The sequence below is a fragment of the Streptomyces sp. NPDC127117 genome (genome assembly GCF_042677325.1).
Classification (GTDB): Bacteria; Actinomycetota; Actinomycetes; order Streptomycetales; family Streptomycetaceae; genus Streptomyces.
Map to the genome: position 1 here is coordinate 1 of NZ_JBHXTM010000004.1, position 56,149 is coordinate 56,149.

Here is a 56,149-nt window from a genome sequence, read left to right on the forward strand (position 1 = left end):
CTCAAGGAACGGACGCTTCCTTTGTACTCACCCGCAGAACACTCTCTGGGGCTTTCCTCCGGGCTTTTCCCTTCGGTCTTGCGTTTCCGACTCTACCAGACTCTTTCGTGTCTGATTCCCGGTCGAAGCGGGTCTCGCTTTCGCTTTCCAGTTCTTCGCTTTCGCGTTTCCCTTTCCAGCGGTTCCAACCTTACCAGACTCTTTTTCGTTCCGTTTCCGGTTCGAATTTGAATTCCGGTGACCGTTGGAGTGGTCTTTGCCTTTCGGCTGATTCGACTTTATCAGAAAGATTCGGCCGAAAAATCGGCTTCGCGATCCGAAGTAAGGGAATCGATGGCTCCGCGGAAATTCAATTCCCGGCGAGAGCGAAGTAGAGACTAACTGCTGGGCTCGGACTTGTCCAGTCCGAGGCAACCGTTAAAATCTACCTCCCCGTGACGGCCATGTCAATGGCTTTTTTGGGGCGAGCAGGAGACTAGCAGGTCAGCGGGGTCGTCTGCACATCAGGCGGCCACTGGGAGTTCGGCGCTTCGTTCCGTGGGGTCGACGTCACCGCCGTCCCCGGCTCGCGCTGCCCGGCCGCCCAGGATGTAGACGTAGGCGAGGAAGACCGCCTCGGCCACGATGCCGATGGTGATGCGCCCCCAGGTCGGTAGGCCGGAGGGGGTGACGAAGCCTTCGATCAGGCCTGAGACGAACAGGACCAGGGCGAGGCCGATGGCCATGCCGATCGCGGCCCGACCCTGCTGGGCGAGGGCCGAGCGTCTGCTCATCGGGCCCGGGTCGATGACCGTCCAGCCGAGACGCAGGCCCGTACCCGCGGCGACGAAGACGGCGGTGAGTTCGAGCAGGCCGTGCGGGAGGATCAGTCCCAGAAAGGTGTCGAGCCGGCCGGCCGAGGACATCAGGCCGATGCCGACCCCGAGGTTGAGCACGTTGATGAACAGGATCCAGATCACCGGGACGCAGAGGAACGCTCCCAGGACCAGGCACATGGCTGCGGCCTGGGCGTTGTTCGTCCATACCTGGGCGGCGAACGATGCGGCCGGGTGGCTGGAGTAGTACGTCTCGTACTCCCCGCCCGGGCTGGTCATGCGGCGGAGGTCCTCCGGGGCCGCGATGGCCGACTGGACCTCCGGATGCGTGCCGATCCACCAGCCTATGACTGCGGCAAGCAATGTGGAGAGCACCGCGGTGGGTATCCACCAGTGCCTGGAGCGGTAGACGGCGGCAGGGAATCCCGCGGTGAGAAAGCGGGTGGCGTCGCGCCAGGAGGCTCGGCGGGTGCCGGTGACCGTGGCTCGGGCGCGGGCCACGAGCTGCGTGAGCCGTGCCGTGAGCATCGGGTCCGGGGTACTGGACTGGAGGAGCGAGAGATGGGTGGCCGTGCGCTGGTAGAGCTCGACAAGTTCGTCGGCTTCTGTGCCGGTGAGCCGGCGCCCTCGGTGCAGGAGATGGTCCAGGCGGTCCCACTCTGCGCGGTGGGCGGTCACGAAGACATCGAGATCCATGGTCGGCTGCTGCTCCAGGCATGGGTGCGTACGGGTTCGTACTACGGCGGCGCGCTGCCGGTCAGCTTGGCAGACTGAGGCCCCGGGGGGCAGGGATGGTCGGCGAAGGGTGGGGCGGCGATGAGTGAGCTCGTGACCGGGGACGCGGTCGTGTTGGGGCTGCGGCCGGCGAAATTGCCGAGCCGGGCGCTGGCACTGGCGATCGATCTTGCCGTGGTGGGGGCGGCGTTCGTCCTGGTGTCGATCGGGCTGGCCGTCGCGACGGCGTCGCTGGACGACGCGGCGCTCGCGGCGGTGTCCGTGGCGGCGTTCCTGCTGGTGCTGGTGGGCGGGCCCATCGCGGTGGAGACGCTCAGCCATGGGCGTTCGCTGGGGAAGCTGGCGTGCGGGCTGCGGGTGGTGCGGGACGACGGGGGGCCGATCCGGTTCCGGCACGCGCTGGTGCGTGGAGCCATGGGGGTCGTCGAGATTCTGATGACGTTCGGGGTTGTCGCGTGTATCGCCTCGCTGGTGTCGGCGCGGGGGCGACGGCTCGGTGATGTGTTCGCGGGGACGCTCGTCGTACGGGAGCGGGTGCCCGCGGGGCGGGCGGCTGCCGTGCCGCCTCCGCCGCCGTGGCTCGTCGGGCGGTTCGCCGGGCTGGATCTGTCGGCGGTGCCGGAGTCTCTGTGGCTGGCGGTACGGCAGTACCTGACCCGTATGCATCAGCTCGATGCGCAGGTGGGGTGGTCGATGGCGGAGCGGCTGGCCGGGGAGTTGGCGGAGCGGACCGGAGTTCCGGTACCGGAGGGGGTGCCGGCCGGGGCGTATCTGGCGGCGGTGGTGAACGAGCGGCAGGCGCGGGATGCGCGGCGGGTGTTCGTCGCCGCCCAGGACGCGGCTGCGCGTGATGGGCGTGGTGGGCGTGGTGGGCGTGGTGGTTTCGAGGGGCAGGCGAGCCGGCCCGGGAGTGGGGTTGTGGTGAGTGGGACGGGGCCTTCGACTTCGGAAGGGGCTGGTGGGGTTGGTGCGTCTGTGCCGGCTGCGGGGGCCGAGGGGGGGCGGGTGCCGCCCTCGGCCACGGGGTTCGCGCCGCCCGCCTAGAGCGACGAGGGCGGGGATTCCAGGTCTTCGAGCTCGATGCCGGGGGCAGAGACGACCACGTCGCCCGCGATGTGAACGGTGTGCTGCTCACCGGTGTCCAGCGCGCTGACCTGGTATTCGTCCACGATCAGAGGGCCGTTGTCAGTGGTGTGCGCTTCACTGTTCACCAGGGCCCAGGACTGGTCGACGGTGCGGGGGGCGAGGACCGGGTCCGTGAAGGCGACCAGGCGGACGCGGGTCGCGGGGGAATCGGGGGTGAGGCGCAGCAGTCGTGCGGTCGCGATGAGGAACGCGGGGGAAGTGCCGGTGAAGGCGTGGGCGCGCACATTGCCTTCGGTGGCATGAGCTCCGGTCGGGTCGGTACGGACCCAGGTGACGCCTTCGAGGGCGGCGCCGCGGACCTGCCAGCTCGCGGCGTGGAGTTCGAGGCGGATGGGGCGGCCGAGCTCGTCGAGGGTGAGGTCGACGGAGCCGAGGTGGTCACCGGAAGGGGCGGTGGTCCTGGAAAGGTAGCGCCAGCCTGAAGGGCCTGGTGCGCATTGGAAGTGTTCTTCGCCGAGGGGGGTGTGATCGTGAAGATCGTGGAGCGAATATCGGCCGCGGGGCATGGGGTCCTTCGGGGTTCCTCGGGCTGAGCGGGCGGCGCTGTACGGGGCAGGCCCCCGACACGGGGGTGCGGGGGCCTGCGCTCGTAGCTGCTGCTGAGGCTGTTCCGTCTGTCAGCGGCCGGTCGTCACTGACCGGTGGTGATGTGCGCGGTCGCCGACGGGCGGGATCAGTAGCGGTAGTGGTCGGGCTTGTACGGGCCGTCGACCTCGACACCGATGTACGCGGCCTGCTCGGGGCGGAGCGTCGTGAGCTTCACGCCGAGCGCGTCGAGGTGGAGACGGGCGACCTTCTCGTCCAGGTGCTTGGGCAGCACGTAGACATCGGTCGGGTACTCCTCGGGCTTGGTGAACAGCTCGATCTGGGCCAGGGTCTGGTCCGCGAACGAGTTGGACATGACGAACGAGGGGTGGCCGGTGGCGTTGCCCAGGTTCAGCAGGCGGCCCTCGGACAGCACGATGAGGACCTTGCCGTCGGGGAACGTCCAGGTGTGGACCTGCGGCTTGACCTCGTCCTTGACGATGCCGTCGATCTGCGCCAGGCCGGCCATGTCGATCTCGTTGTCGAAGTGGCCGATGTTCCCGACGATGGCCTGGTGCTTCATCTTGGCCATGTCGGCGGCCATGATGATGTCCTTGTTGCCCGTCGTGGTGACGAAGATGTCGGCCTGGCCGACGACGTCGTCGAGCGTGGCGACCTGGTAGCCGTCCATCGCCGCCTGCAGGGCGCAGATCGGGTCGATCTCCGTGACGATGACCCGGGCGCCCTGGCCGCGCAGGGACTCCGCGCAGCCCTTGCCCACGTCGCCGTAGCCGCAGACGACGGCGGTCTTGCCGCCGATCAGGACGTCCGTGGCGCGGTTGATGCCGTCGATCAACGAGTGGCGGCAGCCGTACTTGTTGTCGAACTTGGACTTGGTGACGGCGTCGTTGACGTTGATCGCCGGGAAGAGGAGGGTGCCGTCGCGGTGCATCTCGTACAGCCGGTGCACACCGGTCGTGGTCTCCTCGGTGACGCCGCGGATCTCGGACGCCAGCTGGGTCCACTTCTGCGGGGACTCGCCGAGGGTGCGGTTCAGCAGGGTGAGGATGTGGGCGTACTCCTCGCTGTCCGCGGTCGACGGGTCCGGGGCGGCGCCGGCCTTCTCGAACTCGACGCCCTTGTGGACGAGGAGGGTGGCGTCACCACCGTCGTCGAGAATCATGTTCGGGCCGCCGGTGGGGGTGTTCGGCCAGGTCAGGGCCTGCTCCGTGCACCACCAGTACTCCTCCAGCGTCTCGCCCTTCCAGGCGAAGACCGGGACGCCCGCGGGGGCTTCCGGGGTGCCGTTCGGTCCGACGGCGATGGCCGCGGCGGCGTGGTCCTGGGTGGAGAAGATGTTGCAGGAGGCCCAGCGGACCTCGGCGCCGAGGGCGACGAGAGTCTCGATCAGCACGGCCGTCTGCACGGTCATGTGCAGCGAGCCGGTGATGCGGGCGCCGGCCAGCGGCTGCGTCGCGGCGTACTCCTTGCGGATCGACATCAGGCCGGGCATCTCGTGCTCGGCGAGGGTGATCTCCTTGCGGCCGAACGCCGCGAGGGAGAGGTCGGCGACCTTGAAGTCCTGTCGGTTGGCGACCGTCGTCATAACGGGCTGCTCCTCGTAGATGGGTCGAGGTGGGGCACGGATGGCTCTGCGGCGGCGGGCACACGAATGCCCGGGCGCTCGCAGCGCAGTCCGTCGGAGGCCCTCTCTCCCTCGGCCGGTCCGCGCATGCGGACCGATCGACCGCCATCAGCAGCGACGTCTGACACTGCCGTCGAATCTACACCGATCGGCCCAGTCGCTCCCAGTCCGCCCCGGGACGGAAAGTGTCCGGGAGGGCGTACCGGGGGCGGGCTGGAGGCCGGATCGAGAGGGTTCGGAAGGGGGCAGCGAGGTGCCGGAAGGGCCCGGAGGCGGGGTTCGGGAAGGGGCTGGAGGGCGTATGGGCAGGTGGAGGGTGGGGCGGGGTGGGGCGGGCGGTGAGGCGGCCGGGTGGAGAGGGCCGCCGGGGTCAGTGGCCGGATTTCTTCATGGCGTCCGGGGTTTCGTCTCCGGGGCCCTCGGGGGCGCCGCCCGGGGCCTTGCCCGGGTTGATGCCGGCCGCGGCGGCTGCCTCGCTGTAGATGTCCGGTTCCAGGTAGATGACCCTGGCGATCGGGACCGCCTCGCGGATCCGGCTCTCGGCGGCGTTGATGGCGTTGGCGACCTCGGTGGCCGTGTCGTCGTGCTGCACCGCGATCTTGGCGGCGACGAGCAGTTCCTCCGGGCCGAGGTGGAGCGTACGCATGTGGATGACGCGAGTGACCGTGTCGCCGTCGACGAGTGCGGCCTTGATCTTCTCGACCTGGTCGGTGCCGGCGGCCTCGCCGAGCAGGAGGGACTTCGTCTCGGCGGCGAGCACGATCGCGATGACGATCAGCAGGACGCCGATGCAGAGGGTTCCGATGCCGTCCCAGACGCCGTTGCCGGTCGCGAGGGCCAGGCCGACGCCCCCGAGGGCGAGCACCAGGCCGATCAGTGCGCCGAGGTCCTCCAGCAGGACGACGGGAAGCTCGGGGGCCTTCGCCCGGCGGACGAACTCCTTCCAGGAGAGCGAACCGCGGGTCTGGTTGGACTCCTTGATCGCCGTACGGAAGGAGAAGCCCTCGGCGATGATCGCGAAGACCAACACACCGACCGGCCAGTACCAGGCCTCGATCTCGTGCGGGTGCTTGATCTTCTCGTAGCCCTCGTACACCGCGAACATGCCACCGACCGAGAAGAGGACGATGGAGACGAGGAACGCGTAGATGTAGCGCTCGCGGCCGTAGCCGAAGGGGTGCTGGGGGGTGGCCTCGCGCTGGGCCTTCTTGCCGCCGAGCAGCAGCAGGCCCTGGTTGCCCGAGTCGGCGACCGAGTGGACGCTCTCCGCGAGCATCGACGACGAGCCACTGAACAGGAACGCCACGAATTTGGCCACTGCGATCGCGAGGTTGGCGCCGAGTGCCGCCACGATCGCCTTGGTTCCGCCTGACGCACTCATGGGTGCCTGGTGTCCCTTCTTCGGTGCTGCGGCCCTGGCGCCGCGGTACGGCCGGACATTGTTGCAGTCGCTGGTGCGGACGGTACGTCAGACCACCACTGTGGCGCGGAACAGAGTGCCCGTACCGGACACTTCGACCTTTTCGCCGGAGGGTACGAACACGGAGGCACCGGGGATGAGGCCGAATTCGCCCGCCTTCGGGGTTCCTCCGGTGCAGAGCAGGATCTGCGGGGCCTCCCTGGTCAGGTCGACCGGGGCGGCGCCGGGCGAGAGGTCGAAGCGGGAGAGCCGGAATTCGTCCACGGGTGTTTCGTACAGCTCCTCGCCGGTCGGCGAGGCCTCGGGGCGCAGGACGCCGGGGTCGGTCGCCTCGAAGCGGACGATGCGGAGCAGTTCGGGTACGTCGATGTGCTTGGGCGTGAGTCCGCAGCGCAGCACGTTGTCCGAGTTGGCCATGATCTCCACGCCGAGGCCGTCGAGGTAGGCGTGCGGGACGCCCGCGCCGAGGAACAGGGCCTCGCCGGGCTGGAGTTCGACGTAGTTCAGCAGCATCGCCGCGATGACGCCGGGGTCGCCGGGGAAGTGGTGGGCGATCCGGGCGTACGGGGCGTGGGCTCCGCCGAGGCGTTCGGCGGCGGCCGCGGCCAGCTTCACCGTTTCGGCCATCTCCTCGGGGTCGGCGCCGAGGATCGCGGTGAGGACCTCGCGCAGGGCGGCCTCTTCGGGATGGGCGCCGAGGAGGTCGACGTACGGCTTGAGGGAGTCGACGCCGAGCGCCGCCATCGCCTCGGCCGCCTCGGTGGGCCGGCGGAAGCCGCACAGGCCGGCGAAGGGGGTGAGCGCGCAGATCAGCTCGGGCTTGTGGTTGGCGTCCTTGTACGTGCGGTGGGGCGCGTCGATCGGGACGGACCGGCGCTCCTCGTCCTCGTAACCCCGCTCGGCCTGCGCGAGGTCGGGGTGGACCTGGAGGGAGAGCGGGGCTCCGGCGGCGAGCAGTTTGAGGAGGAAGGGGAGGCGGGGGCCGAACTTCTCGACGGTGGCCCGGCCGAGTTCGCGCTCGGGGTCGGCGGCGATGACGTCGGTGAGGGGTTGTTCGGGGGTGGGCTCGCCGGGGCCGGTGCTGCTGGTGGAGCTGATGTCGGGGCTGGTGTTGGTGTTGGGGCTGGTTATGCGGGTGAGGAGGGAGGGGGCGCCGGGGTGGGCGCCCATCCACATCTCGGCCTGGGGTTCGCCGGTGGGGGCGATGCCGAGCAGTTCGGGGATGGCGGTGGTGGAGCCCCAGGCGTAAGGGCGCACGGTGTTGGAGAGCCGGTCCATGGTGTTCGTCCTTGTGAGATGCGTGGATCGGGGGTGCGGTGCTCTGGTGCGGTGGTCTGGCTTGCGGCTCTGGGGGGCCGGGCCTTGGGTGACGGGGCCCTTGGTGGCAAAGCCCTGGTGGCGGGGCCTTGGTCAGGCGTCGGTTGCCGACGCCAGGGCCAGGTAGACGGCGGCGAAGTCGGTGACCGCGAGCAGTTCGGCGAGGGCTTCGAGCTCGGTGCCCTCGTCCGGTTCGAGTTCGCTGATCGCCGTGTCGTGGCCGAGGGCCAGTTCGCGGGCGGCGGGGGCCGCGCTCAGGCCGCCGGTGGGACGGTCGCGGAGCAGTACGACGCGGGCGTGCAGCGGGTCGGGCTCGTCGACCCGGTCGCGGAAGAAGTCGTCCGGGTCGGCCCCGGCCGCGAATGTGCCCGCCAGCATCGCGCCGTGCGCGGGCAGCGCCTCGGGCAGTTCGGCGGCGAGGGCCGGGCGGCCGGACAGCTCGGCCAGGACGGCGGCGAACCTGCGGCCGACGGGGGCGGCGGCTTCGCCCTCGGTCCAGATCAGGGGCAGGCTGTCGGCGAGTTCGGCCGCGAGGGTCTTGGCCGGGTTGCTGTACGTGGCGATGGCCGGACCGCAGCGTTCCGCGGTGCGGTCCAGGCGGTCGGCGACGCTCTGGAGCGCCTCGGCGGGGGCGGTGAGCAGGCCGACCCGGTCGAGCAGTGCGAGCAGCGGGGTGAACAGGGCCCAGAGCGTGCCGGGTCCTGCGGCCGATGTCTCGGCGTCGTACTCGCCGTGCGGGGCGGAGGCCATCGGTACGACGAGTCCGTGCGCCCCGTCGATCGCCTCCCGCAGCGGTGACTGGCGGGGGGTGACGGCTACGACGCTGCAGCCTCGGCGGTACGCCTGTTCGGCGAGGAGGGCGAGGCCCGGCTCGGAGCCGTCGGCCGTGACGATCAGCAGCAGGTCGACGGAGCCGGCCCAGCCGGGCAGGGTCCAGCGCATCGCGCCCGCGGCGGGGGCGACCCCGGTGGGGTGGATGCGGGTGACGGGTGCGGAGGCGCCGGCCAGGGCGGTGATCAGGTCGGCGACGCCGGATGCGGCGGTGCCGGAGCCTGCGACCAGTACGGCGCGGGGGCGGCCCTCCGGGTTCAGTTCGGCGATGCCCGCCTCGGCGGCGTGCCGGGCGGCGGTACGGACCCGGGCCCCGGCCTCGGCGGCGCCGCGGAGCAGGCCGCGGCGGTCGGCTCGGGCCAGGGCTTCCGGGGCGTCGAGCAGCGACTCGTCGAGCATGGGGACGGTCCTCCGATCACCGTGCGGGATGCGGGGCGGTGGGGCGGTGGGCGTTTCGCACCGTGCGCCGTTACGCGGGGTAGCGGACGTTTGCGCGTGCGTCGTTACGCGGGGCGGCGGGCCTCGTCGACGAGGAGGACGGGGATGCCGTCCCGTACCGGGTAGGCCAGGGCGCAGTCCTTGCCGGTGCAGACCAGTTCGGGGGTGTCGGCCGCCGACTGGTCTTCGAGCGGGGAGTGGCAGGCCGGGCAGGCGAGGATCTCCAGGAGGCCGGCTTCGAGCGGCATGGGGTGGGTCCCTTCGAGCTATGGATCAGGCGACGTCAGCCTACCGCCGGGGGGCGGGGTGGGCCCGGGGGGTCTGAGGGAGGTGGTGTTGTTGGTGTTGGGGCGGGGGTGAGGGTGCGGGTGGGTGCGGTGCGGGTGGGTGTGGGGTGCGGGTGGGTGCGGTGCGGGTGGGTGTGGGGTGCGCCTGCGGCGGGCTGTCCCCTACCCGCCCCTTCCCGTAACCGGGGCGCTGCCCCGGACCCCGCTCCTCAAGCGCCGGAGGGGCTGGAACACGGGGCGGAGCAAGCGGAGAAGTTGGACGCGGCAGGGCTGGAAGTCGAACGCGAGGCTGGGAACGCCGGAGAAGCGGAGAGGCTGGGAAGTCGCGGAAGCTTGGAGCAGAGGCGGGGAGGGGAGAGCGGGGGCTGGAGGTGGGAGCCGGGCGGAGGCGGGCTGGGCAGGGTCGGGCCAGGCGGAGGCAGCCCCGGGGCTCCGCCCCGAACCCCGGTCCTCAAACGCCGGACAGGCTGGAAGCGGAACCAGGAGCAGAGCCGCTGGGACCGTAGGCTCAGCCGCCGAAGCCAGCACCGGACGCGCAGCCACCGGAAGCCGGCACCGGACACACAACCGCCAAGAACCAGCACCGGACGCGCAGCCACCGGAAGCCGGCACCGGACACGCAACCGCCAAGAACCAGCACCGGACGCGCAGCCACCGGAAGCCGGCACCGGACGCGCAACTGTCGGGAGCCAGGTGCGGGGTGCGCGGGGTGGGCGCTGGGGTCGGAGGTGGAGTCGGCAGGGTAGGGGGCGGGGTTGGGTGAGACGAATCCGGCTGTGGTGTTCGGTCAGTTCGGTGCGTTCGGTGTGCGGATCATCGTCAGGACCTCGTCGCGTACGGATGCCATCGTCTGTTCGTCGCGGGCTTCCACGTTCAGGCGTAGCAAGGGCTCCGTGTTGGAGGCCCGGAGGTTGAACCACCAGTGGGGGGTTGTGACCGTCAGGCCGTCCAGGTCGTCGGTCGTGACTCCGGGGCGGGTCTCGAAGGATGCTCGTACCGCCGCCGTGCGGGCCTTCTGGTCGGCGACGGTGGAGTTGATCTCGCCGGAGCCGGCGTAGCGGTCGTACTGGGCGACCAGTTCGGAGAGGGGGGCCCGGCCGCCTCCCAGCGCGGCCAGCACGTGGAGTGCGGCCAGCATGCCCGTGTCGGCGTTCCAGAAGTCGCGGAAGTAGTAGTGCGCGGAGTGTTCGCCGCCGAAGATCGCGCCGTGCTCGGCCATCTCCGCCTTGATGAAGGAGTGGCCCACACGGGTACGGACCGGGGTGCCGCCGTTCTCGCGGACGACCTCGGGGACCGAGAGGGACGTGATCAGGTTGTGGATGACGGTGCCCTTGCCGCCGTTGCGGGCGAGTTCCCGGGCGGCGACCAGGGCCGTGATCGCGGACGGCGAGACGCCCTCGCCCCGCTCGTCGACGACGAAGCAGCGGTCCGCGTCGCCGTCGAAGGCGAGGCCGAGGTCGGCACCCTCGGCCACGACCCGGGCCTGGAGGTCGACGAGGTTCTTCGGGTCGAGGGGGTTGGCCTCGTGGTTGGGGAACGTGCCGTCGAGTTCGAAGTACATCGGTACGAGGTCGACGGGCAGGTCCGCGAAGACGGTGGGGACGGTGTGACCGCCCATGCCGTTGCCCGCGTCGACGACGACCTTCAGGGGCCGGATGGCCGTGAGGTCGACCAGGGACAGCAGGTGGGCCGCGTAGTCGGCGAGCGTGTCGCGCCCGGTGACGGTGCCGGGGGCGGCGACCGGCCGCGGGGCACCGGTCTCGGACCACTTCTCGACCAGAGCTCGGATCTCCAGGAGTCCGGTGTCCTGGCCCACGGGTGCGGCGCCCGCCCGGCAGAGCTTGATGCCGTTGTACTGCGCCGGGTTGTGCGACGCCGTGAACATCGCGCCGGGCAGGCCCAGGCTGCCCGAGGCGAAGTACAGCTGGTCGGTCGAGCACAGGCCGATGAGTGTGACGTCCGCGCCGCGTGCCGCTGCCCCGCGCGCGAAGGCTTCCGAGAGGGCGGGCGAGGAGGGCCGCATGTCGTGGCCGATCACGATCGCGTCCGCGGCCGTCACCTCGACGAACGCCGCCCCGAACTGCTCGGCCAGGGATTCGTCCCACTGGTCGGGCACCACTCCGCGCACGTCGTACGCCTTCACGATCTGCGACAGATCAGCAGCCACGGGCCGGTCCTCCTGAAATTTCTTCGGACCGCCCAAACTACCCGGCGGCGACTCGGGCGAGCCGTCGGGCGGGGGCGTACTCGGTGCTCAGGAGTCCGGTGAGCGCAGCACCCGCAGATGGCCGCGGCGTGCGACCTCCATCGGATCGGCCGCGTGCGGACCGCTGCCCCGGCCGTCCGTGCCTCGGTCCTGCGGCCGCGCCGCTTCCCGTACGGCATTGGCGAGCGCTTCGAGATCGTCGCCGCTGGGGCGGGTGGGGGCGGAGGGGTCGGAGAGCCGGACGACCTCCCAGCCGCGTGGCGCCGTCAGCCGCTCACTGTGCTCGGCGCAGAGGTCGTAGCAGTGGGGCTCGGCGTAGGTGGCGAGCGGGCCGAGGACCGCAGTCGAGTCGGCATAGACGTACGTCAGTGTCGCGACGGCAGGGCGGCCGCACGCGGTGCGCGAACAGCGACGTACAGGGCTCACGATGTTGGACGGTACCGCACTCTTGAGCGGGCTGCGACGACTCTCCCTCAGCTCACCCCACCGTGTCGCCCCGTGTCCGCCGGTACGAACGTGTTCCGGACACTCCGTCTGACCTGCGAGAGGACGGAGAAGTCCGGATCGTACCGGCAACGAATCCGGTCACCACTCGGTACAAAAGCTGTCATACAGCAGGAGATCAACGGTCAGGATCGGGGCCTGAAACGTGCCCCTGGTTGGCCGGATTGTTCAGGATTGGACATGTCGATGCCTTATCGGGGAGCGGCGATCCGTCCGCCCCGCCGAGGGTTACGCTGCGTCAGTGATGGACAGTCCCGTACCGCCGCACCCGTCCGAGCCGCGCCCACGCCGTCGTGACCGTCATGGCCGCGGCATGCGCGGGCCCGTCGCCCCGCCCCAGGTGCCGCTCTCGGCCAGCCGGGCGGAGAACTTCCGTGATCTCGTGCAGGACTCCGTGGAGCGGCTGGAGCGGCGCTGGCCGCAGCTGACCGAGGTCGACTTCGTGGTGCTCGATGTGCCGGGTACGCAGGAGGAGACCGTTCCGCTCGGGCGGGCGGTCTCCGCGGAGAAGGGCCGGCCCGCGCAGATCGTGGTCTACCGGCGGCCCGTCGAGATCCGTACCAAGAACCGCGACGAGCGCGCCCTGCTGGTGCACGAGGTCGTGGTGGAGCAGGTCGCGGAGTTGCTCGGGCTCGCCCCGGAGTCCGTGGACCCCCGGTACGGGCAGGAGTAGCGGGAGCAGGCCGCAGACGCACGGGCGGGGTCCGGTGTTCCGGTCCCCGCCCGTACCGTGGCGTCTCGGGCCGCTCAGTCGTCGAGGACCGAAAGGTCCTGTTCGGCTGCGGGCACCTCGACCGTTCCGTTGTCGTCCGACAGGGTCTGCACGGTGAACATCTGGATGCCGCCCTGTGTGACGGTGAGCGTGCGCGAGGCGTGGACCGGGCCGCCCGACTCCGTCTCGACCGTCAGGGCGTAGCCGCCCTTGAGCCCGGACGGTACGGGCGGGGTGACCGCCAGCGTCGTACCGCCCTTGACCGTGTATTTCTTGACGGTCTGTTCGCCGCCTCCGCTGCCCGCCGACGCCGTGACCTTCACCGTGGCGGTGGCCCCCGGCGCGGCGAGCGAGAGGACCGAGCCCTTGTCCCGGTTGTCGGCCACGGTCGCCCGCGCGCCCACCGGGCCGGTCGCCGGGATGTAGCCGACCTCCTGCTTGTCGCCGGTGCCGCGGACCACGCGCAGTGCGGCGACCACCGGGGTGTCCTTCTTGCCCTTGGCCGGGGTCAGCAGCAGGGAGCCGGCTTCGCCCTTGGTGATGTCCTTCAGGTCGACGCCCGCGGTCATCCGGGACTTGACGTGCAGCTGGTCCTGCCCGACGGGCGAGAACGAGCCGGTCTTGCCCATGAGTTTCACCGTCAGGTCGGCGTCGGCGTCGCCCGGCGCGAAGGCCACGAGACGGACCGAGGTGGCGTCCGCGGGGATGCCGGGGAGCACCAGGGTGCCCGTCGGGGTGGTGGAGGCCGCCAGCCAGTCGCTGCCGGTCTTCTCGTCCGCGGTCCTGATGACCGCGCCGACACGTCCGGTACGGGTGGTGACGTGGACGGTCACGTCCTCGGTGACCTCGCTGGTGAGCGTGGAGATCAGGACCGGGACGCTGGACCGGGCCGGCACCGTGATGCCCTCGCCGACATCGGACTTGAGCGAGCCGTCGGGGCCGTACAGCTCGATGTCGGCGACGGCTGCGGTGTCGTCCGGATTGGTCAGGTGTACGTAGTCCTCGCGGGACTTCGCTGTGCTCGCGGCCGGGAACCAGAAGTCGGTGTCGGGAACGGTGCAGCTGACGCCGAGCAGGCCGCGGGCGCTGCCGGCCTCGACCATGGTGGTCTGCTGGGTGGTCCAGCCGGGGGCCAGCCGGCCGGTGGCGGTGCCGACCAGGGCGGGGGTGTCGGCGCCGGACTCCTCGGCCGTGGCCGGTTTGCCGGGCTCCTTGAGCGAGACGACCGGCTTTCCGGGATCCGCCTTCTTCCCGCCCTTGTCGTCCTTCTTCTTGCCCTTCTCGTCCTTCTTCTCGCCGTCGGCCGTGGTGGCGGTGGCCTTCTGCAGTTCGGCCGTGCCGGCCTCGCCGCCGCTGCCGCCGCCCGCCGGGGTGAAGGAGGTGTAGGTCGTCTCCGCGAGTTCCGAGAGACCGGGGGCCGGGCAGAGCAGGCTGGACCGTTCCACCGGCAGCCGTGCGGCGGTCTTCGCCTCCGCCGTGTCCCCGTCGCCGGGCGCGGTGAGCGCGGCGAATCCGGTGACTGCGGCGAGGGCGACGGCGCCCGCGATGAGGGACAGGCTGGTGGACTTCACTCGGACTCGCCTCGCGATGCGTTACCGGTCGGCCACGGGTTCTGGCCCGGGGCGGGGTTCTCGTCGGGGTTCTGCGGGTCGTACGGGGCCTGCTGCCCGTAATGGGCCTGGGGGTCGTACGGCGCCTGGGACTGCGCCTGCGCCTGCGCCTGTGCCTGGGGGTCGTACTGCTGCTGGGACTGCGCCTGCGCCTGTGCCTGGGGGTCGTACGGCTGCTGGGCGTAGCCGTACGGGTCGTAGGCGTTCTGCTGGTACGGGTCGGCGGCGAGGTGGTCCTGCTGCGTGCCGTACTGGCCGTCCTGGTACTGGCCGCCCTGGTACTGCTCTCCCTGGTACTGGCCGTCCTGGTACTGCTGATAGCCGGTGTCTTGATACTGCTGGGCGTCCCAGTCGCCGTACTGCTGCTGCGGCACCGCCGCGTACTGGCCGTCGTCGGCCTGCGGTGCGAAGGCGGCCCGGCCGTCGTCGGCCTGGTGCGGCTGCTGCTCGGGGATCTGCTGGTCCGGGGCCTGCTGGGTGGGGTCGTACTCCCCCGCCTGCTGCGACGGGTCGTACTCCCCCGTCTCCCGAGCCGGATCGTACTTCGGCGTCTGCTGCGACGGGATGTACTGCCCCGGTGCCCCCGGTGCCCCCGGTGCCCCCGGTGCCCCCGGTGCCCCCGGTGCCCCCGGTGCCTCCGGTGCTCCCTCGGGCTGTTCGGACTCCGCGCCCGCCTCCGCTTCCGCCTGGGCGGCCGCGCGCAGCCTGCGGGCCCGGCGGCCCTCGCCGGCGACCGGCTCCGCGGGGACCGTCACGACCTCCTCGGGAAGGTCGTCGTCGATCTCCCGGCGGCGGCCGGGCAGCGCGAGGACCAGCAGGACGACGGCCAGCGCCGACTGTGCCCAGATCCAGGCGGTGTGGGTGAACGGGGTGTCGTACGTGAGGTCCAGCGTGCCGCCCTCGGCGGGGAGTTCGAAGCCCTGGGCCCAGCCGTCGACGGTCTTGCGGGTCAGCGCCCGGCCGTCGAGCGTGGCCTGCCAGCCGGGGTCGGCGGCGTCCGCGATCCGCAGCACGCGGCCGGCGCCGCCCGCCGGAATCCTGGTGTGCGCCTCGACGGGGAGGGAGCCGACGGGCAGCGGTTCCCCGTCGGCGCCGGACGGCATGATCATGACGCGGGCGACCTGGCGGTCCACCCGCCACAGCGCGCTGCCGTCGAGCTGGCTGAGCCGGCTGAGCCCCGGGGTCGCGTCGAGGACCCGGCTCATCTGCTTCGGGGCGCCGTCGCGGACCAGTACGTAACGGATCGCGAAGCCGCTGAGCTGGCTGCCCTGGTCGGCTCCGGAGCCCGCGACCAGGTTGGCGACGACCTTGTCGAGGTGGCTGTTGCTGCCGCCCGCCTCGGTCAGTTCGGCGTCGCCGAGCCTCGCGCCGGAGCCGCGTACCAGGCTGTACGAGACGCCGGCCGGCGAGGTGCCGCCGAGGACCAGGGTGCGCGGCTGGTCGCGGGTGGTGCTCTCCTCCGCCACGAACGCGGGCACCTGCACCGGGTCGCGGCGCTCCAGCGGGCCCGCCGCGCCGCCGATCATCCAGCCCACGGCGGCCAGCGCCGGGGCGAGCCCCGCGGCGAGGGCGATCAGCGCGGCGACCGGCTGCCGCCAGCCGAAGCTGAGTTCGGCGACGCGGATCCGGGCACCGTCCGCGCCGACCAGTGCGGCGGCGATCAGCGCGATGCCGTACACGAGGGTGGCGGGACCGGCCCAGCCCGAGCCGTTGGCGAGCGCGGCGAAGAACAGTGCCACGAGCGCGACCGCCCACGCGGTGCGTACCGCGAACTGCCGCTCTCCGCGCAGCAACGCGGCCAGCGCGGCGAGCACGATGCCGAGCAGCAGCACTCCGCCCGCGGCCTTGGGGCCGCCGGGGCTGATGCCGAGCAGGTCGAGCGCGGAGGCCGTGCCCGTACCGATGTCCAGGCCCGCCTCCTTCAGGAAGCCTGACGGGCTGGTGAGGAGCGAGAGCGACCAGGGCGCGAGGACGAGCAGCGGGGTGCCGATCGCGGCGAGGAACCGGAGTCCGTACGCGGCGATGTCGTCGCGGCGCAGGGCCAGCACGCCGATGCCGAGGACCACGGCGAGCGGCCACACGATCGGCGTGAACGCCATCGCGAAGGTGAGGAGCAGGGTGTACACCCAGGTGGCTCGCCAGCTGCCGCGGGCGTCACCGGCGGCGCGCATGCCGTGCGCGGAGACGGCGGCGCGGGCGATCAGCGGGAGCAGCACGGCCAGGACGGCGGTGCCGAGGCGGCCGGTCGCCAGGGCGCCGGTCGCGGCGGGCAGGAAGGCGTACGCGACGCTCGCCCAGGCCCGCAGCAGCCTCGATTCCAGCAGCGGCCGGGAGACGAAGTAGGCAGTGAGTCCGGCGAGCGGGACCGAGCAGACCAGCAGGAGCGTGAGCGCGAAGCCGGTCGAGCCGAGGAACAGCGCGGACAGCGCCGAGAGCACGGCGAGGTAGGGCGGCGCGGTCTGCGTGCCGCCGGTGCCGACCGTGTGCCAGCCGTCCGCGTACTTGCTCCACAGGTCGGACACGTCGGCGGGCGCGGGCAGCAGTGCGCCGCCGGCCAGCGCCCCGCCGCCGAGGAGGCCGCGGCAGGCGACGAGCGAGACGAGGAGCAGTACGGCGAAGAGCACCGGGCCCGGCTTGCGGCCGATCCGCTTGAGCCGTGCGAACTGCTCGATCTCCAGGAAGTCGGCGTCGTCGCCGCCGGGTCCGGACTCCACGGCGCCGTGCCGGGAGCCGCCCGAGTCGGCGTCGGAGCTGCCGAAGTTCCCGGCTACCTGGTCCACGGTGGCGCGGACGGTGGCGCCGGGCGGCGGGAAGAGGCCGCGCAGTTCGGTCTGGTCCACGACGCCCTTGCCGCGGCTGCGCCGGGCCGCGAGGATCCGGCCGGGCCGCAGCAGGGTGCCGAAGAATCCGGCGACCTCGTCGAGTGCCTGGCCGGGCACCTTGCCGACGAGATAGGCGAGGGTGCGCAGCAGGGTACCGACGACCAGCCGGAGCATCACCCAGGGCAGTGCCTTGGCGCGGGCGTTGACCAGCATCGTGTAGACGGCGCCGGCCTTGTCGACGCGGTGCGGGGAGGCGACCGAGCGCCCCGCGCAGTCGATGGGGCGGCGCTCGCGGGCGGATGCCTCGGCGTGCCTGAGGACGGCGTCGGGGGCGACGAGCACCCGGTGTCCCGCGGTGTGCGCGCGCCAGCAGAGGTCGACGTCGTCACGCATCAGCGGGAGCCTGCGGTCGAACCCGCCCAGCTCCTCCCAGATGTCACGGCGGATCAGCATGCCGGCGGTGGAGACGGAGAGCACGGTACGGACCTGGTCGTGCTGGCCCTGGTCCTGTTCGCGCCGGTCGAGTCCGGTCCAGCGGCGTCCGCTGTTGGCGATGGAGACCCCGACCTCCAGCAGCTGCTTGCGGTCGTACCAGCCGCGGAGCTTGGGGCCGACGATCGCGGCGTGCGGGTCGGCGTCGACGACGCGCAGCAGTTCGGCGAGCGCGTCGGGCTCGGGTGCGCAGTCGTCGTGGAGCAGCCAGAGCCACTGCACCGGTTCGCCGTGCGGCAGTTCGGGCAGGTCGTAGGCGTCGTCGCGCCAGCTCCTGCTGACGGGATCCCAACTGCTGGGGCGCTTCAGGTACGGCAGGTCCTCGGGGGTGAGGACACCGGCCGTGCGGGTCGCCTCGTCGACGGCGGTGCCGAAGCTCGTACGGCGCGCGAGGTGCAGGACCCGTTCTGCGCCGAGCGCCTCGGTGACCAGTCGCGCGGAGTCGTCGGCGCTGCCGGTGTCGGCGGCGACGATGTTCTGTACGGGGCGTTCCTGCCCGAGCAGCCCGGCGAGCGCGTCGGGCAGCCAGCGTGCGCCGTCGTGGGAGACGAGCACGGCGGTGACGACATGCCGGGGGAACTCTGGGGTGGCGGCGGCCGCGTACGGCGCCGCCGATTGGCTGTGCACGGACATCGAGGTACGGGCCCTCCGGCCGGGTCCGGGGGGCGTCACCCCGGGGGCTGCATCGGTGTACACGCGCGCCCCGTCGGGGCGTTGGCGCGTCTCGGACGGGGCCCCACACTAACGGTACGGATAACCGCGATGGCGCCGAGCGCTCGAACGGGGCGGTGGCCGGGCGGGGGTGGAGCCGCGGCGGGCACGGCGATGGCCCGTCGCCTGCGGGCCGGGTGCAGGCGACGGGCCATGGTCGGTCGTGGTCCGGATGTTCGGTTGTCAGGAGGGTCGGACGGTCCGGGGGTTCCGGGGTTGCCGGGTGCTCCGGATGCTCCGGATATTCCTGCGGGGAGGCGTTCCGCGGTCGCGGTGTTCCGCGGCGGGACGGTGGCCTTCGTCCGGACGGCCCGCTTCGGACGGCGGCCTGCCTCAGACGGCGGCTTTCTTCAGACGGCGCCGTTCACGCTCCGAGAGGCCGCCCCAGATGCCGAAGCGCTCGTCGTTGGAAAGGGCATATTCAAGGCATTCGGACCGGACCTCACAGGCGAGACAGACCTTCTTGGCCTCGCGGGTGGATCCGCCCTTCTCGGGGAAGAAGGACTCGGGATCGGTCTGGGCGCACAGTGCGCGCTCCTGCCAGCCGAGTTCCTCGTCCGCGTCCTCGACCAGCAGTTGCTGGAACAGCTCGGTCATGTGCGCCCCTCGTCTGTCTCTTGCGTCCCGTGATGCGGCCGTTACTGATTGCGGCCGAACGACACGAGTGAAATTACAAGTGTGTAGCTCCAGGCCAGTCAAGCGAAGATCTGCTATCGGCCCCGGTATTCACCCTGCGGAACCAAGCGTATGCGGAAAGTGTGCAAATCACCAAAAACCTGACATATGCCATGGGTCTCGTCGCGCCCCCGCTTCTCACTGAGTGAGACGACCGGGGCCACCTCGATGTTGCGATTCGATCACCGAAGCGACCGAGATCACATTCGGGTCACGACGCCTCAACGACGTTTGCGGGCGCGGCTGATGCGCCACATCTCCGGCGCGGCGGCTGCATAAACCTTTCACCACCTCCGGTAACCGGATGAGGTGAAACATTACCCCCAAATCGGGCATCAGGTTGACAGCGGAGGATCGAGCCGGTCTCCTTTAATGCATGCCAGCGACCGCCGCGATGTACGTCACCCACGTCCGTGGGTTCCGCACCGCTGTCCAGGCGCGCTGTTGCTGTTCCAGCTGTCACAGCTGTTGATGCCCCCAGGGCGCCGGCTCTGACCCAGCTCCTCTCGCAGAACCTCTCCGCAGCGCTTTCCGCAGGTTTTCCGCCCTGCATCGTCCTCCGCGCGGCCGAGGCTCTCCGGTCTCCGTGACACCCCCGCACACGCACCTCCCAGGCCGAGGAACCACCTCATCCATGAACAGCAACAGCGACCTCCAGATCGCCGGCGACATCCTCGAAGTCCAGCACCTCCTCCGGCCCGCCCGCGAGCACCCCGCCACCGTGGCCGAGTTCGTCGGGCTCGCCCGCACCATCGCCGCCGACCGCGCGCAGTGGGAGCCGCTCGTCCGGTACGACACCACCACCCGCTGGTACCACCGGCTGCGTACGGGGCCCGGCTACGAGGTCTGGCTGCTCAGCTGGGTGCCCGGCCAGGGCAGCGGGCTCCACGATCACGGCCCGTCCTCCGGCGTGCTGACCGTCCTGGAAGGCAGGCTGACCGAACGCACCGAGCGCGCCACCCGGGCCCTGGGCTCCGGCGAGCAGCGGGTCTTCGCGCCCGGGTATGTGCACGAAGTGGTCAACGACTCGCTCGAACCGGCCGTCAGTCTGCACATCTACTACCCGGGACTGACAGAGATGCCGATGCACGCGGCGCAGTGCGCCCCGGCGGCCGTGGATGTCGTACCCGCCTGACAAACTGCTGTGCATGCGCATTGTGGTTCTGGCCGGCGGTATCGGTGGTGCTCGTTTTCTGCGTGGCCTCAAGCAGGCCGCGCCGGACGCGGACATCACGGTGATCGGCAACACCGGTGACGACATCCATCTGTTCGGGCTGAAGGTCTGCCCCGACCTCGACACCGTGATGTACACCCTCGGCGGTGGCATCAACGAGGAGCAGGGCTGGGGGCGTACGGACGAGAGCTTCCACGTCAAGGAGGAGCTCGCGGCGTACGGCGTGGGGCCGGAGTGGTTCGGCCTCGGCGACCGCGACTTCGCGACGCACATCGTCCGTACGCAGATGCTGGGCGCGGGCTATCCGCTCAGCGCGGTCACCGAGGCGCTCTGCGCGCGCTGGAAGCCGGGGGTCCGGCTGCTGCCGATGTCCGACGACCGGGTCGAGACGCATGTCGCCGTCGACATGGACGGCGAGCGCAGGGCGATCCACTTCCAGGAGTACTGGGTGAAGCTGCGTGCCTCGGTCGAGGCGCAGGCGATCGTGCCGGTCGGCGCCGAGCAGGCGAAGCCGGCTCCGGGAGTGCTGGAGGCCATCGCCGAGGCCGATGTGATCCTCTTCCCGCCGTCCAACCCCGTGGTGTCGGTGGGGACGATCCTCGCCGTGCCCGGGATCCGGGAGGCCATCGCCGAGGCCGGGGTGCCGGTCGTCGGCCTCTCCCCCATCGTCGGTGACGCGCCCGTGCGCGGCATGGCGGACAAGGTGCTCGCCGCGGTGGGCGTCGAGTCGACGGCCGCGGCCGTGGCCACGCACTACGGCTCCGGGCTGCTCGACGGATGGCTCGTCGACACGGTGGACGCCGGGGCGGTCGGCGAGGTGGAGGCCGCGGGCATCCGCTGCCGTTCCGTGCCGCTGATGATGACCGATGTCGACGCGACGGCCGAGATGGCCCGGCAGGCCCTGGCGCTGGCCGGGGAGGTACGGGCGTGAGCGCCGGCGAGGCACCCTCCTACCGCGTCTGGGCGCTGCCCGGGATGCCCGAGGTGCGGGCCGGGGACGACCTGGCGAAGCTGATCGCCTCGACCGGTCCCGGGCTGGTCGACGGCGATGTCCTGCTGGTCACCTCGAAGATAGTCTCCAAGGCGGAGGGCCGGATCGTCGAGGCGCCCGACCGCGAGGCGGCGATCGACGCCGAGACGGTACGGGTGGTGGCGCGTCGCGGCATGCTGCGGATCGTCGAGAACCGGCAGGGTCTGGTCCTGGCCGCGGCCGGGGTCGATGCCTCCAACACCCCCGCCGGTACGGTGCTGTTGCTGCCCGAGGACGCCGACGCCTCGGCGCGCGCGATCCGTGACGGGCTGCGGGAGACGCTCGGCGTCGAGGTCGGGGTCGTCGTCACGGATACCTTCGGGCGCCCGTGGCGCAACGGTCTGACCGATGTGGCGATCGGGGCGGCCGGGGTCCGGGTGCTGGACGATCTGCGCGGCGGCACCGACGCGCACGGCAATCCGCTGAGCGCCACCGTGGTCGCCACCGCCGACGAGCTGGCCTCGGCCGGTGATCTGGTCAAGGGCAAGGTGGAGGGGCTGCCGGTCGCGGTCGTGCGGGGGCTCGGCCATGTCCTGGACGCCGCCGACGCCGAAGGTGCCCGGGCGATGGTGCGGGTCGCGGCCGACGACATGTTCCGGCTCGGTACGTCGGAGGCGGTGCGGGAGGCGGTGACGCTGCGGCGTACGGTCCGCGAGTTCACCGACGATCCGGTGGACCCGGGGGCGGTGCGGCGGGCGGTGGCCGCGGCGGTGACGGCGCCCGCGCCGCATCACACGACGCCGTGGCGGTTCGTCCTGCTGGAGTCCGAGGAGTCGCGGACCCGGCTGCTCGACGCGATGCGGGACGCGTGGATCGCGGATCTGCGTCGGGACGGGAAGAGCGAGGAGTCGATCGCCAAGCGGGTGCGGCGGGGCGATGTGCTGCGCCGGGCGCCGTATCTGGTGGTGCCGTGTCTGGTGATGGACGGCTCCCACACGTACGGGGACGAGCGGCGGGACGCCGCGGAGCGCGAGATGTTCGTGGTTGCCGCCGGAGCGGGCATCCAGAACTTCCTGGTGGCGCTGGCGGGCGAGCAGTTCGGCACGGCGTGGGTGTCGTCGACGATGTTCTGCCGCTCCGTGGTGCGCGAGGTGCTGGAGCTGCCGGAGAGCTGGGATCCGCTCGGTGCGGTGGCGGTGGGGCGCGCGGCGGCCGAACCCGCGGCGCGGGCGGGGCGGGACGCCGAGGGGTTCATCGAGGTGCGCTGAGGCGGGAGCGGGGTTCCGGGGCTTTTGTGCGTGAGCCGCCTGGCCCGGAGGCCGGGGCTCCCGGGGCTTCCGTACATGAGCCGCCTGGCCCGGAGGCCGGGGCTACCGGGGCCCCCGTACATGAGCCGCCTGGCCCGGAGGCCGGGGCTCCCGGGGCTCCCGTACATGAGCAGCCTGGCCCGGAGGCCGGGGCTACCGGGGCCCCCGTACATGAGCAGCCTGGCCCGGGCGGGGGCCTGCTACAGGCGGGCGATGTCGCCGCGGGTCATGCGTGGGGCCCGGCGGGCCGGGGTGTGGCCCGACAGCAGGATGAGGCGGGTCGCCCGGTGGCGCTGGCCCTCGTAGGGGGCGAGCAGGGCCAGCATCTCCTCGTCGTCGGCGTCCCTGTTGCCCGCCAGGGCGTGCCCGACGATGCCGGGGAGGTGGAGATCGCCGACCGTGACCGCGTCCGCCGCACCGTTCGAGCGCTGGAGCGTCTCGGCGGAGGTCCAGGGTCCGATGCCGGGGATCAGCTCCAGTCGGGCGATGGCCTGCGGCAGCTCCATGGCCGCTGCCTCCTCCATGCGGCGGGCCACCCGTACCGCGCGCAGGATCGTGCCCGAGCGTTTGGCGTCGACGCCCGCGCGGTGCCATTCCCAGGACGGGATCAGGGACCACGTGCGGGCGTCCGGCATGACGTGCAGGCCCAGCGCGGTGAACGCGGCGTGGTCCGTGGGGCCGGGCGCCGGGGTGCCGTGCTTGCGGACCAGGAGCCGCCAGGCGCGGTAGGCCTCGTCGGTGGTGACCTTCTGTTCCAGGATCGACGGGATCAGGGACTCCATGACCAGGCCGGTGCGCAGCAGGCGCAGGCCGGGGCGGTGGTGCCGGGTCAGGGCGAGCAGGCGGTGGCGCGGGTGGAAGGCGTCCGGGTCGTCCGTCGCGCCGAGCAGCGTCGGGAGCCGGTCCAGCAGCCACGGTGCGCCGGGGCCCCAGGCCGCCGCCTCGATCCGGCCGCCCCGGGCGGTGAGGCGGAGGGTGCCGGGGCCCGCGGGCGTGCGGCTGGCCCGCCAGACCGTGCCGTCCCCGGTCATCCGGTAGGTGGGGTCGGCGGGGCCCCGGCGCAGCGGGCCGACGACCAGGCGCAGATCGAAGGGGCCGGGCGGGGTCCACTCACGGGTCAGCGCGTCCGCCGCCGGAGCCGCCGCCTGGTGCGGGACTGCCGCGCGAGGGGTGCTGCGGGGGGCGAATCGTCCTGCCACGGTGAGGTCCTCGGTCGTCGGGGTGCCTGTCGAGGGTAAGCGCTGCGGCCGGTGTCCGGCTGTCCGTCGGCCCGCGCGGTTCCGCGATCCGCGATCCGCGATCCGCTCCGGGCTTCACCGGCCCGCGTCGGCTGTTCGCCGACGAAGAGGTCGGCCAGGACGTCGGCCGAGAAGTCCGCCGAGCCGTCGGCTATTCGTCGGAGGAGAAGCGGACGGCCGCGTCCGGGAGGACCGCCCCGCACCAGACGCGGATGCCGTCGCGCAGTTCGTTGTCGGCGCCGACCCGGGCCCCGTCCCCGATGACCGCGCCCGTGAGCACCGTACGGCTGCCGATCCGGGCACCGGCTCCGACCAGGGAGTCCTTGATCACGGCCGCCGGCTCGACGACCGCGCCGGCCAGTATCACGGAACCGTCGATCCGGGCCCCCGCGCCGATCAGGGCACCCTCCGCCACCACCGTACCGCCGCTGATCTTGGCGTCGTCGGAGACGGAAGCGGTCGGCAGCACCAGCCTCTCGCCGCAGCGGCCGGGCACGGCCGGGGACGGGGCGCGGCCCAGGACCAGATCGGCGGAGCCGCGTACGAATGCCTGCGGGGTGCCGAGGTCCAGCCAGTAGGTGGAGTCGACCATGCCCTGGAGGTGCGCTCCGGCGGCGAGCAGTCCGGGGAAGGTCTCGCGCTCGACGGAGACCGGGCGGCCGGCCGGGATGGTGTCGATGACCGAGCGGCGGAAGATGTACGCCCCGGCGTTGATCTGGTCGGTGACGATCTCCTCGGGCGTCTGGGGCTTCTCCAGGAACGCGGTGACCCTGCCGCTGTCGTCGGTCGGTACGAGTCCGAAGGCGCGCGGGTCCTCCACGCGGGTGAGGTGGAGGGAGACATCCGCGCCGGAGTCGGCGTGCGAGGCGACCAGAGCCCGGATGTCCAGGCCGGTGAGGATGTCGCCGTTGAAGATGAGCACCGGGTCGTCCGGGCCCGAGGTCAGCCGGGACGCGACATTGCGTATCGCCCCGCCGGTGCCGAGCGGTTCGTGTTCGGTGACGTACTCGATGTGCAGGCCGAGCGACGAGCCGTCGCCGAAGTACGGTTCGAAGACCTCTGCCAGGTACGACGTCGCGAGCACGATGTGCTCGACCCCGGCGGCCCGGGCGCGCGCCAACTGGTGGGTGAGGAACGGAACGCCCGCTGCCGGAACCATGGGCTTGGGCGTGTGCACCGTGAGCGGGCGCAGCCGGGTTCCCTTCCCGCCGACCAGGAGGATCGCTTCTTTTGCCTCTGTCACAGCACTGACTCTGCTTCCTGCTGGGGCCTGGCCTGGTTTCGGCTGGCCAGTGTATGCAGACCGGTTCGGTCGTCCCCGGTCAGCGGCCCACAGCGGTCCGCAGCAGCTTCCCGTTCCGTTCAGCGGCCCTGGAGCTTGGCGGAGCTGGTCCGGGCCGAGCCGAGTTTCTTGTAGAGACGCGCTCCGGGGCATTCGGTTGCGAAGCCGTCGCGGTGACCGGAGATGACGTTCAGTTTGACCTTCTTGCCCTTCTTGTACTTGTTGCTGCCGCCGGAGACGAGGGTGACCTTGCCGCGCGGGTTGGCGCCGAACAGCCCGAGCTTCCAGGCGGTGAGCTTCGCGACGGCGTTCACCGCGGCGGCGGGCGGGTTCGACTTGGTGAAGGTGCCGAGCACCGCGATGCCCATGCTGTTGGTGTTGAAGCCCAGCGTGTGCGCTCCCAGGACGGCCTTCGTCACGCCCCCCGCCCGTCCTTCGTAGATGTTTCCGCACTTGTCGACGGCGAAGTTGTAGCCGATGTCGCGCCAGCCGCTGCTCTTGACGTGGTAGCGGTAGATGCCGCGCAGGACCGAGGGCGCCTGGGAGCACTTGTAGTTGTTGCCCGTGGCGCTGTGGTGGATGAAGGCCGCCTTGACCTTGCCGGTGTAGACGAACTTGCGTTCCCTGAGCTTCTCGTCGGCGCCCCAGCCCTTGCGGGTGACGATGCGCGGGCGGGGGCCGATGTACGGCTGGGCGCCGGGTGCCAGGCCGGCTTCCGCCTCGCCCTGCGCCTCGGACCGCGCCTTGCTCAGGGCCGGGAGCACGCTCGGGGCGAGGGCCGCGGTGCGTCCGTCCTCGGTGGCGGCGGCCTGGGCGCCCGCCGCGGACAGGGCCCCCGCCGCGGCTGCCGCGCCCGCCGCCGCTCCGGTGCCCGCCCCGGCCCCGGTGCCCGCCCCGTTCGCGTCGCCGGTCTCGGGGAGCTGCTGCGGGTCCTTGCCGGGGTCGACGAGTTCGAGGCGCAGTCCGGCGGGCAGCGGTACGGCGTGGCCGGTCCGGTCCTGCGGGTCCGGGGCCTCGGGGCGTACCCGGACCTCGACGGCGTCCGAGTCGCCGACCCAGAGCGGGGCGGTGGAGCCCCGTACGGCACCGGACTCGCGCTCGGCGGTGCCGGGGTCCGCGGAGTGCTCGGCGTTGTGCGTCTCCAGGTCCTGCCAGTCCGACCAGGTGCCGGTGCCGGTCGCGCGGGTGCGGACCTGGACGGTGCCGTGGAGCTCGGTGTCGGCGTCGTCCCAGACGACGCCGACCAGGGAGAAGGGGTGGACCTCGCGCGCGGGCAGCCCCTGCTCGGGGGCGGCCGCGCGGGTGGGTTCGCCGGTGGACCGGTCGGACGATGCCGACAGGGTCCGCATCGGCAGGGACTGCGTCGAGCCCGGTACGTCGACGGGCTCGGCGGACTCGGCCGGGACGGTGCGGGTGTCGGGGGCGGCGCCCGCGGGCACGGCCAGCGGCAGTGCGAGTACGGCCGCGCAGGTGACACCGATCGAGGATGCAATGAAGGCACGCATACGAGTAATCCTGGGCATACACCTGCAACTCCGGCCACCCGGATGTATCCGCGCAATTGACGGCCCGTCTGCCGAACCGGTGCAGCAGGCACCCTTCCCTCCCGCCGGGCCCGCCGCCGCCGCGTAATCTTGCGCGGATGAACGCCACCGACCGAACCCCTGCCGACCTGCTGCGTTCCGCGCTCGCCGCGGACCCGGCCCGCCCCCTGGTCACTTTCTACGACGACGCCACCGGAGAACGCGTCGAACTGTCGGTGGCCACCTTCGCCAATTGGGTGGCCAAGACCGCCAATCTCCTCCAGGGCGATCTCGCCGCCGAGCCCGGCGACCGGCTGGCACTGCTGCTGCCCGCGCACTGGCAGTCCGCGGTCTGGCTGCTCGCCTGCTCCTCGGTCGGTGTGATCGCCGATGTGCAGGGTGACCCGGCCGGCGCCGACCTCGTCGTCAGCGGCCCGGACACCCTGGAGGCCGCCCGGGGCTGTCGCGGCGAGCGGGTCGCCCTGGCGCTGCGCCCGCTGGGCGGCAGGTTCCCGCAGGCGCCCGAGGGCTTCGCGGACTACGCGGTGGAGGTGCCGAGCCAGGGCGACCGGTTCGCGCCGTTCGCGCCGGTGGACCCGGACGCCCCCGCGCTGGCGGTGGGCGGTGTGGAGCTGACGTCGGCGCAGCTGGTGGCGCGGGCCCGCGAGGATGCGGACGCGCTCGGTCTGGCCGCCGGATCGCGGCTGCTCACGGGGCGTTCGTACGACACCTGGGAGGGGCTGAGCGCGGGGCTGTTCGCGCCGCTGGCCGCCGGGGGGTCCGTGGTCCTGTGCCGGTACCTGGACCGGTTGGGCGAGGAAGGACTGGCGAAGCGCGTCGAGAGTGAACGGGTCACCAACAGCGCGGTATGACAACCACCCTGAGGACCACTCGTACGGCCCAAGCCGGGCCGAGTCCTCGGGGCTTCACGTCAACTCCGGTACATGATCGGCGTTACGGACCACCGGAGACACAACCAAGCGTGAGGTTCAGCCGTCTACTTCTGCGACCGGCGGCCCGACGCGCCGCCGAACGTGAAGGATGGACGCAGACGTGAGCGAAAGCGCCGGCCCGCCGGACGAATCCGACGAATCGGCGGCGGGCGGGGACGGGGCGCCACCCGGGGACGGGTCCGGCGCCGCTCCGGAATCCGCGGCCGGACACCGGCACCGCTGGCTGCGCTGGGCCGCGCTCGGCGCCTCGTTCGTCGTCCTGGTCGCGGCGGGCGCCGGCTGGTGGCTGTACAAGAAGCTGGACGGCAACATCAGGACCGACACCTCCGCGGCTGCCGAACTCAAGGTGTACGAACGGGAGCGGCCCGCCTCCGTGGTCCACGACGCGGAGAACATCCTGCTCATCGGCTCGGACAGCCGGGCGGGTGACAACCGCAAGTACGGCCGTGACGACGGCGGCAGCCAGCGCTCGGACACCACGATCCTGCTGCACCTCGCCGCGGACCGGAAGAGCGCCACCGCGATGTCCCTGCCGCGCGATCTGATGGTGTGGATCCCGGCCTGCCACGAGGCGGACGGCACGACCACGAAGAAGCAATTCGCCCAGTTCAACTGGGCCTTCGAGTTCGGCGGCACCGCCTGCACGATCCGTACGGTCGAGAAGATGACCGGCATCAGGATCGACCACCACATGGTCGTCGACTTCAACGGCTTCAAGGACATGGTCGACGCCGTGGACGGGGTCGAGGTCTGCCTGAAGGAGCCGGTCGACGACTCCGACGCCCATCTGAAGCTCCCCGCCGGACGCCAGACGCTCAACGGCGAGCAGGCGCTGGGGTACGTACGGGCCCGCAAGTCAATCGGCAACGGCAGTGACACCGAACGGATGGACCGCCAGCAGCAGTTCCTGGGGGCGCTGGTGAACAAGGTGCAGAGCGACGGCGTCCTGCTCAATCCGACCCGGCTCTACCCGGTGCTGGACGCGGCCACCAAGGCGCTGACCACCGATCCCGGGCTGGACACCCTCAAGGACCTGTACGAGCTGGTGCGCGGGATGCGCAACGTACCGACCGACAAGGTGCAGTTCCTGACGGTGCCCCGGCAGCCGTACGCCGCCAACCGGAACCGGGACGAACTCGTACAGCCCGATGCGAACCGGCTTTTCAAGCGCTTGCGTGAGGACGACCCGGTCGCCGTGGTCCCGGCGGACCGGCTCAAGCATGACGACGAGAAGAACAACAGGAAAAACAATGCCGAGACCGATACTCCGGACGCTTCCGGCCCCACTCCCACACCGACTTATTCGGGCAACAACGCGGCGGCGGACCTGTGCAAGCAGTAAAGCAATTCCCAAGCAGAAGCCGGTGATCGGCGTGTAATGAGCAGTATGACCAGTTGTAAGGACCGTGGAATTTGTCACGCACGTCGCTCTACGCCGAACTGGGCCGATAGTGTGACGCGATCCGGTGCTGCCGGCCTCCTGGCCGCGCACTTCTGGAGCGAAAGATCGAGCGCCTGATCGGGGGAGGCGCCTCGCGTGGCACCGACGGAGGACACAAGCAACCGTGGATGCGCAAAGCCGTGGGCGGGCGGACGGAATCGACCCCGCAGACCAGTGGGTACTCAACCCGCAAACCGGCGATTACGAACTGCGACTGAATCATTCCGGAGGGGATTCGGGAGAGACTTCCCGTACTTCCGGCGCGCGTGTCCCCAATAGCAGAGGGCCTGCCCGGGACAGTGCCGGCGGGCGCGGAAGCGCCTCCCGTGAAGGCAGGGGCGAGCGCCGGAATCCGGCCCACGACGGCCAGGACCCGGGTCCGAAGCGCGAGGTGCCGGGGCAGCGCAGCCGCCGTTCGGCCAACGGCCCGCGCGGCCAGGAGAGTTCCGGCCCGGCGGGGCGCCGCAGCCGCAAGGCCCCCAAGGCCCGCCGCAAGAAGGCACTGCTGTGGACGGGCGGCACGATGGCCTTCGTGCTCGTCGGCCTGTCGGTGGGCGGGTACGCGCTGTACCAGCACTTCAACGGCAACCTGAACACGGTCGACGTGGGCGGGGCCGGCAACAAGAACGTCTTCGACAACGACGCCCCGGTCAACATCCTGATCATCGGTACCGACAAGCGCACCGGCAAGGGCAACGAGGGCTACGGCGACAAGGGCAGTGTGGGCCACGCCGACACCAACATCCTCTTCCACGTCTCCGAGGACCGCACCAACGCGACGGCGCTGAGCATCCCCCGCGACCTGATCACCGACATCCCGGACTGCAAGGTCAAGCAGCCGGACGGTTCGGAGAAGCTCGTTCCCGGCACCGAGAACGTCCGCTTCAACCAGAGCCTCGGCCAGGAGGGCCGTAACGCGGGCTGCACCATGGAGACGGTCAGGGAGATCACCGGCATAAAGGTCGACCACTTCATGATGGTCGACTTCAACGCGGTGAAGGAGCTGTCCACCGCGGTCGGCGGCGTCGAGATCTGCCTGGCCAAGCCGGTCAAGGACCCGGACTCGCACCTGAACCTGCCGGCGGGCGAGCACCGCATCCAGGGCGAGGACGCCCTGGCGTTCGTACGGACCCGGCACAGCTTCGGCAACCACGGCGACCTGGACCGGATCAAGGTCCAGCAGCAGTTCATCGCCTCGATGATCCGGCAGATGCAGTCGGACGACACACTGACCAGCCCGACCAAGCTCTACAAGCTGGCGGACGCGGCGACCAAGGCGCTCACCGTCGACACCGGCATCGGCACCGGGACGAAGCTGGCCTCGCTGGCCCAGGAGCTCAGCAAGGTCAACACGAAGAACATCACGTTCACCACGGTGCCGGTGCTCGACAACCCGGCCGAGAAGACACCGGTCACCGTCGTGCTGAACCCGCCCAAGGCGGACGCGCTGTTCGCGATGATGCGCGACGACACCTCGCTGACCGAGGTGAAGTCGAAGAAGAAGGCCGCGAAGAGCAAGCAGGACGCGCTCCTCAAGGGCTCCAAGGCGGCCGCCGCCGACGTACGCGTCGATGTGTACAACGGCGGCAAGGTCCCCGGCGCCGCGCAGGCGACGGTGGTCTGGCTGCAGAACGAGCAGGGCGTGCTCAAGTCCACGAACAAGGCGAACGCCCCGGCGAAGGTCGCGAAGACGACGCTGGAGTACGCGCCGAACCAGGCGGACCAGGCCCGCGCCCTGGCCGCCATGATGGGCCTGCCCGGCTCCGCCATGAAGAAGGGCACCACGGACGCCGAGGGTCTCCAGGCGATGGTGCTGACGCTGGGGGACGACTTCAAGGGCGCGGGCACTCCCATCACCGGACCGGCGAAGGTGCCGGACGACATTCAGCAAGCGAACGCCGACAAGGCAGAGTGCGCCAAGTGACACCGGGTCACTGCGCAGAACCACGAGTCTGAACAGCAGGGGGGTCCTGGTGGCACGGAGCGGTACGTCCGGGGAGGGGACGCGGCCACGCGTCCGGCAGGCCGGTCAACTCGGCTGGGACGACGGTCTCTACGAGGAGGAACCGGAGCAGGACAAGGGCTCCGGTGAGGACCGGGCCGCCGCCGCGGAGGGAGGGCACCGGCGCGGTGGCCCGAAACGGCGCGCGAAGAAGGGCAAACGCCGGGTGCTCCGCTGGAGCGCGTCGGTTCTCGCGCTGCTCATAATCGGCGGCGCGGGCGCCGGTTACCTCTACATCGAGCACCTCAACGGCAATATCAAGAAGGCCGATCTGACCCTCGGCGACAAGAAGATGGCCGACCACAAGGCCAATGCCGCCGGGCAGACCCCGATGAACATCCTGCTCATCGGCTCGGACGCGCGGGACACCGAGGAGAACCAGAAGCTCGGCGGGGCGAAGGAAACCTTCGGGGCGCCGCCCCTGGCCGACGTACAGATGCTGCTCCATGTCTCCGCCGACCGCAGCAACATGTCGGTGATCAGCATGCCGCGCGACACCATGCTGAAGGTCCCGAAGTGCACCAACCCGGAGACGAAGCACGTCTACCCCGCGAGCACCGGTCTGGAGATCACCAACGAGACGCTCGAGCGCGGCGGTCCCGGTTGCACGGTGGCCACCTGGTACGAGCTCACCGGCATCACCATCGACCACTTCATGATGATCGACTTCTCCGGTGTGATCTCGATGGCCGACGCGATCGGCGGCGTCCCGGTCTGCGTCAAGAGCAATGTCTACTCGCACACCAGCAAGGGCAAGGGCTCCGGGCTGAAGCTGAAGAAGGGCACCACGAAGATCAAGGGCAAGCAGGCCCTCCAGTGGCTGCGTACCCGCTACGGCTTCGAGGACGGCACCGACCTCGGCCGTACCCACGCCCAGCACATGTACATGAACTCGATGGTCCGTGAGCTGCGCAAGGGCACCAAGCTCACCGACCCGGGCAAGCTGATGGACCTGGCCGAAGCGGCGACCGACGCGCTGACGGTCGACAAGGGCGAGCACGGCATCGACTCGGTCAAGAAGCTGTACGACCTCGCGAACGACCTCCAGAAGGTGCCGACCGATCGCATCACCATGACGACGATGCCGAACGTCTACGGCACGGGCGCGCTCAAGGAGCGGGTGCTGCCCAAGCCCGGCGAGGCCGAACAGCTCTTCCAGATGGTCCGCGACGACGTCCCGCTCGACGGCAAGGCGTCCAAGCGCAAGGCACCCGCCGCCAAGAAGCCCACCGCGCCTCCCGCCGAGATCCCGGTGACCGTCCGCAACGGAACGGGTACCGCGACGGACTACGCGGTCAAGGGCCGGGCGACGGCGGTCAAGGACCTGCTGACCGAGAAGGACTTCACACAGACCACGATCGACGCGCAGAACACCGAACCGGCGGCACGCACCGGCATTCTCTTCCCCACCGTCGACATGGAGGGCAACGCCCAGGCGGTCGCCAAGGCGCTCGGCATTCCGCTGACCGCGGTGAAGAGGTCGACCGATGTCTCCGGCATCACGCTGACCGTGGGGGCGGACTGGCGCAAGGACGAGGAGTACCACGCGCCCGCCGCCGAGGAGAAGACCCCGGACAGCGCACGGGCGCTCAACGGCGACGACGAGGCGGCCTGCATGGACATCCAGCCCGGCTTCGGCTGGTAGCGCGCCGCGCACAACGCACCGCGGGGGCCTTCCGGCACATCGGAAGGCCCCCGCGGTGTCCTGGGCTGTCAGACGGTGACGGCCGGCCGGCGGCTGGCGATGACCCTCTTCGCGAGCGAGCGGGGGCTGGTCAGGAAGCCGTACCCCCACGACATGTGCATGGTCGCGAGGGCCACCGGGATCTGTGCCCGCGCCTTCAGCGACAGGCCCTTGCCCGCCGGTACGGACCCGGCGACGATCGCCGCGACATACCCGGCGGGGACGACGAACGCCCACGGGGTGACGGCGGCGCCGGCCACGATGCCCGCCGCGATCGCGCAGACGGCGGTGGGCGGCGCCAGGTAGCGCAGGTTGATCGAGCCGGAGTGGTAACGGGCGACGACGTGGCGCCAGCGGCCGTAGTCCTTGTACTGCTTGGCCAGCGCCCGCACGGAGGGGCGCGGCCGGTACTGCACCTTCAGCTCGGGCGAGAACCAGATCAGGCCGCCGGCCTCACGGATGCGGAAGTTCAGTTCCCAGTCCTGGGCACGGATGAACTCCACGTTGTAGCCGTCCGCCTTCTCCAGCGCCTCGCGGCGGAAGACGCCGAGGTAGACGGTCTCCGCCGGGCCTGCCTGGCCGCCGGTGTGGAAGGCCGCGTTGCCGACGCCGATCTTCGACGTCATGGCCGCGGCGACGGCGTCCTCCCAGGCGTTCTCGCCCTCGGCGTGCATGATGCCGCCGACGTTCTGCGCGCCGGTCTCCTCCAGGAGGCGGACGGCGGTCGCGATGTAGTTCGGCGAGAGCATCCCGTGGCCGTCGACCCGCACCACTATCGGGTGACGGGAGGCCTTGATCGCGGCGTTGAGGGCGGCCGGGGTGCGGACGGTCGGATTGGGAACGGTGTGGACCCGGGGGTCCTCGCGCACCAGCTCCGCGGCGATCTCGTCGGTGCGGTCCGTGGAGGGGCCCAGCGCGATGACCACCTCCATCTCACCTGCGTACTCCTGCTCCAGGATGTGCCGGACGGAGTTCCTGAGATGGCGTTCCTCATCGAGCACCGGCATGATCACGGAGACGGCGGGGTGCTGCGCGGCAGACATGGTGGTCCTCGGGCGGCGCCTGGGGTTTCGCACCCCACCGAGCGGTGTTGTTCGGCCGCCACGTTACCGCGAATGGGGGATACGGGCGCGCCCCGCCGGGTCACACCCCGGGCCATTGATCATATGGACCTACTGTGCGAACGGTCCCCTCGCACCGCGGAGGTCTCCCCCGTGCCCACACCGCACCGCTCCCCCAGTCCGTCGCGTTCCCGTACGGTTCCGCCCCGGCCCAGGTCCAGAAAGCAGGACGAGCGACCACGCTGGGGCATGCGGATGGTGACCGGCCTGTCCGTGCTGGTGCTGGGGGCCGGCGGGGTCGGCCACGCGGTGGTGACCAATCTGGAGAACGGGATCGACCGGATCGACCCGTTCAAGGACATGAAGAACCGGCCGCGCGGCGGCAACGGCATGAACCTGCTGCTGGTGGGTACCGACGGCCGCGACCGGATCAGCCAGGAGGAGAAGCAGGAGTACCGGCTGGGCGGTACTCCCTGCCACTGCACCGACACGATCATGCTGGTGCACCTGTCGGCGGACCGGAAGCGCGCGAGCGTCGTCTCGCTGCCCCGTGACAGCTACGCCGAGATTCCCGAGCACCGGGACCGGACCACCGGTGAGCAGCACTCGGCGCATCCGGTGAAGCTGAACGCCGCCTATGCCGAGGGCGGGCCCAATCTGACCGTGCGGACCGTCGAGCACATGACGGGCGTCAAGATCGACCACTATCTGGAGGTCGACTTCACCAGCTTCATGAAGACCGTCGACAGCTTGGGCGGTGTGAAGATCTGCACGACCCGGCCGCTGAAGGACTCGTACACCGGTCTCGACCTGGCCCCGGGCACCCATGAGCTGAACGGCGGGCAGGCCCTTCAGTACGTACGCTCCCGGCACATCGACGGGGCCGCCGACCTGGGCCGGATGCAGCGCCAGCAGAAGTTCCTGGCTTCGCTGATCGAGCGGGCGACCAGCAGCGGTGTGCTGCTCAACCCGGTGAAGTTCCGGGACGTCGCCTCGACGATGCTCAGCTCGGTGCGGGCCGACAAGGGGTTCGGTACGGAGCAGATGCTGGAGCTCGGCCAGGCGATGCGCGGATTCTCCCCGGCCTCCTCCGAGTTCGCCTCCGTGCCGATGGGGAACGTCTCCTACCCGGTCAACGGCATCGGCTCGACGGTCAAGTGGGACGAGGCCAAGTCGGAGAAGCTCTTCCGGGCGCTGCGCGAGGACAGACCGCTCGCCCCCGCGCGGGCCGGGCGGCCGAAGGCGGAGACGGTCGACGTCGATCCCCGGCAGGTCCGGGTCCAGGTCTACAACGGAACGCCGAAGACCGGGCTCGGCAGGACGGTCGACGCCGCGCTGCGCGCCACCGGCTTCGACACCACGCGCGCCCCGCTCAACGGGGAACCGCGCAGCGTCGAACACACCCTGATCAGCTACGACCCGCGCTGGGACCGGTCCGCGAAGTCACTGGCGGCGGCGCTGCCCGGGGCCGAGCTGCGGGCGGTACCGGGACAGGGGGCCACGATGCGGGTGACGGCGGGCGCGGACTTCGAGGCGGTGCGGCAGGTACGGGCCGAGGAGACGGACGACGGCCGCTTCGACACGGTCACGGGCGACCAGGTGGCCTGCCCGTGACCCCGGCCCCCGGGGCGGGGCCGGTCGGGGACTCGGCCCTCGGGCGGGGCCGGTCGGGGCCCGGTCCTCGGGGAATCGGGCTTCGGGGGCCCGCTCCTCAGGGACTCGGCCCCCGGGGGCTCAGTCCTCGATGCCCTCGGCCGCCCGCTTCTCGCGCAGTTCCTTGATCGCGCGGCGGCGGGCGAGGCGGTGGGTGCGCCGGATCTGCGCCTCCTGGTAGCGCCGCTTGTCGCGCTCCGTCTCCGGGATCACGTGCGGTACGGGGCGCGGCTTGCCGTCCGCGTCGACCGCGGCGAACACCAGATAGGCGCTGCCGACCTGCTGGGCGGGGGTGGATTCGTTCCATCGCTCGGCCATGACCCGGACGCCGACCTCCATCGAGGAGCGGCCGGTCCAGTTCACCTGGGCGCGGACGTGAACGAGATCACCCACGCGGACCGGCTCCAGAAAGACCATCTCGTCCATCGAGGCCGTCACGGCGGGGCCGCCGGAGTGCCGACCGGCCACGGCGCCCGCCGCGTCGTCGACCAGCTTCATGATCACGCCACCGTGCACGGTGCCCAGCAGATTGGTGTCGTTGCCGGTCATGATGTGGCTGAGGGTGGTCCGGGAGGCGGCGGTCGGCTTGCCCGGAATATCGCCCTCCGGGCGCGGGGCCTGATCTGTCATACCGTCCACCTTATGCGGGGGCTTCCGCCCGGCGGCAATGCATCAGCTTCGCAACAGCCCTGACCCGATTTCCCGCACCCCCTGTAATAGCGGTACCCCTGGCCTGCACACTGGTTCGCATGAACGATTGGCCCGAGGGATGGTCCGACGACAACCGCCGCGGCAACCGCTACGGGCAGGGCAGCGCCGGTGAGCAACCGGAGAGCGCCCGCTCGATGCCGCACGTCCAGCGGCGCCCCGCCCCGCAGCAGCAGCGCCCCGCGCCGCCGAGGCAGCGGCCGATCCCCCAGCAGCCGGGCGGCTACGACAACGGTGGCCCGCAGTACGACAGCGGGTACAACACGGGCCAGGTCTACGGCGGCGGCAACGCCGGCGGCCGGGGCAACGGCCACGGCGGCGGCCCGGGTGACGGTGGCCACACACAGGGGCGCCCGGCGCCCGACTGGCGCCGCCGGATCAAGATAGGCGCACTGTCCCTGGTGGTCGTGGTCCTCGGGGTCTCCATAGGCACGTACTTCTGGGCCGACTCCAAGCTCAAGCGCGAGGTGGACCTCTCCAAGGTCATCGAGCGGCCGGAGGGCGGCGACGGCACCAACTACCTGATCGTCGGGTCCGACAGCCGTGAGGGCATGACGGCCGAGGACAAGAAGAAGCTCCACACGGGCTCCGCCGAGGGCAAGCGGACCGACTCGATGATGATCCTGCACGACGGGTCCAACGGGCCGACGCTGATCTCCCTGCCCCGTGACTCCGACGTCGAGATCCCCTCGTTCAAGGGCTCCGACTCCGGCAAGCTCTACCCGGGCCGCGGTCGCTTCACCAAGCTGAACGCCGCCTACGCCATGGACGGCCCCGAACTCCTGGTCCGCACCGTCGAGTTCAACACCGGGCTGCGGATCGACCACTACTGCGAGATCGGCTTCGGCGGCTTCGCCAAGATCGTGGACGCGATCGGCGGCGTGGAGCTGGACATCCCCAAGGCCTTCAAGGACAAGAAGTCCGGCGCCGACTTCCAGGCGGGCAAGCAGACGCTGAACGGCGAGCAGTCCCTCGCCTTCGTCCGCACCCGCTACGCCTTCGCCCAGGCGGACCTGGCCCGTACGAAGAACCAGCAGAAGTTCCTCGCGGCGCTGGCGAGCCAGACGGCGACGCCGTCCACGATCCTCAACCCGTTCAAGCTGTACCCGACGATGGGGGCGGGCCTGGACACCCTGGTCGTGGACAAGGACATGTCGCTCTGGTCCCTGAGCCAGATGTTCTTCGCCATGAAGGACGTCACGGGCGGCGACGGCAAGTCGATGAACATGCCGATGTCGGGCTTCAGGAACGGCAACGTGGTCTGGGACAAGGCCAAGGTGAAGCAGCTGGTGGAGCAGCTGAAGAACGACGAGAAGGTCACCGTCACCGAGAACTGACGACAACCGCAGACAGGGCCCGGACGGCGATCCGTCCGGGCCCTGTTGCCGTTCGTTCATCCGTTGCGTTCGACGTTGCCCCACTCGTCCATCGTGGGATGGATCTTCATGGGTTCCTGGTCGTCGATGTCCGAGCGTCGCGGGCCCTCCGGGCCGGCGGGACCGATGCGCATCATCCGTTCGATCCGGGCGATCTCGAAGCAACGCCCGCGTACGTCCAGCTCGTTGGGTCGCAGCCGCCGCGTGAACGCCTCCGCCGCCCGCGCGTACACGGCGGCCTCCTGCTCGTCGATCTCCTCGGTCATCGGCAGGAAAGTCTTCAGGTAGTGCACCAGTGAACGCCGCGCGTCCTGCGGGGTGGGGTGCTGACTCGACACCATCGACCAGGACTTCTCCTTGCGCTCCATCACCCGGAAGACGACCGGCAGCAGTACCAGGCCGGGATGGGTCCGCAACGCCCGTTGCGAATCCGCCAGTACATCGGGCGGGAAGCGCTCCGAGGTGTACGAGACCGGCACCAGGCCCATCCGCTCCAGGCCCTCCGTCAGCCCCACCGCCGCCGCGTGGTCGACGACGAAGCCCTTGGTGGTGGAGGGCGTGTGCACCGACGTGTCCCAGCCCTCCGTGTCGACGTCCGTGGGCCTGGGCGGCTCCAGGCGCCCCTCGCCGGTCCGGGCGAACTCGTCGGCGCGCACGATGCGGTAGCGCGTGTCGCCGACGGTCAGTTCGTTCAGCGGCTCGGTCTCCAGCCGGGCCACCGCGTCCAGCAGGGCGCGCCGCTCCTTGGGGTCGTCCGTCTCGTCCTTGGCCTTGAACCAGAGATGGGAGTTCAGCGCATCGCGGGCATCCTGCGGATAGCCGGTGCCCATGTCGGTCAGCAGCCGCCATCGCGGCCGCTCGCCCCGGCGTTGCTCGGCGACACCGAAGAGCGGCCCCCGGACCACGATGTTGCCGTACGTCCGGGACGCGGCGAACGCGTCCGCCTCGGTGACCAGGGACACGGGGTCGTCCCGGCGCTGCACATTGATGACGAGGTGATCCGGTGGCGCCTGAGGGTGATCGCTCATGCACCCAGTGTGCCGAGACCTCGGCCGGAGGATGGGGGAAATGCGGGAAGGCGGGCGCGGAACCTTGTCAGTGGCGGCGTCTACAGTCGCACGCATGATCCAGGAGCCGTCGTCCCCGAACCTCATGCTCGATCTCGAAGCGCTCACCGCGGCCACCGGCGAGCAGCCCGACGGACAGGCGGCATGGCGTTTCATCCGCGCCTTCGCCCGCGACTGGAGCCGAAGCCCCCTCACCGGGGCCGACGGCTACTCCCCCGCCGATCTCGACGCGGCGCAGGCCCGGCTCGGCCTGCCCCTGCCTGCGGCACTGCGTGACGCCTACCAACTGCTCGGGTGCCGCCATGATTTGACGGACAATCAGGATTCCCTGCTGGCCCCGAAGGACCTCTACCTCGATGCGGACCGAGGCGTGCTGGTCTTCCGCGTCGAGAACCAGTCCTGCGCCTACTGGGGCATACGCGTCACGGACCTCGACCAGGACGACCCGCCGGTCGTCCTGCGCGCCGACCTCGTCCGGCCCACCGCCGACGACTGGGCCGCGTGGCTGGGCCGGGTCAGCGTCGCGTTCGTCGAGATCGTCCTGTCCGAGGCTCTGTGCGCCGATGAGGACCTGATGGGATGGGTGACCCCCGACGACACCGACCTGCCCGAGGACATCGCCGCCGCCTTCCGGCGCCTGCCGCTCCCGGAGTACCCGATCAGCCAGCAGTCGGGCTCACGCTGGTACGCGCACGACGAGATCATCCTCCGCGACGATCGGGGGACCGCGATGTTCCGCGCCCGCACGGAGGCGGCCTTCGACCGCTTCGACGGGGAGGACGAGGACGACGAGGTGGACTGACGGCCGGGTCAGCGCTCGGCGGCGTAGGAGACGGAGCCCGCCCAGACATCCGAGGCGAAAGCGAGCCGGGCCCCCTGCGCGTTCTTGGAGTCGCGCACGAGCACCGCACCCGGAGTGGACGCGACCGCGCCGCCACCACCATCGAGGATGTCTTCACCGGGGAGTGAGCCGACCTCGCTCTCCCCGCCGCATCCACACGTCCGGCCCCCCGATGCGCGCATCGGGGGGCCGGACGTGTGGAGCGATGACCGCTACGGCAGGTTCCGTGCCATCACGATGCGCTGGACCTGGTTCGTGCCTTCATAAATCTGCGTGATCTTCGCGTCGCGCATCATCCGCTCCACCGGGTAGTCCCGCGTGTAGCCGTAGCCGCCGAGCAGCTGGACCGCGTCCGTGGTGATCTCCATCGCCACGTCGGAGGCGAAGCACTTGGCCGCGGCGCCGAAGAAGGTGAGGTCGCCGTCGAGGCGTTCGGACTTGGCGGCGGCGGAGTAGGTGAGCTGGCGGGCCGCCTCCAGCTTCATGGCCATGTCGGCGAGCATGAACTGGATGCCCTGGAAGTCGGCGATCGGCTTGCCGAACTGCTTGCGCTCCTGGACGTAGCCCTTGGCGTAGTCGAGGGCGCCCTGAGCGATGCCGAGGGCCTGGGCCGCGATGGTGATGCGGGTGTGGTCCAGGGTCTTCATCGCGGTGGCGAAGCCGGTGCCCTCCTCGCCGATCATGCGGTCGGCGGGGATGCGGACGTTGTCGAAGTAGACCTCGCGGGTCGGCGAGCCCTTGATGCCGAGCTTCTTCTCCGGGGCGCCGAAGGAGACGCCCTCGTCCGACTTCTCGACGACGAAGGCCGAGATGCCCTTGGAGCGCTTGGTGGGGTCGGTGACGGCCATGACCGTGTAGAACTCGGAGACGCCCGCGTTGGTGATCCAGCGCTTCACGCCGTTGAGCACCCAGAAGTCGCCGTCGCGGACGGCCTTGGTCTTCATGCCGGCCGCGTCGGAACCCGCGTCGGGCTCGGAGAGGCAGTACGAGAACATGCCGTCGCCCTTGGCCAGCGGGCCCAGGTACTTCTTCTTCAGGTCCTCGGAGCCGGAGAGGATCACCGGGAGGGAGCCCAGCTTGTTCACGGCCGGGATGAGGGAGGACGAGGCGCAGACCCGGGCCACCTCCTCGATCACGATGACCGTGGCCAGTGCGTCGGCGCCCGCGCCGCCGTACTCCTCGGGTACGTGCACCGCGTGCAGGTCCGCCGCGGTCAGGGCGTCCAGCGCCTCCTGCGGGAAGCGCGCCTCCTCGTCGACCGCCGCCGCGTACGGGGCGATCTTCGCCTCGGCGAGCGCACGCACCGTCTCCCGGAGCATCTCGTGCTCCTCGGCCGGACGGTACAGGTCGAAATCGGTCGAACCCGCCAAGACGCTCACTCCCCAAGACGCTAACTACCGTTAAGTAACCCAATTTTAGAGCGCTGCTTCCACAATGGCCTATGCAATGCCCGCGTGAGCTTCACGACAGGGGTGGGCGAAGCTGTGCGGACGGCCGGAATCCGGGCCTTCGGGAGCACGACTATGCTCGTTCACCGCACGTCCGTCCGCATCTCACAGGAGCGTTTCATGGCCCTCAGGATCACTGTGATCGGCACCGGCTACCTCGGCGCCACCCACGCCGCGGCCATGGCGGAACTGGGCTTCGAAGTGCTCGGCCTCGATGTCGTCCCCGAGAAGATCGAGATGCTCGGCGCCGGCAAGGTCCCGATGTACGAGCCGGGGCTGGAGGAGCTGCTGAGCAAGCACGTCGAGGGCATAGCGGGATCCAGCGGACGGCTGCGGTTCACCACCTCCTGGGAGGAGGTGGCCGCCTTCGGCGATGTGCACTTCGTCTGTGTGAACACTCCGCAGAAGCACGGCGAGTACGCCTGCGACATGAGCTACGTGGACAACGCGTTCGAGTGGCTGGCACCGCACCTGACCCGGCCCGCCCTGGTCGTCGGGAAGTCCACCGTCCCGGTGGGCTCGGCGACCCGGCTCGCGGCGCGGCTGGCGGAGCTGGCACCGGCAGGCGCCGAGGCGGAGCTGGCCTGGAACCCGGAGTTCCTGCGCGAGGGCTTCGCCGTGAACGACACCCTGCACCCGGACCGGATCGTCGTCGGTGTGGCGAGCGAGCGGGCCGAGAAGCTGCTGCGCGAGGTGTACGCGACGCCGGTCGCCGAGGGGTCGCCGTTCGTGGTGACGGACTTCCCGACCGCCGAGCTGGTGAAGACCGCGGCCAATTCCTTCCTGGCCACGAAGATCTCGTTCATCAACGCGATGGCGGAGGTCTGCGAGGCCGCCGACGGCGATGTGAAGAAGCTGGCCGAGGCGATCGGGCACGACGAGCGGATCGGCTCGAAGTTCCTGCGGGCCGGGATCGGCTTCGGTGGCGGCTGTCTGCCGAAGGACATCCGGGCCTTCATGGCGCGCGCCGGTGAGCTGGGCGCGGACCAGGCGCTGACCTTCCTCCGTGAGGTCGACTCGATCAACATGCGGCGCCGGGGCCACATGGTGGAGCTGGCCCGGGAGGCCGTGGGCGGCGATTCGTTCCTCGGCAAGCGGGTGGCGGTGCTGGGTGCGACCTTCAAGCCGGACTCGGACGACGTACGGGACTCCCCGGCGCTGAACGTGGCCGGGCAGATCCATCTGCAGGGCGGCCAGGTCACGGTCTTCGACCCGAAGGGCATGGACAACGCCCGGCGGCTCTTCCCGACCCTCGGCTACGCGGATACGGCGCTGGACGCGGTGCGCGGCGCCGATGTGGTGCTGCACCTGACGGAGTGGCGGGAGTTCCGCGAGCTGGACCCGGCGGCGCTCGGCGAGGTCGCGTCGCGCCGGATCATCCTGGACGGCCGCAACGCGCTGGACAGCGAGCTGTGGCGCGAGGCCGGCTGGACCTACCGGGCGATGGGACGCCCGACGGCCTGAGCCGTGGCTCCTCAGCCGCGCTTCGCGCGGTAGGTGCGCATCTTGGCGCGGGCGCCGCACACCGACATGGAGCACCAGCGCCGCCGCCCCGCCGGACTGCGGTCGTAGTACACCCAGCGGCAGCCCTCCGCCTCGCACGCCTTGAGCCGGGCCCAGGTGCCGTCGGCCGCGGCGCCCGCGATGGCCGCGGCTACGCGCGCGGTCAGCCCGGCCGGTTCGGTGGCGGGGCGCAGTGCGGCGGCGCCCGCCGCGTCCACGGTGACGCGCAGCGGCGCCCCGGCGAGCAGCCGGTCGAGCAGGGGTGCGGCGTCGCCCGGCGGGCGGTGGCCGGCGTGGGCGAGGCAGGCGGTACGGAGCGCCTCGCGCAGTTCCCGGGCTTCGGGGACGTCCCGCTCGGTGAGGCCGAAGGCGGCCCACCCGTCCGCCGCGTCGAGACCGTCCGCGCCCGTCTCGATGTCCAGGGTGTTGACCAGGGCCTCGATCAGCGCGAGTGCCCCGGGCGCGGATTCCTTCTCACTCATGGTTGCGACGTTACCTCCTATGCGGCAGCATGCAGTAACGGTTACCGGTTGAGTCATTCAAGGGGTAACCGGCTGTACGCGTCCGTCCGGAGGAGGAATTGTCATGGCTGTCGCCACACTGGGTGCCGTCGTCCTGGACTGCCCCGACCCCGCCGCGCTCGCCGGCTTCTACGCCGGGCTGCTCGGCGGCGAGATCACGCCCGGCGAGGAGGAGGACTGGCTGGAGCTGACCGGGACCGGGGGCACACTGCTCGCGTTCCAGGCCGCGCCCGGTTTCGTACCGCCGCGGTGGCCGAGCGCGGAGGCGTCGCAGCAGATCCATCTGGATCTGACCGTGCCGGACCTGGACACGGCGGAGAAGGAAGTGCTGGCGCTGGGCGCCACGGTGCTGGAGGCGGAGGACCGGGAGCGGAGCTTCCGGGTGTACGCGGACCCGGCGGGGCACCCGTTCTGTCTGTGCGCCGGGTAGTGGGCGCACGGACGTGGGGGGGGGGGCCCCGGGGGGGCGGGCGCCGGAGCGCGCGCTGTCTCGGCGGGGGGCACCACGGGCGGGGCGGGTTTGTGGGCGCACGTAGGTGGGGGGGCGCCCGGGAGGGCGCCCCCACACGTCGACGGCTCAGACGGTCGCGCCGTCCATCTGCTCGATCGTGGCGTGCGACGGGCCGCGGCGGATGCGCAGCTCGCGCGCGACGGCCTCGGCGTCGCGCAGCACCCGTACGGCGTTGCGCCAGGTGAGCTTGGCGAGGTCGGCGTCGGACCAGCCGCGGCCGAGGAGTTCCGCGATCAGGTTCGGGTAGCCGGCGACGTCCTGGAGGCCGTCGGGGAGGAAGGCCGTTCCGTCGTAGTCGCCGCCGATGCCGATGTGGTCGATACCGGCGACCTCGCGCATGTGGTCGAGGTGGTCGGCGATGGTCGCCACGGTGGCCATCGGACGCGGGTGGGCCGCCTCGAAGTCGGCGTGGACCCGCATGGCCTGCGAGGTGGTGTCGAGGTGGTGCAGGCCGTGCGCGCGCATGTTCTCGTCCGCGGCCTGCGTCCACGCGACGGCCGCCGGCAGGACGAACTTCGGCACGAAGGTGGCCATGGCGATGCCGCCGTTGACCCGGAGCCTGCCGAGGACGTCGTCGGGGATGTTGCGCGGGTGGTCGCAGATCGCCCGTGCCGAGGAGTGCGAGAAGATCACCGGTGCCGTGGAGGTGTCGAGCGCGTCGCGCATCGTGCCGGCCGCCACGTGGGAGAGGTCGACCAGCATGCCGGTGCGGTTCATCTCCCGTACGACCTCGTGGCCGAACGGCGAGAGGCCGCCGATGCGGGGAGCGTCGGTCGCCGAGTCCGCCCAGGCGATGTTGTCGTTGTGCGTGAGCGTCATGTAGCGGACGCCCAGGGTGTGCAGGGCGCGCAGGGTGCCCAGCGAGTTGTTGATGGAGTGGCCGCCCTCGGCTCCCATCAGGGAGGCGATCCGGCCCTCGGCGCGGGCCGCCTCCATGTCGTCGGCGGTGAGCGCGCGCCGCAGGTCGGCGGGGTGGCGGCCGATCAGCTCGCCGACCACGTCGATCTGTTCCAGGGTGGCGCTGACGGCCTCGTCGCCCGCCATGTCGGTCCGTACGTAGACGGACCAGAACTGGGCGCCGACGCCGCCCGCGCGCAGCCGCGGGATGTCGGTGTGCAGATGGGCGGACTGGTCCCTCGCGATGTCGCGGGCGTCGAGGTCGTAGCCGACCTGTTCGCGCAGCGCCCACGGCAGGTCGTTGTGGCCGTCGACGACGGGGTACTCGGCGAGGAGCCGCCCGGCCCGCTCCAGCCGGACCGCCTGCTGTGCCTGCTCCACGGCCGCCTACTTCCCGAAGCCGAAGGAGTCGGCGCCCTGGACCTTGCTGCGGAGCCGCTTGCCCTTCTCCGTCGCCTGGTCGTTCAGCTCCTGCTGGAACTCCCGCATCCGGGCCAGCAGCTCGTCGTCGTGGGCGGCGAGGATCCGGGCGGCGAGCAGACCGGCGTTGCGCGCGCCGCCGACCGACACGGTCGCGACCGGAACACCGGCGGGCATCTGCACGATGGAGAGCAGGCTGTCCATGCCGTCCAGGTACTTCAGCGGGACCGGTACGCCGATGACCGGCAGCGGGGTCACCGAGGCGAGCATGCCGGGGAGGTGGGCGGCACCGCCCGCGCCCGCGACGATCGCCTTCAGACCGCGGCCCGCCGCCTGCTCGCCGTACGCGATCATCTCGTGCGGCATGCGGTGGGCGGAGACGACGTCGACCTCGTAGGGGATCTCGAACTCGTCGAGGGCCTTGGCCGCTGCTTCCATGACGGGCCAGTCGGAGTCCGAGCCCATGACGATGCCGACGACGGGCGCGGCGGTGGCGGGGGAGGTCATTCGGTGATCGTTCCTCGCAGGTAGTCGGCCGCGTGCCGGGCGCGCTCCCGCACGTCCGCCAGATCGTCGCCGTAGGTGTTGACATGTCCGACCTTGCGGCCGGGCTTCACGTCCTTGCCGTACATGTGGATCTTGAGCTGCGGGTCGCGGGCCATGCAGTGCAGGTACGCCTGGTACATGTCCGGGAAGTCGCCGCCGAGGACGTTGGACATGACCGTCCAGGTGGCGCGCGGGCGCGGGTCGCCGAGCGGCAGGTCGAGCACGGCCCGGACGTGGTTGGCGAACTGGGAGGTGATCGCGCCGTCCTGGGTCCAGTGGCCGGAGTTGTGCGGGCGCATCGCCAGCTCGTTGACCAGGATGCGTCCGTCGCGCGTCTCGAAGAGCTCGACGGCGAGGTGGCCCACGACGCCCAGCTCGGAGGCGATCCTGAGCGCGAGCTGCTGGGCCTCGCCGGCCAGCCGCTCGTCCAGCTCCGGCGCCGGGGCGATCACCGTGTCGCAGACCCCGTCGACCTGGATCGACTCGACGACCGGGTAGGCGACGGCCTGGCCGTGCGGCGAGCGGACGATGTTGGCCGCCAGCTCCCGTACGAAGTCGACCTTCTCCTCGGCGAGGACCGCCACACCGGCCCGGAACGGGTCGGCCGCGTCCGCCTCGGAGCGGACCACCCAGACGCCCTTGCCGTCATACCCGCCGCGGACCGTCTTGAGGATCACGGGGAAGCCCCCGACCTCGTCCGCGAAGGCCGCGGCATCGGCCGGGTCCGACACGATGCGGTGCCGGGGGCAGGGCGCGCCGATCTCGGTGAGCTTCGCGCGCATCACCCCCTTGTCCTGGGCGTGCACCAGCGCGTCGGGGCCCGGACGCACGGGAATGCCGTCCGCCTCCAGGGCCCGCAGGTGCTCGGTCGGTACGTGCTCGTGATCGAAGGTGATCACGTCGCAGCCGCGCGCGAAGGCGCGCAGCGTGTCCAGGTCGCGATAGTCGCCTACGACGACTTCGCTCACCACCTGGGCCGCCGAGTCCTGGGGGGTGTCGCTGAGGAGCTTGAACTTGATGCCGAGGGGGATGCCCGCCTCGTGGGTCATACGGGCGAGCTGACCGCCACCGACCATGCCGACTACCGGGAACGTCACTCCTCCAGGGTATCCGCCGCCCCGGGAAGCTTCCGACGACGCCCTCCGGCCGCCCCGGGGCCGGGCCGTCGTGTCACAGCCTCGCCACATCACTCACGGCATCCACGGGCGCCCCGCGGACGGGCTGGTTAGCATGACTGGATCCATACAACCGGCGTACACGTGACCGACATCCACACCACCGGCATCCACACCACCGGCATCCACGCAACCGACAGACGGGCTGAGCGATCACCATGAGCGAACGGGGCTCACTGCGGACCCGGCTGGAGCTGCTGGCCCGGGAAGTCGCCAAGTTCGGCGTGGTCGGCGGGGTCGGCCTGGTGGTCAACATCGTGGTGTCCAACCTGCTCTGGCGCTACACCGTCATCCCGACGGTACGGGCCGGTCTGCTGGCCACCCTCGTCGCCATCCTCGGCAACTACATCGGCTTCCGCTACTGGACGTACCGGGACCGCGACAAGAGCGGACGGACCCGCGAGCTGACGCTGTTCCTGCTGTTCAGCGCGGTGGGCGCGGTCATCGAGACGGGTGTGCTGTACACCGCGACGTACGGCTTCGGGTGGAACAGCCCGGTCCAGAGCAATGTCTTCAAGATCCTCGGGATCGGCATCGCGACGCTGTTCCGCTTCTGGTCCTACCGGACGTGGGTGTTCAGGGCGCTGCCCGTCGTCGAGGCGGCGAAGGCCTCGCCGGGCGCCGAGGGGTTCGTGAAGCAGGGCCGGACGGAGCAGGTACCGCGGGTCGAGGCGGATTCGGCGGTACGCCGCTGAGGGCTGTCACGCGGCGGATCGCGACCGCCCGCCGCTCACCGCACCGGGCGTTCCGGCTCCTGCCTCTTCAGGGCCACCCGGCTGAGGAAGAGGGCGAAGACCGCGGGCTGCTGCTGGAGCAGTTCGAGGCGGCCGCCGTCCGCCTCCGCGAGGTCCCTGGCCACCGCGAGGCCGATGCCCGTGGAGTTGCGTCCGCTGATCGTCCGCTCGAAGATCCGGGCACCCAGGTCGGGAGGAACCCCCGGGCCCTCGTCCGTGACCTCGATCACCGCCTGGTTGCCGGTGACCCGGGTGCGCAGCGCGACCGTGCCGCCGCCGTGCATCAGCGAGTTCTCGATCAGCGCGGCCAGCACCTGGGCGACGGCGCCCGGCGTGCCGACGGCCCGCAGCCCCTGCTTGCCGGAGCGGACGATGGCCCGGCCCGCGCTCCGGTAGGCGGGACGCCACTCCTCGATCTGCTGCTTGACGACCTCGTCGAGGTCGAAGACGACGGCGGAGCCGGTACGCGGGTCACGGGCGTTGGTCAGCAGCCGCTCCACCACGTCGGTGAGCCGCTCGACCTGGGTGAGGGCGATGTTCGCCTCCTCCTTCACCGTGTCCGGGTCGTCGGTGACCGAGATCTCCTCGATCCGCATGGAGAGCGCGGTGAGCGGCGTACGGAGCTGGTGCGAGGCGTCTGCGGCCAGCCGGCGTTCCGCGGTCAGCATCCGGGCGATCCGTTCGGCGGAGGAGTCCAGGACATCGGCGACCCGGTCCAGCTCCGGCACTCCGTACCGCTTGTGGCGCGGCCTCGGGTCGCCGGAGCCCAGGCGTTCGGCGGTCTCGGCCAGGTCGGTCAGCGGTGAGGTCAGCTTGTTGGCCTGGCGTACGGCCAGGAGCACGGCGGAGACGATGGCCAGCAGCGCCACCGCGCCGATGATCATCAGGGTGCGGCCGACCTCACGGGTGACCGCGGAGCTGGACTCCTCGACGGTGACCTGCTCGCCGCGCTCCCCCTCGGCCGTGCTCCTGATCACGCTGCCGGTGGGGCGCTTGCCGAGTTCGAGGGACTCACGGCCGGGGATCTCGATCAGCGCGTAGCGCTTGCTGTCGATCTGCTGGGACAGCAGCGCGGGGTTGATCCGCTCGTCCTCCAGCAGCCGGCTGTCGACGACGCTGATCAGCCGCAGCGCCTCGGAGTCGACGCGCTCCTGGGCGCTGTTGCTGATGGTGCGGGTCTCGACGATGACGAGGGAGACGCCGAAGACGGCGATCACCACGAGCACCACGGCGAGCGTGGAGTTGATCAGTCTGCGGCGCATGAATACTTCTGCTCGTCGGCTCTTCCCGGAACGGTGGCCCCCCTCGGACGTCAGCTCTTCTCGAAGCGGAAGCCGACACCCCGTACGGTCGCGATGTAGCGGGGGTTGGCGGCGTCGTCGCCGAGCTTCTTGCGGAGCCAGGAGATGTGCATGTCGAGGGTCTTCGTCGACGACCACCAGGTGGTGTCCCAGACCTCGCGCATCAGCTGGTCGCGGGTGACGACCCGGCCGGCGTCCCTGACCAGGACCCTGAGCAGGTCGAACTCCTTGGCGGTGAGCTGGAGTTCCTCCTCACCCATCCAGGCGCGGTGCGACTCGACGTCGATCCGGACGCCGTGCGTCGCCGGCTGCGGTGCGGGCTCCGTGGCGCCGCGGCGCAGCAGGGCCCGGACGCGGGCGAGCAGTTCGGCGAGGCGGAAGGGCTTGGTGACGTAGTCGTCGGCACCGGCGTCGAGGCCGACGACGGTGTCCACCTCGTCGGCGCGGGCGGTCAGCACCAGGATCGGCACGGTGTGACCCTCGGCACGGAGCCTGCGGGCCACTTCGAGGCCGTCCATCCCGGGCAGCCCCAGGTCGAGCACGACCAGGTCGATTCCGCCCTGGAGGCCGGCGTCGAGTGCGGTCGGACCGTCTTCGCGGACCTCGACCTCGTAACCCTCCCGACGCAGGGCGCGGGCCAGCGGCTCCGAGATGGATGCATCGTCCTCGGCGAGCAGTACACGGGTCATGGAGTGATGGTAGTCCGCGAGGGGCGGCTGCCGTGAGGTGATCCACAAGCCCTGCGGGTCTGCGAAATAAACGGATCTTCGCCTTTGAATGTATGGGAACGGTTCCATCGGAACCTGTGATCCATCTCTCAAGTCCTTTCATATCCGGCTCTGTCGTGGCGTATGGTTGCTCGACGCCTGTTGCACTACTCAAGGACCCTTGGGCAGCTTTTAGCGCCGAGGGTCTCTTTTGTGGGCCGACTGGTACCCGCCAGTCGCGAATTCAGTGAATGACCTGTGGCCGGGCCCGGAGCGCGAGGATGCGCACCGGGCGTGGATCCCGACACGGTCGGTCCCCGTCTCCTTCAGCCGGCTCCTTCGTGAGCCGGGTGGTCGGGGCGAATCCCCTCTCGGGCGTGAGGGGTGGGACGTGCCCGTGCCGGTGCCGGCCTCCCCCCACCGGGCGCACCACGCTCACAAGGCGTCGCGTCCCGAGCACACAAGGATCGACCATGGCGTCCAGCCTGACGAAGGACCCGGCCAGCACTTCTGGATCCGCGAAGACCTTCTTCGGCCACCCCCGCGGCCTGGCCACTCTCTTCATGACCGAGATGTGGGAGCGCTTCAGCTTCTACGGCATGCGGGCCCTGCTTCCGCTGTACCTGGTCTCCAATTCCGGCCTGCACATGAACGCGGCCACGGCCACCGCGATCTACTCGATCTACATGGCGATGGTGTACCTGCTCGCCATGCCCGGCGGCTGGTTCGGCGACCGGGTCTGGGGGCCGCGCAAGACGGTCACCATCTCGGCCGCGGTCATCATGCTGGGCCACCTGACGCTCGCGCTGCCGGGCTCCGGCACCTTCTTCGCCGGTCTGGCACTGGTCGCGCTCGGTTCCGGGCTGCTGAAGGCCAACATCTCCACGATGGTCGGCCACCTCTACAACGGCCCGGACGACCCGCGTCGCGACGGTGGCTTCACCGTCTTCTACATGGGCATCAACCTCGGTGCCTTCGCCGCGCCGCTGATCATCGGCACCATCGGCGAGAAGGTGAACTGGCACCTCGGCTTCGCCATCGCCGCGGTCGGCATGGCGCTGGGTCTGGCCCAGTTCCTGATCGGTACGCGCCACCTCAGCGCGCGCAGCAGCGTCGTCCCGAAGCCGCTGTCGGCCGAGGAGCGCCGTACGACCCTGCGCAAGGGTCTGCTGTGGCTGATAGTGGCCGTCGTCTTCTACGGCGTCCTCGTCGCCACCGACGTCTACACGCTGAACTGGGCACTCGTCCCGATCACCGTCGCCGGTCTGCTCATCCCGGTCGCGGTGCTGGTGCGGATCAAGCGGGACCGGGACCTGTCGAAGACCGAGCAGTCGAAGATGTCCGGCTACATCTGGTTCTTCGTCGCCGCGGCCGTGTTCTGGATGATCTACGACCAGGGCGGCTCCACGCTGTCGCTCTTCGGTGAGTCCTCCACCACCAACAGCCTGTTCGGTGTGGACTTCCCGACCTCCTGGTACCAGTCGGTCAACCCGGTCTTCATCATGGCGCTGGCCCCGGTCGTCGCCTGGATATGGCTGGCGCTCAACCGGCGTGGCAAGGAGCCGAGCACGGTCGTCAAGTTCGGCTCGGGTCTCTTCCTGGTCGGTGTCTCCTTCCTCGTCTTCATGCTGCCGCTGACCATGGCGACGGACGGCGACAAGGTCAGCCCGATGTGGCTGGTGTCGATCTACTTCCTGCAGACCGTCGGTGAGCTGTGCCTCTCCCCGGTCGGCCTTTCGGTCACCACGAAGATGGCGCCGGCGAAGTACGGCAGCCAGATGATGGGTGTCTGGTTCCTCGCGGTCACCGCGGGCGACTGCACCACCAGCCTGCTGTCGCTGGCGGGTGTCGACCTGAACAAGACCGGCATGGTGGGTCTGGAGGCGGCGCTCGCGATCGTCGCCGGGTTCGCGATCTGGATGTACCGCAAGAAGGTCTCCCGGCTCATGGGCGACGTGCGCTGACGCGCTGATCGCTTTCCGCCCGTACACAAGGGCCTCCGCACCGGTCGACGGTGCGGAGGCCCTTGTGCCGTTGTTACGGGAGCCGGCTCACCTGGTGCCGCGCAGCCTGCGCCACGGGGTGAAGGTGAACACGGCGCCGCCCAGCAGGATCGCCGTGCCCGCGACCAGGCCGAGGGCTCGCAGGGTGCCGTTGTCCTCGGCCCCGGTGGCGGCCAGGCCGCCCGAGGCGGTGCCACCGGCCGCCGCGGCGCCGCCGGTGCCCGTGGAGCCCGAGGTGGCGGAGCCGGAGGCGCCGCCCTCCTGGGCGGTGGTGTCGAGCACCAGCGACGGGGTCACCGGGCCCTTGACCTTGCACGGGATGTTGATCTTCGAGGCGCCCAGCGTGACGTCGATCGTCAGGGTGCCGGGGCTGAGCGTGGACTTGCCGGACGCGCCGGGCTTGTACGTGCCGGTCATGTCGGCCAGGTCGACCGGCTTGCCCTGCTCCAGCGGTTCGGCGTTGGCCGGGCCGGTGACCTTCACCGAGCCCTTGTCCGCGCCGCCGATGGTGACGTCCATGGACGGCTTGAGCGCACCGGCCGGCAGTGCGGCCGGGCTGTCCATCACACCCTTGGCCGTCTTGACCGTGAGGGCGTAGCTCCCGCCGCTCTTCTTGGCGTTGATCGTCACCTTGGAGGAGATGTCGGGCGGTCCGGGGGACGTACAGGTGAAGTGGACCGCGACTTCCTTGCCGGGGAAGTCGGTCTGTCCGCTGCCGCCGCCGGAGCCCGAGGTGGAGCCGCCGGAGTCACCGCCGCCGGAGGTCGTGCCGCCCGCGGTGGTGCCGGAGGTCGTACCGCCCGAGGCTGTGGAGCCGGAGGTGGTCCCGCCCGCGGTGGTGGAACCGCTCGTCGAGCCACTGGTCGTACCGCCCGCGGTGGTGGAACCGCCGCCGTCCGTGACCTTGATGGTCGCGCCCGGCTGCACGGCCGCCTTCGGGGTGCACTTGGTGTCCGTGGAGAGCGGCTTGGAGACGTTGATGTTGTACGCGTCCGGTGTCAGCGTGATCTCACCGGCCTTCTCCAGCTTCAGCGTGCCCTTCATCTCGGGCAGCACCATGGCGCTGTTCTTGGGGATCGGCGGGTTCTGCCGCGGCCCTTCCATCTGCACGGTGCCGGTGGCGGCGCCGCCCAGCTTGAGCGTGCCGGTCGGCTTGACGGTGTCCTTGTCCAGGTCGAGGATGTCGGGGTTCTTGGAGGCGGCCTCGACCGTCTTCCACACCACCTCGACGGTGTCCCCGACCTTGGCCTCGGCGGGCGCGGTCAGCTGCACCACGGTGGTGCCCTGCACGGCCGGCAGCCCGGAGATGGGCGGCGGAATGCACTCCGTCGCGTACGAGACGTCGGCGGCCTGTGCCGGACTCGCGGCCAGCAGCATGCCCGCGCCGCCGAGCATCATCGCGACTCCCGCCGCGACCGTCCTGCGTTGCGTACTCACGAATGTCCCTTCGTCGTCGGTCTGTTCTCTGACGGTGCGGAATCGGGTGTGAACCACGGCAGCGCGGCCGTGGTGGAGGCCGGGCCGTCGGTGGGCACGGCCGTGGGGCCCTCGGCGGGCCCCGGTGCACGGCGCGGCTTCGGGGTCTTCGGGGACTTGCCGGTCCCTCGCAGGGGGCGGCGGCGGGCGCGGCCCGGGGCGCGCGAGGAGCGGGGCCGTACCTTGTCGACCACCGCCATGCCGATCCGGAACACGGCGGCCGGTACGACGAGGCACAGCAGGATCCAGAAGAGCGTGACCCCCCAGGGGCGGCCGACCCCCCACGGCTGCTCGGCCAGCACCTTGCCGCCGTACCTGAGCGAGACCTGGTAGTCGCCGTGGGCGCCCGCCGTCAGTTCGACCGGGAGCTTGATCTGCGCCTTGCGGCCGGAGGCGATGGTGCCGCGCCACTGCTGCTCCTCCCACTGCGGGGCGAAGACGCCGTGCGCGGTGCCGACCTCGAAGACCGGATCCTTGACGGGGGTGGAGCCGAGGTTGCCCACGGTGAGGACCAGTTGCCGGGCGGGCGGGGCGCCGAACCAGGTGAGGATCCCGCTCTCGCCCTCCAGCCGGGTGGTGGCGAGCACCGCGAGGCGGCCGTCCCCGGTCTCCTTCGGCAGCGCGGCGAGCGGGTGGCCCGCGACGACGAACACGGCGTCGGCGGCGGCCTGTTCCCCGGTGACGGTGGCGACGTGCACCACGCAGGGGCAGGGCACGGGCGGTTCGGCGACCGGCATCTTCTTGCGGAAGGTGCCCTTGCCGTCGGTGGTGACGGCCCGGCCCTCGGCGTTGGCGCAGGAGTTGGTGCCGCCGATCACGCCCCGGTCCGGCGTGGACCGTCCGCAGATCAGCATCATCAGCAGGGCGTTCGGCCGCCACCCGCCGCCCTTCACGGTGATCTCGCCGCCCTTGCCCGCCTGTTGCTTGGAGAGGGTGACCACGGGCTTCGCGTCCGCCGCCCTGGTGTCCGCCGCGCCGGCCCCGGGCGCGGAGAGCATCAGCAGAGCGGGCAGCAGGGCCACGAGCAGCGCCACGAACGGCGCGGCGAATGGCTTCGTGGCCCCCCGGTGGCTGCCATTGCGGTGTGCTGCCGGTCCGGCCTGTCCAGTCACGATTCCGCTCCCGCCTTCGCCAAGTGCCTGCTCCCTGAGTGCTGTCGACCGCCCGGCGGCCGTACGGACCGCCCGGCGTCATCGCCGCCGCCACCGGCATCGGTTCGCTGCTGCCGCCGGCGCGCTCGCCTGCGCCGGTACACGTAGCAGCCCGCGCCCGCGCCGGCCAGGACCAGCAGTGCGCCGGCGGTCAGCGGCGCCCACGGAACGAAGACGGCGTGCGCCGTCGCCTCGCCGTGCGCGCCGCCTTCCGCCGTGACGCGCAGCCGTACGGTCGCCGAGTCGAGCGCGGGGACGTCCCGCCACGGCTCGGTGAGCCGGAGGCGCTGTCCGGGCCGCACCTCCACCGGCAGGGTGCGGGCCCCGCGTCGCAGCAGCGTCCCGAACACCCCGTCGGCCCGGACCGCGAGCTGCGGGACGAGGACCGCGTTGCCCCGGTTGACCAGCGTGTAGTGGATGACCCGCCCGGACACGGCGACGTCCTCGACGGTGAGTGCGGCCAGCGTCGGCCCGCCGACCCGCAGCCGGACCGGCACGCCCACCGTGCGGTGACCGCCGCGCACGACGATCGCGGCGGGACGGTCACCGGGCGTCGCGCCCGCCGGCACCGTGACGGTGAACGGCACATCGGCCCGGGTGCGTGCCGGGACGGTCACCTCGGCGGCGGCGGTCCGCAGCCAGCGCCCGGCCCCGGTGGCGCTCCTGCCGCCGGAGCCGCCGCTCTTCGCGTCGTACCTGTCGGCGCCGCTCAGCCGCACGGTGACCGGGGACCGGCCGGAGTTGGTGACGGAGAGCCGGTCCTGGAGAACGGTGCCGGGCGGGCCCTCCAGATAGATGTACGGTCTGCCACCCGTACCGGAACCGCTCACCGCGGGCTGCGCCGTCCATGAAGCGGCGCCCGTGTGCGGCGGTGTCCGCGGCGCGGCACCGGCGGCCGCCGGTGTCATGACGAGGGCGCACAGCAGTACGGCGAGGGCGAGTCGGGCGGCGTGACCGGTCGGCGACGGCATGGGCGGCTCCCTGGTGCGTGACGGCGGCTGGATCGCTGGACCGGGTCGCTCCGGATCCGGCCCGGTCCGGTCCGGCAGGAACGGCCCCTATCGGCCCGCGGCCCCCTGTCCGCGCCTGGTCAGCCAGAGCACCCCGGCCGCGCCGGTCAGCAGCACCGTGCCGCCCAGCGTGCCGAGCGCCACGGCCGAGTCGAGCGGACCGGTCTTCGGCAGCTGCCCGCCGCCGTCGTCCGGGGCACTCTGCCCGCCGCCCGCGGCCGTCACATCGAGCTGGAGCGACGGTCCCGGCTTGTTGGCGGGGGTGCAGGTCGTGGTCGTGCCGAGCGCCTTGATGGTGAGCACTCCGGCGGTGAAGTCGACCTTGCCGCTCTTCTTCGGGGTGTACGTACCCGACAGGTCACTGATCTTGATGGGGGTGTTGGCGGGTATGGCGGCGGAGTTCGGCGCACCGGAGACCTGGACCTGGCCGGAGTCGGCGCCGCCCACCTCGATGACCGCGCTGGGGCTCATCGCACCCTTGCCCAGTTCTACGGGGCTGGAGGAGACGCCCTTCTGGAAGGACATGGTGAGCCGGTAGCCGCCGCCGCTCTTGACGCTCTTGATGTCGATGGGCGACACGGCACTCTTGTCGCCGATCGGGGTCTTGCACTTGTAGTCGACGTCCACGACCGTGGCGTGGGCGGCGGGCGCGGCCATCAGCACCACCGTGCCCGCCAGCGCGGACGCCAGCGCGAGAGCTGTTCGCTTCTGGTAGGACACCTGAGTTCCCCTCATGCCGGAAGTCGCCGCGCGCCGGTTCGCACCGACGCAAGTTACTGACGACACATCAGATCGGGCGCTCAAGGTACGCCCGGTGTCTTGTGGAGGGAAGACAAAGAGCGCGCCGATCCGGCGCGCTCCTCGGTGCTGCGAACGACGGGGCGGCACGCCCCGGGGGGTCCGGCCGGCCTACGCGGGGGCGGCCAGCTCCGCCCAGACGGTTTTCCCGGGCCGGTCGGGCACCCGCAGGACGCCCCAGTCCAGGCAGAGCCGCTGCACGATGAACATTCCGTGCCCGCCGGGCCGCCCGGCCCGGTGCGGGGTGCGCGGCGCGGGCTGTCCCGCACCCGCGTCGGCGACCTCCACCCGCAGCACCTTCGCCGTGCAGGCGATGCGCATCTCCTCGGGCCCGTCGGCGTGCAGGCAGGCGTTGGTGACCAGCTCGGAGACGACCAGCAGGACGTCCTCGGCGGCGGCCCGGCCGTCGGCGCTCGAAGCGGGGAGCCAGCCCCATTCGTGCAGCGCCTGGCGGGCGAAGTCGCGGGCGGTCGGCACGATGCCGCTGACCCCGCGCAGCGACAGGGTGAGCCACTGCCGCTCGGCCGGCTCACCGGAGGCCGCACCGGCGCCCGTGTCCGGGTGCGCGTCCACGCCGACGTCCTCCGGCTCGCGGCCGAGGTCGCCCGGCGGATGCTGCCGGGTGGTGCTCATCAGCGCTTCACCTCACCGATTCACCATGTCGCCATCGAACAATTACAAGTACACATACAGAGGGTGGTGGTCGCCCACGGCCCCGCCGGATGACTCCTGCCCGGCCGAATCGTGACAACACCCACTTCGTCTACGCGGATCGCG

General features: G+C 71.0%; 48 protein-coding genes. 17 read left to right on the forward strand and 31 right to left on the reverse strand.

Annotation, left to right across the window (positions count from 1 at the left end; translation table 11 throughout):
- Window positions 1-503: 503 nt before the first annotated feature.
- Entirely contained in the window at window positions 504-1,463 is a 960-nt protein-coding gene (locus ACFVH0_RS05010; protein ID WP_385818300.1) for a stage II sporulation protein M, read from the reverse strand.
- On the opposite strand from ACFVH0_RS05010, the gene ACFVH0_RS05015 reads away from it, so the two are divergent.
- The gene (locus tag ACFVH0_RS05015) at window positions 1,377-1,589 is read left to right on the forward strand and encodes a hypothetical protein (protein ID WP_385818317.1); all 213 of its coding nucleotides are present in this window, start codon (window positions 1,377-1,379) and stop codon (window positions 1,587-1,589) included. The two genes, ACFVH0_RS05010 and ACFVH0_RS05015, sit on opposite strands and share 87 nt — an antisense overlap.
- 42 nt (window positions 1,590-1,631) lie before the next feature.
- Window positions 1,632-2,594 carry an RDD family protein gene (locus ACFVH0_RS05020; protein ID WP_385818076.1) on the forward strand — a complete coding sequence of 321 codons (963 nt, stop codon included), beginning with the start codon at window positions 1,632-1,634 and terminating at the stop codon, window positions 2,592-2,594.
- Here ACFVH0_RS05020 and ACFVH0_RS05025 read toward each other — a convergent pair.
- The 8 genes from ACFVH0_RS05025 to ACFVH0_RS05060 form a co-directional block, all read right to left on the reverse strand.
- Window positions 2,591-3,202: a hypothetical protein gene (locus ACFVH0_RS05025; RefSeq protein ID WP_385818077.1), complete on the reverse strand. Its 612-nt coding sequence runs from the start codon at window positions 3,200-3,202 to the stop codon at window positions 2,591-2,593. The genes ACFVH0_RS05020 and ACFVH0_RS05025 overlap by 4 nt on opposite strands.
- A 167-nt stretch (window positions 3,203-3,369) precedes the next feature.
- Window positions 3,370-4,827, reverse strand: a complete 1,458-nt coding sequence (gene ahcY, locus ACFVH0_RS05030) for an adenosylhomocysteinase (protein WP_385818078.1) — start codon at window positions 4,825-4,827, stop codon at window positions 3,370-3,372.
- A gap of 409 nt (window positions 4,828-5,236) precedes the next feature.
- Window positions 5,237-6,247 carry a cation diffusion facilitator family transporter gene (locus ACFVH0_RS05035; RefSeq protein WP_385818079.1) on the reverse strand — a complete coding sequence of 337 codons (1,011 nt, stop codon included), beginning with the start codon at window positions 6,245-6,247 and terminating at the stop codon, window positions 5,237-5,239.
- An 87-nt stretch (window positions 6,248-6,334) separates the two neighbouring features.
- Complete coding sequence (gene manA, locus ACFVH0_RS05040; protein WP_385818080.1) at window positions 6,335-7,564, reverse strand: mannose-6-phosphate isomerase, class I; 1,230 nt, start codon at window positions 7,562-7,564, stop codon at window positions 6,335-6,337.
- A 132-nt stretch (window positions 7,565-7,696) separates the two neighbouring features.
- Window positions 7,697-8,833, reverse strand: coding sequence for an SIS domain-containing protein (locus ACFVH0_RS05045; RefSeq protein ID WP_385818081.1), 1,137 nt, complete (start codon window positions 8,831-8,833; stop codon window positions 7,697-7,699).
- A 104-nt stretch (window positions 8,834-8,937) separates the two neighbouring features.
- A complete protein-coding gene (locus tag ACFVH0_RS05050) occupies window positions 8,938-9,120 on the reverse strand; it encodes a Trm112 family protein (protein ID WP_385818082.1) in 183 nt (60 codons plus the stop codon).
- 826 nt (window positions 9,121-9,946) lie between these two features.
- Window positions 9,947-11,326 carry a phosphomannomutase/phosphoglucomutase gene (locus ACFVH0_RS05055; RefSeq protein ID WP_385818083.1) on the reverse strand — a complete coding sequence of 460 codons (1,380 nt, stop codon included), beginning with the start codon at window positions 11,324-11,326 and terminating at the stop codon, window positions 9,947-9,949.
- Between the two features lie 87 nt (window positions 11,327-11,413).
- Window positions 11,414-11,791, reverse strand: a complete 378-nt coding sequence (locus tag ACFVH0_RS05060; RefSeq protein ID WP_206433804.1) for a DUF3499 domain-containing protein — start codon at window positions 11,789-11,791, stop codon at window positions 11,414-11,416.
- Window positions 11,792-12,113: 322 nt separating this feature from the next.
- Between ACFVH0_RS05060 and ACFVH0_RS05065 the strand changes: the two genes are divergently transcribed.
- Window positions 12,114-12,542 carry a metallopeptidase family protein gene (locus ACFVH0_RS05065; protein WP_385818084.1) on the forward strand — a complete coding sequence of 143 codons (429 nt, stop codon included), beginning with the start codon at window positions 12,114-12,116 and terminating at the stop codon, window positions 12,540-12,542.
- Between the two features lie 74 nt (window positions 12,543-12,616).
- On the opposite strand, the gene ACFVH0_RS05070 is transcribed toward ACFVH0_RS05065, so the two are convergent.
- The 3 genes from ACFVH0_RS05070 to ACFVH0_RS05080 all read right to left on the reverse strand — a co-directional run bounded on the left by ACFVH0_RS05070 (window position 12,617) and on the right by ACFVH0_RS05080 (window position 18,813).
- Window positions 12,617-14,152 (reverse strand): DUF5719 family protein, encoded by a 1,536-nt coding sequence (locus tag ACFVH0_RS05070; protein WP_385818085.1) that lies wholly within the window; start codon window positions 14,150-14,152, stop codon window positions 12,617-12,619.
- The gene (locus ACFVH0_RS05075) at window positions 14,149-18,138 is read right to left on the reverse strand and encodes a glycosyltransferase (RefSeq protein ID WP_385818086.1); all 3,990 of its coding nucleotides are present in this window, start codon (window positions 18,136-18,138) and stop codon (window positions 14,149-14,151) included. The genes ACFVH0_RS05070 and ACFVH0_RS05075 overlap by 4 nt, the downstream gene beginning before the upstream one ends.
- Window positions 18,139-18,549: 411 nt before the next feature.
- Window positions 18,550-18,813 carry a WhiB family transcriptional regulator gene (locus ACFVH0_RS05080; RefSeq protein WP_030927001.1) on the reverse strand — a complete coding sequence of 88 codons (264 nt, stop codon included), beginning with the start codon at window positions 18,811-18,813 and terminating at the stop codon, window positions 18,550-18,552.
- A 712-nt stretch (window positions 18,814-19,525) separates the two neighbouring features.
- Here ACFVH0_RS05080 and ACFVH0_RS05085 point away from each other — a divergent pair.
- The 3 genes from ACFVH0_RS05085 to ACFVH0_RS05095 are packed head-to-tail and all read left to right on the forward strand — an operon-like array spanning window position 19,526 to window position 22,303.
- Window positions 19,526-20,026, forward strand: a complete 501-nt coding sequence (locus tag ACFVH0_RS05085; RefSeq protein WP_385818087.1) for a cysteine dioxygenase — start codon at window positions 19,526-19,528, stop codon at window positions 20,024-20,026.
- A gap of 13 nt (window positions 20,027-20,039) precedes the next feature.
- Window positions 20,040-20,996 carry a 2-phospho-L-lactate transferase gene (gene cofD / locus ACFVH0_RS05090; protein ID WP_385818088.1) on the forward strand — a complete coding sequence of 319 codons (957 nt, stop codon included), beginning with the start codon at window positions 20,040-20,042 and terminating at the stop codon, window positions 20,994-20,996.
- Window positions 20,993-22,303, forward strand: a complete 1,311-nt coding sequence (locus ACFVH0_RS05095) for a coenzyme F420-0:L-glutamate ligase (protein ID WP_385818090.1) — start codon at window positions 20,993-20,995, stop codon at window positions 22,301-22,303. The genes cofD and ACFVH0_RS05095 overlap by 4 nt, the downstream gene beginning before the upstream one ends.
- 239 nt (window positions 22,304-22,542) lie before the next feature.
- Here the strand turns inward: ACFVH0_RS05095 and ACFVH0_RS05100 are convergent, their stop codons facing one another.
- The 3 genes from ACFVH0_RS05100 to ACFVH0_RS05110 form a co-directional block, all read right to left on the reverse strand.
- A complete protein-coding gene (locus tag ACFVH0_RS05100) occupies window positions 22,543-23,541 on the reverse strand; it encodes a DNA-3-methyladenine glycosylase family protein (RefSeq protein WP_385818091.1) in 999 nt (332 codons plus the stop codon).
- Window positions 23,542-23,731: 190 nt separating this feature from the next.
- A complete protein-coding gene (locus tag ACFVH0_RS05105) occupies window positions 23,732-24,823 on the reverse strand; it encodes a sugar phosphate nucleotidyltransferase (protein WP_385818092.1) in 1,092 nt (363 codons plus the stop codon).
- 119 nt (window positions 24,824-24,942) lie between these two features.
- Entirely contained in the window at window positions 24,943-26,367 is a 1,425-nt protein-coding gene (locus tag ACFVH0_RS05110) for a peptidoglycan recognition protein (RefSeq protein ID WP_385818093.1), read from the reverse strand.
- Between the two features lie 137 nt (window positions 26,368-26,504).
- Between ACFVH0_RS05110 and ACFVH0_RS05115 the strand changes: the two genes are divergently transcribed.
- From ACFVH0_RS05115 to ACFVH0_RS05130, 4 genes are all read left to right on the forward strand, one after another.
- Entirely contained in the window at window positions 26,505-27,257 is a 753-nt protein-coding gene (locus ACFVH0_RS05115; RefSeq protein WP_385818094.1) for a TIGR03089 family protein, read from the forward strand.
- 181 nt (window positions 27,258-27,438) lie between these two features.
- The gene (locus tag ACFVH0_RS05120; protein ID WP_385818095.1) at window positions 27,439-28,680 is read left to right on the forward strand and encodes an LCP family protein; all 1,242 of its coding nucleotides are present in this window, start codon (window positions 27,439-27,441) and stop codon (window positions 28,678-28,680) included.
- Between the two features lie 223 nt (window positions 28,681-28,903).
- A complete protein-coding gene (locus ACFVH0_RS05125) occupies window positions 28,904-30,703 on the forward strand; it encodes an LCP family protein (RefSeq protein ID WP_385818096.1) in 1,800 nt (599 codons plus the stop codon).
- 49 nt (window positions 30,704-30,752) lie between these two features.
- Window positions 30,753-32,426: an LCP family protein gene (locus ACFVH0_RS05130; RefSeq protein ID WP_385818097.1), complete on the forward strand. Its 1,674-nt coding sequence runs from the start codon at window positions 30,753-30,755 to the stop codon at window positions 32,424-32,426.
- A 68-nt stretch (window positions 32,427-32,494) separates the two neighbouring features.
- Here ACFVH0_RS05130 and ACFVH0_RS05135 read toward each other — a convergent pair whose 3' ends face one another.
- Window positions 32,495-33,508: a glycosyltransferase family 2 protein gene (locus ACFVH0_RS05135; RefSeq protein ID WP_385818098.1), complete on the reverse strand. Its 1,014-nt coding sequence runs from the start codon at window positions 33,506-33,508 to the stop codon at window positions 32,495-32,497.
- Between the two features lie 267 nt (window positions 33,509-33,775).
- Between ACFVH0_RS05135 and ACFVH0_RS05140 the strand changes: the two genes are divergently transcribed.
- Window positions 33,776-35,140 carry an LCP family protein gene (locus ACFVH0_RS05140; protein WP_385818099.1) on the forward strand — a complete coding sequence of 455 codons (1,365 nt, stop codon included), beginning with the start codon at window positions 33,776-33,778 and terminating at the stop codon, window positions 35,138-35,140.
- 120 nt (window positions 35,141-35,260) lie between these two features.
- Here ACFVH0_RS05140 and ACFVH0_RS05145 read toward each other — a convergent pair whose 3' ends face one another.
- Entirely contained in the window at window positions 35,261-35,809 is a 549-nt protein-coding gene (locus ACFVH0_RS05145) for an acyl-CoA thioesterase (protein ID WP_385818100.1), read from the reverse strand.
- A gap of 119 nt (window positions 35,810-35,928) precedes the next feature.
- Between ACFVH0_RS05145 and ACFVH0_RS05150 the strand changes: the two genes are divergently transcribed.
- On the forward strand, window positions 35,929-37,224 hold the full coding sequence (locus tag ACFVH0_RS05150; RefSeq protein WP_385818101.1) for an LCP family protein: 1,296 nt from the start codon (window positions 35,929-35,931) through the stop codon (window positions 37,222-37,224).
- 56 nt (window positions 37,225-37,280) lie between these two features.
- Here the strand turns inward: ACFVH0_RS05150 and ACFVH0_RS05155 are convergent, their stop codons facing one another.
- Window positions 37,281-38,291 carry a DUF5954 family protein gene (locus tag ACFVH0_RS05155; RefSeq protein WP_385818102.1) on the reverse strand — a complete coding sequence of 337 codons (1,011 nt, stop codon included), beginning with the start codon at window positions 38,289-38,291 and terminating at the stop codon, window positions 37,281-37,283.
- A gap of 94 nt (window positions 38,292-38,385) precedes the next feature.
- On the opposite strand from ACFVH0_RS05155, the gene ACFVH0_RS05160 reads away from it, so the two are divergent.
- On the forward strand, window positions 38,386-39,132 hold the full coding sequence (locus ACFVH0_RS05160; protein WP_385818103.1) for an SMI1/KNR4 family protein: 747 nt from the start codon (window positions 38,386-38,388) through the stop codon (window positions 39,130-39,132).
- Between the two features lie 8 nt (window positions 39,133-39,140).
- On the opposite strand, the gene ACFVH0_RS05165 is transcribed toward ACFVH0_RS05160, so the two are convergent.
- Both ACFVH0_RS05165 and ACFVH0_RS05170 read right to left on the reverse strand, forming a co-directional pair.
- Entirely contained in the window at window positions 39,141-39,353 is a 213-nt protein-coding gene (locus ACFVH0_RS05165) for a DUF397 domain-containing protein (RefSeq protein ID WP_385818104.1), read from the reverse strand.
- Window positions 39,354-39,383: 30 nt separating this feature from the next.
- Entirely contained in the window at window positions 39,384-40,541 is a 1,158-nt protein-coding gene (locus ACFVH0_RS05170) for an acyl-CoA dehydrogenase (protein ID WP_385818301.1), read from the reverse strand.
- A gap of 198 nt (window positions 40,542-40,739) precedes the next feature.
- Between ACFVH0_RS05170 and ACFVH0_RS05175 the strand changes: the two genes are divergently transcribed.
- On the forward strand, window positions 40,740-42,083 hold the full coding sequence (locus ACFVH0_RS05175; protein ID WP_385818105.1) for a UDP-glucose dehydrogenase family protein: 1,344 nt from the start codon (window positions 40,740-40,742) through the stop codon (window positions 42,081-42,083).
- A gap of 11 nt (window positions 42,084-42,094) precedes the next feature.
- Here ACFVH0_RS05175 and ACFVH0_RS05180 read toward each other — a convergent pair whose 3' ends face one another.
- The gene (locus tag ACFVH0_RS05180) at window positions 42,095-42,604 is read right to left on the reverse strand and encodes a CGNR zinc finger domain-containing protein (protein WP_385818106.1); all 510 of its coding nucleotides are present in this window, start codon (window positions 42,602-42,604) and stop codon (window positions 42,095-42,097) included.
- Window positions 42,605-42,707: 103 nt separating this feature from the next.
- Here ACFVH0_RS05180 and ACFVH0_RS05185 point away from each other — a divergent pair, with 103 nt between their 5' ends.
- A complete protein-coding gene (locus ACFVH0_RS05185) occupies window positions 42,708-43,073 on the forward strand; it encodes a VOC family protein (RefSeq protein WP_385818107.1) in 366 nt (121 codons plus the stop codon).
- A gap of 147 nt (window positions 43,074-43,220) precedes the next feature.
- Here the strand turns inward: ACFVH0_RS05185 and ACFVH0_RS05190 are convergent, their stop codons facing one another.
- From ACFVH0_RS05190 to ACFVH0_RS05200, 3 genes are read right to left on the reverse strand one after another with little or no spacing between them, the layout of a single operon-like run.
- Complete coding sequence (locus tag ACFVH0_RS05190; RefSeq protein ID WP_385818108.1) at window positions 43,221-44,432, reverse strand: dipeptidase; 1,212 nt, start codon at window positions 44,430-44,432, stop codon at window positions 43,221-43,223.
- A gap of 6 nt (window positions 44,433-44,438) precedes the next feature.
- Window positions 44,439-44,978, reverse strand: a complete 540-nt coding sequence (purE, locus tag ACFVH0_RS05195) for a 5-(carboxyamino)imidazole ribonucleotide mutase (RefSeq protein ID WP_385818109.1) — start codon at window positions 44,976-44,978, stop codon at window positions 44,439-44,441.
- On the reverse strand, window positions 44,975-46,114 hold the full coding sequence (locus tag ACFVH0_RS05200) for a 5-(carboxyamino)imidazole ribonucleotide synthase (protein ID WP_385818110.1): 1,140 nt from the start codon (window positions 46,112-46,114) through the stop codon (window positions 44,975-44,977). The genes purE and ACFVH0_RS05200 overlap by 4 nt, the downstream gene beginning before the upstream one ends.
- 236 nt (window positions 46,115-46,350) lie before the next feature.
- Here ACFVH0_RS05200 and ACFVH0_RS05205 point away from each other — a divergent pair, with 236 nt between their 5' ends.
- Complete coding sequence (locus ACFVH0_RS05205) at window positions 46,351-46,887, forward strand: GtrA family protein (RefSeq protein WP_385818111.1); 537 nt, start codon at window positions 46,351-46,353, stop codon at window positions 46,885-46,887.
- Between the two features lie 35 nt (window positions 46,888-46,922).
- Here ACFVH0_RS05205 and ACFVH0_RS05210 read toward each other — a convergent pair whose 3' ends face one another.
- Together ACFVH0_RS05210 and ACFVH0_RS05215 are read right to left on the reverse strand one after the other, a co-directional pair.
- On the reverse strand, window positions 46,923-48,188 hold the full coding sequence (locus ACFVH0_RS05210; protein WP_385818112.1) for an ATP-binding protein: 1,266 nt from the start codon (window positions 48,186-48,188) through the stop codon (window positions 46,923-46,925).
- A gap of 50 nt (window positions 48,189-48,238) precedes the next feature.
- Window positions 48,239-48,916 carry a response regulator transcription factor gene (locus ACFVH0_RS05215; RefSeq protein ID WP_072488330.1) on the reverse strand — a complete coding sequence of 226 codons (678 nt, stop codon included), beginning with the start codon at window positions 48,914-48,916 and terminating at the stop codon, window positions 48,239-48,241.
- A gap of 491 nt (window positions 48,917-49,407) precedes the next feature.
- On the opposite strand from ACFVH0_RS05215, the gene ACFVH0_RS05220 reads away from it, so the two are divergent.
- Window positions 49,408-50,898 (forward strand): peptide MFS transporter, encoded by a 1,491-nt coding sequence (locus tag ACFVH0_RS05220; protein ID WP_385818114.1) that lies wholly within the window; start codon window positions 49,408-49,410, stop codon window positions 50,896-50,898.
- Window positions 50,899-50,985: 87 nt separating this feature from the next.
- Here ACFVH0_RS05220 and ACFVH0_RS05225 read toward each other — a convergent pair whose 3' ends face one another.
- The 5 genes from ACFVH0_RS05225 to ACFVH0_RS05245 all read right to left on the reverse strand — a co-directional run bounded on the left by ACFVH0_RS05225 (window position 50,986) and on the right by ACFVH0_RS05245 (window position 56,005).
- On the reverse strand, window positions 50,986-52,332 hold the full coding sequence (locus ACFVH0_RS05225; protein WP_385818303.1) for a hypothetical protein: 1,347 nt from the start codon (window positions 52,330-52,332) through the stop codon (window positions 50,986-50,988).
- 38 nt (window positions 52,333-52,370) lie between these two features.
- The gene (locus tag ACFVH0_RS05230) at window positions 52,371-53,525 is read right to left on the reverse strand and encodes a hypothetical protein (RefSeq protein ID WP_385818115.1); all 1,155 of its coding nucleotides are present in this window, start codon (window positions 53,523-53,525) and stop codon (window positions 52,371-52,373) included.
- A complete protein-coding gene (locus tag ACFVH0_RS05235) occupies window positions 53,522-54,535 on the reverse strand; it encodes a hypothetical protein (RefSeq protein ID WP_385818116.1) in 1,014 nt (337 codons plus the stop codon). The genes ACFVH0_RS05230 and ACFVH0_RS05235 overlap by 4 nt, the downstream gene beginning before the upstream one ends.
- 87 nt (window positions 54,536-54,622) lie before the next feature.
- Entirely contained in the window at window positions 54,623-55,294 is a 672-nt protein-coding gene (locus ACFVH0_RS05240) for a peptidase (RefSeq protein ID WP_385818305.1), read from the reverse strand.
- A gap of 189 nt (window positions 55,295-55,483) precedes the next feature.
- On the reverse strand, window positions 55,484-56,005 hold the full coding sequence (locus ACFVH0_RS05245) for an ATP-binding protein (RefSeq protein WP_385818117.1): 522 nt from the start codon (window positions 56,003-56,005) through the stop codon (window positions 55,484-55,486).
- Window positions 56,006-56,149 lie beyond the last annotated feature (144 nt).

What these genes read in the sequence shown, in the direction of transcription:
- ACFVH0_RS05015 (WP_385818317.1), top strand. Translation starts at nt 1,377, where the DNA reads ATGGGTGGCCGTGCGCTGGTAGAGCTCGACAAGTTCGTCGGCTTCTGT.
- ACFVH0_RS05020 (WP_385818076.1), top strand. Translation starts at nt 1,632, where the DNA reads ATGAGTGAGCTCGTGACCGGGGACGCGGTCGTGTTGGGGCTGCGGCCG.
- ACFVH0_RS05025 (WP_385818077.1), bottom strand. Translation starts at nt 3,202, where the DNA reads ATGCCCCGCGGCCGATATTCGCTCCACGATCTTCACGATCACACCCCC.
- ahcY (WP_385818078.1), bottom strand. Translation starts at nt 4,827, where the DNA reads ATGACGACGGTCGCCAACCGACAGGACTTCAAGGTCGCCGACCTCTCC.
- ACFVH0_RS05035 (WP_385818079.1), bottom strand. Translation starts at nt 6,247, where the DNA reads ATGAGTGCGTCAGGCGGAACCAAGGCGATCGTGGCGGCACTCGGCGCC.
- manA (WP_385818080.1), bottom strand. Translation starts at nt 7,564, where the DNA reads ATGGACCGGCTCTCCAACACCGTGCGCCCTTACGCCTGGGGCTCCACC.
- ACFVH0_RS05045 (WP_385818081.1), bottom strand. Translation starts at nt 8,833, where the DNA reads ATGCTCGACGAGTCGCTGCTCGACGCCCCGGAAGCCCTGGCCCGAGCC.
- ACFVH0_RS05050 (WP_385818082.1), bottom strand. Translation starts at nt 9,120, where the DNA reads ATGCCGCTCGAAGCCGGCCTCCTGGAGATCCTCGCCTGCCCGGCCTGC.
- ACFVH0_RS05065 (WP_385818084.1), top strand. Translation starts at nt 12,114, where the DNA reads ATGGACAGTCCCGTACCGCCGCACCCGTCCGAGCCGCGCCCACGCCGT.
- ACFVH0_RS05075 (WP_385818086.1), bottom strand. Translation starts at nt 18,138, where the DNA reads ATGTCCGTGCACAGCCAATCGGCGGCGCCGTACGCGGCCGCCGCCACC.
- ACFVH0_RS05080 (WP_030927001.1), bottom strand. Translation starts at nt 18,813, where the DNA reads ATGACCGAGCTGTTCCAGCAACTGCTGGTCGAGGACGCGGACGAGGAA.
- ACFVH0_RS05085 (WP_385818087.1), top strand. Translation starts at nt 19,526, where the DNA reads ATGAACAGCAACAGCGACCTCCAGATCGCCGGCGACATCCTCGAAGTC.
- cofD (WP_385818088.1), top strand. Translation starts at nt 20,040, where the DNA reads ATGCGCATTGTGGTTCTGGCCGGCGGTATCGGTGGTGCTCGTTTTCTG.
- ACFVH0_RS05110 (WP_385818093.1), bottom strand. Translation starts at nt 26,367, where the DNA reads ATGCGTGCCTTCATTGCATCCTCGATCGGTGTCACCTGCGCGGCCGTA.
- ACFVH0_RS05115 (WP_385818094.1), top strand. Translation starts at nt 26,505, where the DNA reads ATGAACGCCACCGACCGAACCCCTGCCGACCTGCTGCGTTCCGCGCTC.
- ACFVH0_RS05135 (WP_385818098.1), bottom strand. Translation starts at nt 33,508, where the DNA reads ATGTCTGCCGCGCAGCACCCCGCCGTCTCCGTGATCATGCCGGTGCTC.
- ACFVH0_RS05140 (WP_385818099.1), top strand. Translation starts at nt 33,776, where the DNA reads ATGCGGATGGTGACCGGCCTGTCCGTGCTGGTGCTGGGGGCCGGCGGG.
- ACFVH0_RS05145 (WP_385818100.1), bottom strand. Translation starts at nt 35,809, where the DNA reads ATGACAGATCAGGCCCCGCGCCCGGAGGGCGATATTCCGGGCAAGCCG.
- ACFVH0_RS05150 (WP_385818101.1), top strand. Translation starts at nt 35,929, where the DNA reads ATGAACGATTGGCCCGAGGGATGGTCCGACGACAACCGCCGCGGCAAC.
- ACFVH0_RS05155 (WP_385818102.1), bottom strand. Translation starts at nt 38,291, where the DNA reads ATGAGCGATCACCCTCAGGCGCCACCGGATCACCTCGTCATCAATGTG.
- ACFVH0_RS05160 (WP_385818103.1), top strand. Translation starts at nt 38,386, where the DNA reads ATGATCCAGGAGCCGTCGTCCCCGAACCTCATGCTCGATCTCGAAGCG.
- ACFVH0_RS05165 (WP_385818104.1), bottom strand. Translation starts at nt 39,353, where the DNA reads ATGCGCGCATCGGGGGGCCGGACGTGTGGATGCGGCGGGGAGAGCGAG.
- ACFVH0_RS05175 (WP_385818105.1), top strand. Translation starts at nt 40,740, where the DNA reads ATGGCCCTCAGGATCACTGTGATCGGCACCGGCTACCTCGGCGCCACC.
- ACFVH0_RS05180 (WP_385818106.1), bottom strand. Translation starts at nt 42,604, where the DNA reads ATGAGTGAGAAGGAATCCGCGCCCGGGGCACTCGCGCTGATCGAGGCC.
- ACFVH0_RS05185 (WP_385818107.1), top strand. Translation starts at nt 42,708, where the DNA reads ATGGCTGTCGCCACACTGGGTGCCGTCGTCCTGGACTGCCCCGACCCC.
- purE (WP_385818109.1), bottom strand. Translation starts at nt 44,978, where the DNA reads ATGACCTCCCCCGCCACCGCCGCGCCCGTCGTCGGCATCGTCATGGGC.
- ACFVH0_RS05205 (WP_385818111.1), top strand. Translation starts at nt 46,351, where the DNA reads ATGAGCGAACGGGGCTCACTGCGGACCCGGCTGGAGCTGCTGGCCCGG.
- ACFVH0_RS05210 (WP_385818112.1), bottom strand. Translation starts at nt 48,188, where the DNA reads ATGCGCCGCAGACTGATCAACTCCACGCTCGCCGTGGTGCTCGTGGTG.
- ACFVH0_RS05215 (WP_072488330.1), bottom strand. Translation starts at nt 48,916, where the DNA reads ATGACCCGTGTACTGCTCGCCGAGGACGATGCATCCATCTCGGAGCCG.
- ACFVH0_RS05220 (WP_385818114.1), top strand. Translation starts at nt 49,408, where the DNA reads ATGGCGTCCAGCCTGACGAAGGACCCGGCCAGCACTTCTGGATCCGCG.
- ACFVH0_RS05225 (WP_385818303.1), bottom strand. Translation starts at nt 52,332, where the DNA reads ATGCTCGGCGGCGCGGGCATGCTGCTGGCCGCGAGTCCGGCACAGGCC.
- ACFVH0_RS05235 (WP_385818116.1), bottom strand. Translation starts at nt 54,535, where the DNA reads ATGCCGTCGCCGACCGGTCACGCCGCCCGACTCGCCCTCGCCGTACTG.
- ACFVH0_RS05245 (WP_385818117.1), bottom strand. Translation starts at nt 56,005, where the DNA reads ATGAGCACCACCCGGCAGCATCCGCCGGGCGACCTCGGCCGCGAGCCG.